General features: G+C 70.0%; 49 protein-coding genes and 4 pseudogenes (1 of these 53 only partly in view). 15 read left to right on the top strand and 38 right to left on the bottom strand.

The window, feature by feature from the left end; genetic code table 11:
• On the bottom strand, nt 1-10 hold the 5' portion of the coding sequence (locus AB0D14_RS34450; RefSeq protein ID WP_362786940.1) for a hypothetical protein. The gene continues 560 nt to the left of window position 1, outside the view; 10 of the gene's 570 nt are visible here — the first part of the coding sequence; its start codon is at nt 8-10; its stop codon lies off the left edge, out of view.
• Nucleotides 7-618: an RNA polymerase sigma factor gene (locus tag AB0D14_RS34445; protein WP_362786938.1), complete on the bottom strand. Its 612-nt coding sequence runs from the start codon at nt 616-618 to the stop codon at nt 7-9. Before AB0D14_RS34445 ends, AB0D14_RS34450 begins: the two co-directional genes overlap by 4 nt.
• A 242-nt stretch (nt 619-860) precedes the next feature.
• On the opposite strand from AB0D14_RS34445, the gene AB0D14_RS34440 reads away from it, so the two are divergent.
• A complete protein-coding gene (locus AB0D14_RS34440) occupies nt 861-1,358 on the top strand; it encodes a DUF3592 domain-containing protein (RefSeq protein WP_362786936.1) in 498 nt (165 codons plus the stop codon).
• 310 nt (nt 1,359-1,668) lie between these two features.
• Here AB0D14_RS34440 and AB0D14_RS34435 read toward each other — a convergent pair whose 3' ends face one another.
• The 5 genes and pseudogenes from AB0D14_RS34435 to AB0D14_RS34415 all read right to left on the bottom strand — a co-directional run bounded on the left by AB0D14_RS34435 (nt 1,669) and on the right by AB0D14_RS34415 (nt 4,324).
• Complete coding sequence (locus AB0D14_RS34435) at nt 1,669-2,052, bottom strand: hypothetical protein (protein ID WP_362786934.1); 384 nt, start codon at nt 2,050-2,052, stop codon at nt 1,669-1,671.
• A 306-nt stretch (nt 2,053-2,358) separates the two neighbouring features.
• A complete protein-coding gene (gene tgmC / locus AB0D14_RS34430; RefSeq protein ID WP_362786932.1) occupies nt 2,359-3,528 on the bottom strand; it encodes an ATP-grasp peptide maturase system methyltransferase in 1,170 nt (389 codons plus the stop codon).
• Nucleotides 3,525-3,732, bottom strand: a pseudogene (locus AB0D14_RS34425) (ATP-grasp ribosomal peptide maturase); the annotation flags it as partial. The gene tgmC and the pseudogene AB0D14_RS34425, both read right to left, overlap by 4 nt.
• Nucleotides 3,733-3,793: 61 nt before the next feature.
• Nucleotides 3,794-4,117: pseudogene (gene tgmA, locus AB0D14_RS34420) on the bottom strand (putative ATP-grasp-modified RiPP); the annotation flags it as partial.
• Between the two features lie 36 nt (nt 4,118-4,153).
• The gene (locus AB0D14_RS34415) at nt 4,154-4,324 is read right to left on the bottom strand and encodes a hypothetical protein (RefSeq protein WP_362786930.1); all 171 of its coding nucleotides are present in this window, start codon (nt 4,322-4,324) and stop codon (nt 4,154-4,156) included.
• Nucleotides 4,325-5,026: 702 nt separating this feature from the next.
• Here AB0D14_RS34415 and AB0D14_RS34410 point away from each other — a divergent pair.
• Nucleotides 5,027-5,623: an XRE family transcriptional regulator gene (locus AB0D14_RS34410; protein ID WP_362786928.1), complete on the top strand. Its 597-nt coding sequence runs from the start codon at nt 5,027-5,029 to the stop codon at nt 5,621-5,623.
• Between the two features lie 292 nt (nt 5,624-5,915).
• Here AB0D14_RS34410 and AB0D14_RS34405 read toward each other — a convergent pair whose 3' ends face one another.
• Both AB0D14_RS34405 and AB0D14_RS34400 read right to left on the bottom strand, forming a co-directional pair.
• Complete coding sequence (locus AB0D14_RS34405; protein WP_362786927.1) at nt 5,916-8,063, bottom strand: NACHT domain-containing protein; 2,148 nt, start codon at nt 8,061-8,063, stop codon at nt 5,916-5,918.
• Between the two features lie 299 nt (nt 8,064-8,362).
• Nucleotides 8,363-8,773, bottom strand: coding sequence for a hypothetical protein (locus AB0D14_RS34400; protein WP_362786925.1), 411 nt, complete (start codon nt 8,771-8,773; stop codon nt 8,363-8,365).
• A gap of 23 nt (nt 8,774-8,796) precedes the next feature.
• Between AB0D14_RS34400 and AB0D14_RS34395 the strand changes: the two are divergent.
• Nucleotides 8,797-9,536, top strand: a pseudogene (locus tag AB0D14_RS34395) (transposase family protein).
• A 43-nt stretch (nt 9,537-9,579) separates the two neighbouring features.
• Here AB0D14_RS34395 and AB0D14_RS34390 read toward each other — a convergent pair.
• The 3 genes from AB0D14_RS34390 to AB0D14_RS34380 form a co-directional block, all read right to left on the bottom strand.
• A complete protein-coding gene (locus AB0D14_RS34390) occupies nt 9,580-10,629 on the bottom strand; it encodes a Zn-dependent alcohol dehydrogenase (RefSeq protein WP_362786923.1) in 1,050 nt (349 codons plus the stop codon).
• Between the two features lie 4 nt (nt 10,630-10,633).
• The gene (locus AB0D14_RS34385) at nt 10,634-11,776 is read right to left on the bottom strand and encodes an acyl-CoA dehydrogenase family protein (RefSeq protein ID WP_362786922.1); all 1,143 of its coding nucleotides are present in this window, start codon (nt 11,774-11,776) and stop codon (nt 10,634-10,636) included.
• Between the two features lie 89 nt (nt 11,777-11,865).
• The gene (locus AB0D14_RS34380) at nt 11,866-12,783 is read right to left on the bottom strand and encodes an SDR family NAD(P)-dependent oxidoreductase (RefSeq protein ID WP_362786920.1); all 918 of its coding nucleotides are present in this window, start codon (nt 12,781-12,783) and stop codon (nt 11,866-11,868) included.
• Nucleotides 12,784-12,885: 102 nt separating this feature from the next.
• Between AB0D14_RS34380 and AB0D14_RS34375 the strand changes: the two genes are divergently transcribed.
• The gene (locus AB0D14_RS34375) at nt 12,886-13,812 is read left to right on the top strand and encodes a cyclase family protein (protein WP_362786918.1); all 927 of its coding nucleotides are present in this window, start codon (nt 12,886-12,888) and stop codon (nt 13,810-13,812) included.
• A gap of 511 nt (nt 13,813-14,323) precedes the next feature.
• On the opposite strand, the gene AB0D14_RS34370 is transcribed toward AB0D14_RS34375, so the two are convergent.
• The 4 genes from AB0D14_RS34370 to AB0D14_RS34355 form a co-directional block, all read right to left on the bottom strand.
• Nucleotides 14,324-14,818, bottom strand: coding sequence for an ATP-binding protein (locus AB0D14_RS34370; RefSeq protein WP_362786971.1), 495 nt, complete (start codon nt 14,816-14,818; stop codon nt 14,324-14,326).
• Nucleotides 14,819-15,349: 531 nt separating this feature from the next.
• Complete coding sequence (locus AB0D14_RS34365; protein WP_362786916.1) at nt 15,350-16,366, bottom strand: acyl-CoA dehydrogenase; 1,017 nt, start codon at nt 16,364-16,366, stop codon at nt 15,350-15,352.
• Nucleotides 16,367-16,370: 4 nt separating this feature from the next.
• Nucleotides 16,371-17,525, bottom strand: coding sequence for an acyl-CoA dehydrogenase (locus tag AB0D14_RS34360; RefSeq protein ID WP_362786912.1), 1,155 nt, complete (start codon nt 17,523-17,525; stop codon nt 16,371-16,373).
• On the bottom strand, nt 17,525-18,730 hold the full coding sequence (locus tag AB0D14_RS34355; protein WP_362786910.1) for an amidohydrolase family protein: 1,206 nt from the start codon (nt 18,728-18,730) through the stop codon (nt 17,525-17,527). Before AB0D14_RS34355 ends, AB0D14_RS34360 begins: the two co-directional genes overlap by 1 nt.
• Before the next feature lie 198 nt (nt 18,731-18,928).
• On the opposite strand from AB0D14_RS34355, the gene AB0D14_RS34350 reads away from it, so the two are divergent.
• Complete coding sequence (locus tag AB0D14_RS34350; RefSeq protein ID WP_362786908.1) at nt 18,929-20,452, top strand: AMP-binding protein; 1,524 nt, start codon at nt 18,929-18,931, stop codon at nt 20,450-20,452.
• Here AB0D14_RS34350 and AB0D14_RS34345 read toward each other — a convergent pair.
• Together AB0D14_RS34345 and AB0D14_RS34340 are read right to left on the bottom strand one after the other, a co-directional pair.
• Nucleotides 20,431-20,943 (bottom strand): EF-hand domain-containing protein, encoded by a 513-nt coding sequence (locus tag AB0D14_RS34345; protein ID WP_362786906.1) that lies wholly within the window; start codon nt 20,941-20,943, stop codon nt 20,431-20,433. The genes AB0D14_RS34350 and AB0D14_RS34345 overlap by 22 nt on opposite strands.
• 163 nt (nt 20,944-21,106) lie before the next feature.
• Nucleotides 21,107-21,481 carry an STAS domain-containing protein gene (locus AB0D14_RS34340; RefSeq protein WP_362786904.1) on the bottom strand — a complete coding sequence of 125 codons (375 nt, stop codon included), beginning with the start codon at nt 21,479-21,481 and terminating at the stop codon, nt 21,107-21,109.
• A gap of 488 nt (nt 21,482-21,969) precedes the next feature.
• On the opposite strand from AB0D14_RS34340, the gene AB0D14_RS34335 reads away from it, so the two are divergent.
• Both AB0D14_RS34335 and AB0D14_RS34330 read left to right on the top strand, forming a co-directional pair.
• Nucleotides 21,970-22,629 carry a sigma-70 family RNA polymerase sigma factor gene (locus tag AB0D14_RS34335; protein WP_362786903.1) on the top strand — a complete coding sequence of 220 codons (660 nt, stop codon included), beginning with the start codon at nt 21,970-21,972 and terminating at the stop codon, nt 22,627-22,629.
• A gap of 218 nt (nt 22,630-22,847) precedes the next feature.
• Nucleotides 22,848-24,086: a maleylpyruvate isomerase N-terminal domain-containing protein gene (locus AB0D14_RS34330; RefSeq protein ID WP_362786901.1), complete on the top strand. Its 1,239-nt coding sequence runs from the start codon at nt 22,848-22,850 to the stop codon at nt 24,084-24,086.
• A 142-nt stretch (nt 24,087-24,228) separates the two neighbouring features.
• Here the strand turns inward: AB0D14_RS34330 and purU are convergent, their stop codons facing one another.
• Nucleotides 24,229-25,113, bottom strand: a complete 885-nt coding sequence (purU, locus tag AB0D14_RS34325; protein WP_362786899.1) for a formyltetrahydrofolate deformylase — start codon at nt 25,111-25,113, stop codon at nt 24,229-24,231.
• Nucleotides 25,114-25,245: 132 nt separating this feature from the next.
• Entirely contained in the window at nt 25,246-25,746 is a 501-nt protein-coding gene (locus tag AB0D14_RS34320; RefSeq protein ID WP_362786897.1) for a hypothetical protein, read from the bottom strand.
• 117 nt (nt 25,747-25,863) lie between these two features.
• Here AB0D14_RS34320 and AB0D14_RS34315 point away from each other — a divergent pair, with 117 nt between their 5' ends.
• Nucleotides 25,864-27,195 (top strand): ABC transporter substrate-binding protein, encoded by a 1,332-nt coding sequence (locus AB0D14_RS34315; RefSeq protein ID WP_362786896.1) that lies wholly within the window; start codon nt 25,864-25,866, stop codon nt 27,193-27,195.
• Between the two features lie 104 nt (nt 27,196-27,299).
• On the opposite strand, the gene AB0D14_RS34310 is transcribed toward AB0D14_RS34315, so the two are convergent.
• Nucleotides 27,300-29,396, bottom strand: a complete 2,097-nt coding sequence (locus AB0D14_RS34310; RefSeq protein ID WP_362786894.1) for a hypothetical protein — start codon at nt 29,394-29,396, stop codon at nt 27,300-27,302.
• A gap of 278 nt (nt 29,397-29,674) precedes the next feature.
• On the bottom strand, nt 29,675-31,060 hold the full coding sequence (locus tag AB0D14_RS34305) for a transcriptional regulator (RefSeq protein WP_362786892.1): 1,386 nt from the start codon (nt 31,058-31,060) through the stop codon (nt 29,675-29,677).
• 328 nt (nt 31,061-31,388) lie between these two features.
• On the opposite strand from AB0D14_RS34305, the gene AB0D14_RS34300 reads away from it, so the two are divergent.
• The 3 genes from AB0D14_RS34300 to AB0D14_RS34290 all read left to right on the top strand — a co-directional run bounded on the left by AB0D14_RS34300 (nt 31,389) and on the right by AB0D14_RS34290 (nt 34,649).
• A complete protein-coding gene (locus tag AB0D14_RS34300; protein ID WP_362786890.1) occupies nt 31,389-32,048 on the top strand; it encodes a bifunctional DNA primase/polymerase in 660 nt (219 codons plus the stop codon).
• A 178-nt stretch (nt 32,049-32,226) separates the two neighbouring features.
• Nucleotides 32,227-32,997, top strand: coding sequence for an ABC transporter ATP-binding protein (locus tag AB0D14_RS34295; RefSeq protein WP_362786889.1), 771 nt, complete (start codon nt 32,227-32,229; stop codon nt 32,995-32,997).
• Nucleotides 32,994-34,649 carry a transporter gene (locus tag AB0D14_RS34290; RefSeq protein ID WP_362786888.1) on the top strand — a complete coding sequence of 552 codons (1,656 nt, stop codon included), beginning with the start codon at nt 32,994-32,996 and terminating at the stop codon, nt 34,647-34,649. The genes AB0D14_RS34295 and AB0D14_RS34290 overlap by 4 nt, the downstream gene beginning before the upstream one ends.
• Before the next feature lie 128 nt (nt 34,650-34,777).
• Here the strand turns inward: AB0D14_RS34290 and AB0D14_RS34285 are convergent, their stop codons facing one another.
• Both AB0D14_RS34285 and AB0D14_RS34280 read right to left on the bottom strand, forming a co-directional pair.
• Nucleotides 34,778-35,791: an alpha/beta hydrolase gene (locus AB0D14_RS34285; RefSeq protein WP_362786886.1), complete on the bottom strand. Its 1,014-nt coding sequence runs from the start codon at nt 35,789-35,791 to the stop codon at nt 34,778-34,780.
• Between the two features lie 786 nt (nt 35,792-36,577).
• On the bottom strand, nt 36,578-37,270 hold the full coding sequence (locus AB0D14_RS34280) for a metal-dependent transcriptional regulator (RefSeq protein WP_362786885.1): 693 nt from the start codon (nt 37,268-37,270) through the stop codon (nt 36,578-36,580).
• Between the two features lie 270 nt (nt 37,271-37,540).
• On the opposite strand from AB0D14_RS34280, the gene AB0D14_RS34275 reads away from it, so the two are divergent.
• Nucleotides 37,541-38,299, top strand: a complete 759-nt coding sequence (locus AB0D14_RS34275; protein WP_362786883.1) for an SIS domain-containing protein — start codon at nt 37,541-37,543, stop codon at nt 38,297-38,299.
• Between the two features lie 99 nt (nt 38,300-38,398).
• Here AB0D14_RS34275 and AB0D14_RS34270 read toward each other — a convergent pair whose 3' ends face one another.
• Nucleotides 38,399-39,784 carry a PAS domain-containing protein gene (locus AB0D14_RS34270; protein WP_362786882.1) on the bottom strand — a complete coding sequence of 462 codons (1,386 nt, stop codon included), beginning with the start codon at nt 39,782-39,784 and terminating at the stop codon, nt 38,399-38,401.
• Between the two features lie 547 nt (nt 39,785-40,331).
• Nucleotides 40,332-41,432, bottom strand: a complete 1,101-nt coding sequence (locus tag AB0D14_RS34265; RefSeq protein WP_362786880.1) for a citrate synthase 2 — start codon at nt 41,430-41,432, stop codon at nt 40,332-40,334.
• 313 nt (nt 41,433-41,745) lie between these two features.
• Between AB0D14_RS34265 and pdxH the strand changes: the two genes are divergently transcribed.
• The gene (gene pdxH, locus AB0D14_RS34260; RefSeq protein ID WP_362786879.1) at nt 41,746-42,411 is read left to right on the top strand and encodes a pyridoxamine 5'-phosphate oxidase; all 666 of its coding nucleotides are present in this window, start codon (nt 41,746-41,748) and stop codon (nt 42,409-42,411) included.
• A 49-nt stretch (nt 42,412-42,460) separates the two neighbouring features.
• Here the strand turns inward: pdxH and AB0D14_RS34255 are convergent, their stop codons facing one another.
• The 11 genes from AB0D14_RS34255 to AB0D14_RS34205 form a co-directional block, all read right to left on the bottom strand.
• Complete coding sequence (locus tag AB0D14_RS34255; protein ID WP_362786878.1) at nt 42,461-43,069, bottom strand: TetR/AcrR family transcriptional regulator; 609 nt, start codon at nt 43,067-43,069, stop codon at nt 42,461-42,463.
• 29 nt (nt 43,070-43,098) lie between these two features.
• Nucleotides 43,099-43,833: an enoyl-CoA hydratase family protein gene (locus tag AB0D14_RS34250; protein ID WP_362786876.1), complete on the bottom strand. Its 735-nt coding sequence runs from the start codon at nt 43,831-43,833 to the stop codon at nt 43,099-43,101.
• Complete coding sequence (locus tag AB0D14_RS34245; protein ID WP_362786969.1) at nt 43,830-45,413, bottom strand: 4-coumarate--CoA ligase family protein; 1,584 nt, start codon at nt 45,411-45,413, stop codon at nt 43,830-43,832. Before AB0D14_RS34245 ends, AB0D14_RS34250 begins: the two co-directional genes overlap by 4 nt.
• A 65-nt stretch (nt 45,414-45,478) precedes the next feature.
• The gene (locus AB0D14_RS34240; protein ID WP_362786875.1) at nt 45,479-46,741 is read right to left on the bottom strand and encodes an acyl-CoA dehydrogenase family protein; all 1,263 of its coding nucleotides are present in this window, start codon (nt 46,739-46,741) and stop codon (nt 45,479-45,481) included.
• 176 nt (nt 46,742-46,917) lie between these two features.
• Complete coding sequence (locus tag AB0D14_RS34235) at nt 46,918-48,780, bottom strand: biotin carboxylase N-terminal domain-containing protein (RefSeq protein ID WP_362786873.1); 1,863 nt, start codon at nt 48,778-48,780, stop codon at nt 46,918-46,920.
• 59 nt (nt 48,781-48,839) lie between these two features.
• Nucleotides 48,840-50,447: a carboxyl transferase domain-containing protein gene (locus AB0D14_RS34230; protein ID WP_362786871.1), complete on the bottom strand. Its 1,608-nt coding sequence runs from the start codon at nt 50,445-50,447 to the stop codon at nt 48,840-48,842.
• Nucleotides 50,444-52,207: an acyclic terpene utilization AtuA family protein gene (locus tag AB0D14_RS34225; RefSeq protein WP_362786869.1), complete on the bottom strand. Its 1,764-nt coding sequence runs from the start codon at nt 52,205-52,207 to the stop codon at nt 50,444-50,446. Before AB0D14_RS34225 ends, AB0D14_RS34230 begins: the two co-directional genes overlap by 4 nt.
• Before the next feature lie 107 nt (nt 52,208-52,314).
• A complete protein-coding gene (locus AB0D14_RS34220; RefSeq protein WP_362786867.1) occupies nt 52,315-53,109 on the bottom strand; it encodes a TIGR03084 family metal-binding protein in 795 nt (264 codons plus the stop codon).
• A gap of 399 nt (nt 53,110-53,508) precedes the next feature.
• Nucleotides 53,509-53,739 carry a hypothetical protein gene (locus AB0D14_RS34215; protein WP_362786865.1) on the bottom strand — a complete coding sequence of 77 codons (231 nt, stop codon included), beginning with the start codon at nt 53,737-53,739 and terminating at the stop codon, nt 53,509-53,511.
• Nucleotides 53,740-54,123: 384 nt separating this feature from the next.
• Nucleotides 54,124-54,354, bottom strand: a complete 231-nt coding sequence (locus AB0D14_RS34210) for a hypothetical protein (protein WP_362786863.1) — start codon at nt 54,352-54,354, stop codon at nt 54,124-54,126.
• The gene (locus AB0D14_RS34205) at nt 54,354-54,554 is read right to left on the bottom strand and encodes a hypothetical protein (protein WP_362786861.1); all 201 of its coding nucleotides are present in this window, start codon (nt 54,552-54,554) and stop codon (nt 54,354-54,356) included. Before AB0D14_RS34205 ends, AB0D14_RS34210 begins: the two co-directional genes overlap by 1 nt.
• 174 nt (nt 54,555-54,728) lie before the next feature.
• On the opposite strand from AB0D14_RS34205, the gene AB0D14_RS34200 reads away from it, so the two are divergent.
• Together AB0D14_RS34200 and AB0D14_RS34195 are read left to right on the top strand one after the other, a co-directional pair.
• Entirely contained in the window at nt 54,729-55,484 is a 756-nt protein-coding gene (locus AB0D14_RS34200) for a DUF6879 family protein (protein WP_362786859.1), read from the top strand.
• A gap of 15 nt (nt 55,485-55,499) precedes the next feature.
• The gene (locus AB0D14_RS34195) at nt 55,500-56,351 is read left to right on the top strand and encodes a Scr1 family TA system antitoxin-like transcriptional regulator (RefSeq protein ID WP_362786857.1); all 852 of its coding nucleotides are present in this window, start codon (nt 55,500-55,502) and stop codon (nt 56,349-56,351) included.
• A 584-nt stretch (nt 56,352-56,935) separates the two neighbouring features.
• Here AB0D14_RS34195 and AB0D14_RS34190 read toward each other — a convergent pair.
• Nucleotides 56,936-57,128, bottom strand: a pseudogene (locus AB0D14_RS34190) (hypothetical protein).
• Between the last annotated feature and the right edge of the window lie 235 nt (nt 57,129-57,363).

The following is a 57,363-nucleotide window of genomic DNA, read 5'->3' as shown; positions in this document are numbered from 1 at the left end:
GCGTGCTCATGAGACAACCTCCAAGATGGGTTCGATGTCTTCGGTGACGGACGGACGTTCGGCGCGCAGCGCGCGCCTCGCGCGGAGCAGGCGGCTGCGCACCGTCGCCCGGTTGAGGCCGAGGACCTGGGCGGCCTCACGCGGGGTGAGGCCGTCGACGGTCACGAGATCGAGGACTTCGCGCAGCGGCTCGCTCAGCGCGCTGTGCCGCTGGGCCAGCTCACGTGCGGCGCGTTGTGCGTCGATCCGCTCCTCCAGCGCGGCGATGTCCTCCTGATCCAGCAGTCGGCGCCCGTTCAGCTGGGCCACCGCCTGTTGCTCGCGGGCGCTGCCGCGGTAGTGGGAGGCCAGGACGTTGCGGGCGATTCCGTACAGCCAGGCGTAGGGCGCCCCGCGCTTCGGGTCGTACTGGCCGGCGGCCTCCAGCGCGGCGACGAAGACGTCGGCGGTGAGGTCGGCGGCCACCTGCGGGCAGCTCGTGCGCCGGGTCACGAAGCCGAGGACGGCGTCGAAGTTCTCCTCGTAGAACGCCGAGAATCCGGCGGCGTCCGGCCGCGGCGGCGCGGCCCGACGCGTGCGTCGTTCGGGCGCTGCGGCCCGTCCGGGTATTAAGGGCACCCGTTCCTCCAAGGTAGTTGGTAGACCCTTCACCCGTTACTTGGCCGGGCGGCGGCAAACCGTTGCATCGGCTGCCCCGCGGGTGTTCAGAGTCCCAGTGACAACCCCCGCCTCGTTTGACCAAGGACATACAGCCCTCCGGACATCACCGAGTACCGCTCGCGGTCCGACCCGAAGAAAAAAGGAGCCTGACGGCCGGTCATGCGCGAGCGCGACCCGCTCCTCCGCGTGGTGCACTCCTGATGGACCACAAGGAACCGCATCAACTCAGCGCATCGTCCAATCCTGCAAGGGAAGACGCATGTACAGCCCTGCAAATGCAGGCGGGAGGGGAGGCGACCGTGTGGTTTTTGTTCGTGCTGCTTCTACTGGCAGGCCCCGCCATCATCGGAGTCGGCATCCACGATGTCGTGCGCCGGCGCCGCCTCCGACGCGGAGGTATCAGTGTCGAGGGGCTGGTGGTCAGACACCACGCCAGCCGAAACCAGGGAGGATTCCACTACTTCGCGGTGATCAGCTTCGTTGATGCACAGGGCAGTCCGCACGAGTTCCAGGCCAATGGATCCGGAGTCAAGGGCCTGCCCGTGGGCGGTCGGGCCCCGGTGCGCTACCTCCCCGATGCCCCGAAGACCGCACGACTCGACACCGCTTGGCAACGGTTTCTGGGCATTGCGCTTCCTTTCGGGATCGGCATTGTGTTCACGGCCACCGGGATCTGGGGGATCTCCACCGGTCGTTGAGTTTGTTCCTTGAAGTTGTTGTCCTTCCGGACGTGCCATCAAGAGCAAGAGCGGGCACTCCCAAGGTCCTGGAGCCGTCAGAAACCTCGATCCACGGCGAACCACCTCAAAGTTGACGAGGAACACAGAGGCATCCCCGGCCGAAGGCTGAGGGAGGGTGATGCACCGCCTGTCCGAACAGCTGCACGCCGAGGCCGAGCAGGCGACGCCCACGAGCCCCGGCCCTCAGCGCTCCCGGCGCTGTCCCCGCGGGACCGGCACCCTCGTACGGAACCGCGAGGGAGCCCTGTCCCACGGGTCGAGCCGTACGTCACCCGGCGGGTTCGATACGGAGGACGGCGGCGGTGTCGAGGATCTCGACGACCTGCAGGCTCATGGCGTCGTTGATGGTCGCGGCGGGTCCCTGACCGCAGCTCAGCCCAACGCCGCCGCCACCCTCCGACGACACGCCGCCGCCACCGGCACAGCCCGAAACGCTGAAGCCCGACCCCGTCAGCGGCGCGACCATCTCGACCCGGTCCCCGGTGATCGCCTTCACCTCGATCGGCCCGAGGCCGTACTTTTCCGGCACCGTCACGACGTCGCCAGCCGTGACCTCGATCTCGCACGTCCCGTCAGCGCACGGCCCGGTCGGCGTGGGCGACGGCGTGGCCGTCTCCGTGCGGTCGAGCGCCGGTGACCGGGAGCCGGACACGCTGGGCCGACCCTCAGCGGGGGATCCGTCCGAAGAATCCGGGGAACACGACGTGAGAGCGGCGAACACGACAGCGACAATGAACGCGACGGCGGCGGCGGATGACGTTCTACGCATCATGGTCTCCATGAAACCCGACCCGACCGGGACCCCTCCCGCGCCTGCCCGGGCAGGCGCGCCGCCAAGACGCCCGGGGGATGCTCGCCACCGCCCTGCGACCAACGCCGGCTACCCACGGTGACCGGATCACTCCGTAACGGCGGTGCCCGCCGATACATAACACATAACGCATCGCGTCGCCCTCGCTCAGAGGAGGTGCTGCTGCCAACGCAACGCCGAGTGGCCTTCGACCCAGTAGGTGTGGCTCTCCTGAGTGACGCGCAGCCGCACGGCGGTGATGTCGGGGCTTGCGGCGTCCTGCCACGCGGTGAGGGCCTGTTCGATCGTGTCCCACAGCGGCAGCGGGCCGCCCTGGCGCACCGTCCATGTCGGTCCCTTCTCCATGAACGACGCGAACGACTCGCGGTCCGGATCGAAGAGGTACAGCAGCCGGTTCCCCTCCAGGGAGGTGGCGCGGGTGAAGCGCGCTCCGGGAGCGGAGAGATGGGCGAGGAAGGCCGGCATCCACTTCTCCAGCAGCAGCGGGGACACCTTGGTCTCCCGCTCGGTGTCGGCGTAGGCGGTGCGGGCGGACAGGTCGCCGGTGATCGGCATCTCCGCCTGGGAGCGGGCCTGCATGAACGAGGAGCGGCCGATGATCCTGCCCTCGGCGGTGCCGTCCTCGGCGACTGTGACCTTGGCGAGCCCTGTGCCGTAGTGCCAGGAGCCGCCGACCGTGGCGAGGACGATGCCGCCCGGCCTGGTCTGGCGGATCCAGGTGTAGGGGATGCGGCGCACCGCGCAGGTGGCGATGACGCGGTCGTACGGTGCGCGGTGGGGGTGGCCCAGGAGCCCGTCTCCGGTGACGGTCCAGGTCGAGTATCCGGCCGTCTCCAGCGCGGCATCCGCACGGGCCGCGACCGCGGGATCCACTTCGACCGTGGTCACGTTGTCCTCCCCGAGGCGTCGGCACATGAGGGCGGAGGAGTAGCCGGTGCCTGTGCCGATCTCCAGTACCTGATGCCCGTCTTCCACCTCCAGCTTCTCGATCATGTCCACGACGGTGACCGGAGTGGTGGACGAGGAGGTCGGCGAGCCCGTGACCGGGTCGCAGACCTGATCGGCGGTGAGGTGCCCGTCGAGCTGGGTGGTCAAGGAGTCGTCGCGGTAGGCGATCTGCGCCCACGCGTCCGGGTCGCATCCGAGGGCCGTGACCGGGCGCCACCGGCCGCCTTCGGCTGGCAGGAACACGCCCGGGTTCAGGAACAGCTCCCGGGGTACGGCCTCCACGGCTTCCCGCCACCGGGGGCTGACGAGGACGCCCGCCTCGGTCAGGCGTCCGGCGAGAGCCTGTCGCTGAGGTGCAGTGTCGGTCATGGAGCAGCTCCTTGCGTCAGCAGGTCAGCGAATGCGGCGGACATCGCAAGGCCGGTGGACTCCTCCAGCCACCCCCACTGTCCGTTCGGGTTCAGCTCCAGCCACCAGAGGCCGCCTCTTGTCCACGGCGAGATCGAAGCTCCCCGAGACCAGCCCGAAGTGGTCCAGGTAGGCGAGGAGCGCCTTCTCCGTAGGGTCGGGCAGGGTCCTGGTCGTGCCCCTCGTCGGGCGCGGAGTCGGAGTTGGTGATTGTCTTCGTCTCGGTGCCCTTGCTGGTGCCGTGTTTGCCCATGTCGATCGCCTGGCCGGTGTGGTCCGCGTAAACACCGAGCTGGGTGTCGGGGTCGAGTGTGACCGACGCGTGCGGACGGTAGGTGACAGTCGGGTACGGGGCGAGTCGATCGGCCCCCAAGGACGTGCGGGTGCGGCGGTCTTGACTGCGGAGCGGGTCACCTTGCCCCCTTGGGCGGTCGATTCCCTGTGCAGCGCGGACACGTGCACGGCGGGAAGCGGTGGGACAGTTCCGGCGTCTTTGCCGGACGGACAGTCCGCGTTCGCTGGACGCGTGTCCGGACCCCCGTTTCACCATCGATCCGGTATACGCCGATGGTCATGGCCACTGTGATCACGCCTCCTCTCCGGACGCCTCGCGCAGTGTCTTGACCAGGACTCCGCCCGTGATGCAGTAGGCGCCGTTCGTGCACAGAACACACTTCGTCGCGTGTCGTAGCAGGGCGTGAAACGCCGGATGCCGGGTGCCCACGGTGACGCTCTCGGACGCCCCTTGGCCATTCACCGCGCTACTCCCCACGGGTCTGCCGGTGTACCTGGGCGCAGGGTCCGCGTATCAACAAGGTTGGCGACGTACGGACGAACCATGGCGCCTGTGTCCCAGGAGCGCGGCGGGAACCACTGCGCACGATCCTCCGGCTTCTTCCGCCGCGCCTGGGGCATCGGCACCCGCCTCTCCCGACGCGGTACGCGAGCGCCCGCGATGTCCGGGCGCCACCCCTGAGGAGGCACGCCCTGGGCGGTGTGGGATGTGTCCTGGGCGATGTCGGCCGCCTGGGCGCGGCTGCACCTGCCCGGCGTACGGATCCCGACCAGGGCCGCTCTCACCCATTCGAGTAGTCGTGATAGGTAGTGCATTGGCTGCCTGCTCTCTCAGGTGGTCCACGCCCCGGGGCCGGTCGCACGGCCGCCGGGGTCTTTGCTGTCTGGCCATACTGAGGGCCCCTCAGGGACGTATTTCTCCAGGTCCAGGGACAGTTGGGACGCCTCGGCGGTAGCGTGCAAGAACGCCCAAACGTCCCCGGGGAGAACCTTGAATACGGCCCTACGATCAGCTATGGAGTCCGCAGGGATCTCGCCACGCCAGCTCGCGGTCAGAGTCGGCGTCTCCGGGAAGACCATTGAACGATGGGTCGCAAACGCCGAACTAATTCCACATGCCAGGAATCGGGAAGACGCCTGCTCGGCGTTGGGAGTTGACGAAGACATGCTGTGGCCGAAAGCAGTAAAGAACCGAATCAAGACCGGCGGCGACAGGGAGATCGTCCGCTCCTACCCTTACCGGTCATCCTGCCCGTCCACTGTTTGGGGTGAACTGGTCGCCAACACCACCAGGGATCTTTTCTTCGCGGGATACACGAACTACTTCCTATGGTTGGACCAACCCACATTCGTTGCCACGCTGCGACGGAAACTTGCCAGTGGATGCCGTGTGCGGTTTCTGCTGGGCGACCCCAACGGGGAAGTAACCCAGAGCAGGGAACAGATTGAGGACGTGGCGCTCACCGTGTCCACGCGCATTCGAATCACTCTTGAGCACCTCGAAAAGCTCGGATCGCATGAGGGGCTGGATACACGCTTCTCTGCACCCGACGATGCGGCAAACCATGTATCCCTGTCGGTCTTTCGCTTCGACGATGAAGCGCTCGTCACTCCCCACCTGGCGCGCATGGTCGGTCATGACTCACCACTCCTGCATCTGCGCAAGTACGGCGACGGCGGGATGTTCGAACGATTCGCCGAGCACGCCGAGGAACTGTGGTCAAGGGCTGCTCCGTCCGGACAAACGGCGGCCACACCATAGCGAGCCGACAACCGCCGTGAACGCACAAAAATCCCCTTCTGGCCCGCGTCATACGAAGATGAGAGGAGTATCTTGCGTTATCCTGGTCAGCTATCGTCGCCTACGAAATACTTGATGGCGCCCGGAAGGTAACCAGTCCAACCTGATGGCGACATCGTTGAGTTGGACTGCTGCACGACGAGGCAAAGCTCCTGGTAGACAGGTTCTCGACCAAGATCACCCGTATTCCGGGACCTCCGTCATGTTGAACAGCACCCCAACTCCACCGCAAGGGCCCCAGGTTGGAAAGATCTCATTGGGTGAGGTGGCGTTGCAGGTCGATATGCCGGAACTGGTACACCGTTCCGACCTGCCGCAACACGCCGCGGTGTTCGTGCGCGTCCTGCAGAAACGCGATGAGATCCCGCGGGACCTTGCGGCGCATCACCAGGTAGGCACGCGCCATGACGAAGTACCCCCAGACTGTCTGGACCAGCCCGCCCGTAAGAGCGACCGCAAGGCCACCCGCAATCCAGCCCAGAAGCACGATCACGATCCCGAACGAGGTCCAGCCCACGAGCAGGGGCAGGACCACGAACCCGAGACCGAGGCCGAACCCGAGACCGAACAAAGGCCCGACCGCCAGCCCCACCGTGAGCCCGACCATCAAGAACGTGCGGCGATCCAAGCCGAGCAGTGCGACGGGCCCCAAGACAGCAGTCAGGTCGGGAACATCGGCCTCAAACGCCCCGGCGAGCCCAACCACTAGGCTGACCAGGAGGCCAATGATGATCCCGACCGCCAACCCGGCCTCGGGGGCGGTCGTGAACCCAACGATGAGCCCCGCCACCGGGCCGACCGAGAGCCAGCTCATGAGCCTGGTCGGCGAGTAGCGAAGCCTAACGCCCGGCGGGACAGGGTCCGCGAGCCCGGCCGCAATGCCGGCCCCGCCGCCGGCTGCGACGCCGGTGACCAACCCGGCCATGAGTCCGTCTGCGGGCCCGGCCACGAGGCAGCCCGCGATGCCGACCGCCAGCCCACCCACAAGGCCGACCACAGACCCGAATGCCAGCCCGAACACGAGGCGACGGATGTGTAGCGGAATAGCTCGGGGCATCTCCCACCATTCAATGTCCGGTCTGCCTTCATGTTGGTTCTGCAGGAACTGCGCGAGGAACACAAAGGTGCGGTGAGCCTGTTCAGCAGTCCAGCGAGGCGGGTTGGGCTGGTAGGGCGCGTAAGCGGCCGGAATGAACGCTTGGAAAAGACGGGCGTTGATGGCGGCCGGGTCAGGGTAGGCGGCTGTGTCACACAACTCGTCCGGGTGCGGTGACGGCGGAGATCCGGAGGGTGTGCCAGGGCGCGGGTTGTAGATAGTGCGGGCAAGGAACAGGCCCAGCGGCGTGGCGAGAGCTTCGCCGACGGGATCAGCGGTGCCCAGACGAGTGATCACGCTGGTCCAGCGTCCAGCGGCCGGAGTATGGGAGCCCCCGGCATCACGGCGCAGGTAGTCGGCAGCCGCCTGGGCCGTGAGCGGCAGCAACTGGATAGCCGCGGCACCGTTGAGGCGCACGGCCGCACCCGGTCGACTCAGGGCAGCACGGTAGGGAGCGGTGCGACTCGCCAGGACCAGAGGCTGCCTGGCAGGCAACGTGCGGTTGATCATGTCCAGTGCGATGGCGTGCCGGGTGGATGGAAGCTCGTCGAAGCCGTCGAGCAGAGGCAGGATGCGGCCCGCGTTCAGCAGGTACAGGGCCAAATCGCTGGGCGTGGCGTTGACGCGGTCGGTGATGGTGACAGGCCAAGGAGCTACTGAGGCCAGACCGGGATGGGCACGGCGTAGCTGGTCGGCCATCCACGTCTTCAACGGCTGGTAGGGGTTCCAGGAAGCCAGAGAAAACAGCACCGGAACCGGGTCACCTTGGGAGCGACGCTCGATGAGATCCTGTAGCAGTCGGACTAGGAGCACGCTCTTGCCGGCGCCCGGTTCGCCCAGGATTACCAGGCGTCGGGTGGGCACCTGGCCGGAGAACACTGAGCCTATCTCCGCGTCCTCGCCCGCCAGCCCGACAGCATCCGTAGGCCATAGAGCGGGGTCACCTGGAGGACCTCCGGGCCACGCCCGGGCGAGGCCCTTCAGCAGTGGCCACCACTCAGCCAGGTCGTCTTCGACGCCTCGCCAGGCGACCGGCAACGGATAGGGGTCGTTGACCCGGCGTAACTCCGCCTCGCTGTCCCACTGGCTCTTGACCGCCACCGCCAATTGCTCCAAGACCTGCTCCGCATCCACAGAGTTGGCCTCGGAGCGATCGGCATGAAACGCCGCCCAGGCCAGGTACCCGGGCGCCAGAGTGGGAAGCACTGCCACAACAGTCTCGGACGTCCCCAGACCAAAGCGCCGAGCCAGATCGAGTGCCGCGAGCAGCGCGAGCACCGCCACCAGCAGATAAATCCCGCCCACATGCTGCGGCCCCCGACCACGTTCTCTGCGCCTCATAACAGGACATCATGGCCTAACTCCTGCCGAGTGAGGAGAGTTTGGCCAGGCGACCGGCTACCGCGCGTAAGACAGCGGCGTAGCACCCCCCTACCTCCCCGCAAACGCACCTTGAAGTACGGAAAGTAGGCTATCTGCGGTCTCTCATGACAATGGTTTCCACAGCGTCATCGAACGTGAGCTGTCTGGGCAGGGTGCAAGGCATCCGCTGGGGCGGGCGCCCTCAAGCACTCGCAGCCCGACGCCGCCTGGCGACCGATGATTCAAAACCCTCGGAACACGGCGTCGTCATCGACGGCGCCGACGAACTCCTCGAAGTCCATGTTCGCGCCGGAGAGGTTGTTCTCGATGCCCCACAACTCGGCTGTCACAACGCGGACACAACGCCCACACCCGCCCCGCCTGTCCATCACGAGGAGCGGCAGTTCAGCCGAGGCGACAGCTGCGGAGTCCGCCAGGACAAGAAGTGGATGCTGGTACTCTGCGGGGATCAGATCGAGAGCCTGGTCGGGCGTCAAACCCTCGTACTGCCGATCGTCGACAAGGGCGACGTTGGCCAAGAAGCCGTCCTTACTGGGCGAGAACAGCGCCGCCCGCAGAGCCTCCCAAGCACCGTCTGCCGAGAAGTCGGTGCGCACGACGAGGGCTTCCAAAGTGCAGGGAAACTGGCTCATGCCCGGACAGTACCCCCAACTCGGTGAACCTTCACGGTCACAGCACGAGCCACAGCTTGCGGCATCTGGCCGGACGGCTCCGGGCCCGGCATCGGCAGATCGGGATGCGGTGGCGGCGCTTGCCCGTCGGCCGTCAGGCCCTGCGCGCACTGGCTTACCTGAAGTGCGGCGACACGTCCGCGCAGTTCGCCGCCAGGTTCCGGATCGGTATCGTCATGGCGTACCGCTAGATACGCGAGGCGGTCGACGTCCTGGCCGTCTTCGCCCCGTCCCTGACCGAGGCGATGCGGTCGGCGCGGACGAAGGCGTTCATGATGTGGGACGGACGCTCCTGCCGATCGACCGGATCGCTGCACATACCCCGCACTACTAGAACATGCACAAACTGCACGGCATGAATGTCCAGGTCCTTACCGACCCGGTCGGCTGCTGTGGGCCTCACCGGCACTGCCTGGCGCCACCCACGATCTCGCTGTGGCCCGAAGGCACGGAATCATCGGCGCGCTCGCCGCCGTCGGGCGGAAGTGCTGAGCGGACAAGGCCTATCAAGAGGCCGGCCGCCACGTCCGCGTGCCATTCCGCGGCCGCAGGCTCAAGTGGTAAAAGCGCAGGCACAACAGCAGCCACCAAAATCCGCTGTCTCGGCGACCAGGCCATGTCCGTCCTGAAGGGCTGGCGTCTGCTGCGGAAGATCCGCTGCAGCACCAACCGGATCACCGACATCGTGAAGGCTGTCCTCATCCTTCAACTCGCCGCTACCTGAGGTTGGAAAGGCCTCACTGTCGGAAAGGGCGGCAAGGACAGCCTCAGAACGTCAGCACAGCCCGGGCGACCCGCCCGGCCCCCGTGTCGGCCACGGCCTTCTCGAAGTCCTCCACGGGATACGTGCCCGTCACCAACTCGTCCAGCAGTAGCCGCCCCTCCCGGTACAGGTCCGCGTACAGCGCGATGTCCCGCTGCGGCCGGGACGACCCGTACCGGCAGCCCAGGATCGACTTGTCCAGGAACATCGACGAGACGAGGAAGGACGCCTCGGCGTTCGCGGACGGTACACCCAGCAGCACGGCCTGGCCATGCCGGTCGAGGAGGTCGACGGCCTGCCGGACGAGTTCCACCCTTCCCACGCACTCGAAGACGTGGTCGGCACCCGTCGGCAGGATGTCCCTCACCCCCTCCGCGGAGGTGAGGAAGTGGCCGGCCCCGAACCGCCGCGCGACTTCCTCCTTCGCCGGGTTCGAATCCACCGCCACGACAGTGAGCGCACCGGCGATCCGCGCGCCCTGCAGCACGTTGAGTCCGATACCGCCCGTGCCGATGACGACGACGCTGTCCCCGCGGTCCACCCGTGCCCGGTTCAGCACGGCCCCGACCCCCGTCAGCACCCCGCACCCGATCAGGGCGGCCGAGGTCATCGGGATGTCCTTCGGGATCCGTACCGCCTGCACCGCCTTGACCAACGTGCGTTCTGCGAAGGCCGAGTTGGACGCGAACTGGTACAGCGGCTGCCCGGCCCGTACGAACGGCTGCTGCGGCATCCCGATCGCCTTGCGGCACATGGTGGGCCGGCCCCGGTCGCACTCCGCGCACGTACCGCAGCTGGCGAGTGTGGAGAGAGAGACGTGGTCTCCGGGCTGGACGTGGGTGACGCCCGGGCCCACCTCCGCCACGACGCCCGCGCCCTCGTGGCCGAGCACCACGGGTACGGGGAAGGGGATCGTCCCGTCCACCACGGAGAGGTCGCTGTGGCACAGCCCCGCCGCCGCGACCGCGACCAGCACCTCGCCCGGCCCGGGGTCCCGTATCTCCAGGTCGTCCACCACTTGGGTCTGCCTGCCGTCGAAGACCACACCCCGCATGACCTCAGCCCTTCGCTTCCCTGGGAAGGCCGAGCACGCGCTCGGCGATGATCGTGCGCTGGATCTCGTCCGAGCCGCCGTAGATGGTGTCGGCCCGGCTGAAGAGGAACAGGTGCTGGAGCGCGTCCAGTTCGTACGGCGCCTCGGCCGTCCAGTCCGCAGGGCCGACCGAAGCTGCCGCGCCCCGCACCCGCACCGCCAGTTCGCCGAGCCGCTGATGCCACCGGCCCCACAGCAGCTTGGCCACGCTGGGAGCGCCCCGGTCCGCCGAACTCCCCAGCGTCCGCAGGGCGTTCCACCGCATGGTGCGCAGCTCGGCCCACTGGCGTACGAGCAGGTCACGCACGACCGGGTCGTCGGCCGCTCCCGTGGCGACGGCCACCTCCACCACCTGCGCCAACTCCTGGGCGAAGCCGATCTGCTGAGCCAGCGTGGAGACTCCCCGCTCGAAGCCGAGCAGACTCATCGCGACCTGCCAGCCGTTGCCCTCGCCGCCGACGAGATGCTCCACGCGAGCGTGCGCCCCGTCGAAGAAGACCTCGTTGAACTCGCTGGTCCCGGTCAGCTGCCGGATCGGCCGGACGTCGATCCGCCCGGGCTGGTCCATGGGCACGAGCAGGAAACTCAGCCCTCGATGTCTGCGGGAGCCCGCCTCCGTACGCGCCAGCACGAAGCACCAGTCCGCCTCGTGCGCCAGCGAGGTCCAGATCTTCTGCCCGGTGATCCGGTACGTGTCGCCCTCCCGCACGGCCTCCGTGCGGATGCCCGCGAGGTCGGAGCCCGCCCCGGGCTCGCTGTAGCCCTGGCACCAGAGTTCGTCACCGGCGGCGACCGGGGGGAGAAAGCGGGCCTTCTGCTCCGCGCTGCCGTGCGCGATGAGAGTCGGGGCGAGGAGGTTCTCCCCGATGTGCCCGCTGCGGGTGGGCGCCCGCGACCGGGCGTACTCCTCGGCCCACACCACCTGCCGGCCGAGCCCGACCGTCCGGTTCCCGTACCCCTCTTCCCTCCACCCGAGCCCGATCCACCCGGCGGCACCGAGCGTCCGTTCCCAGCCCCGGCGATCCCCGGCCCACGGAACACGCCCGGCCAGCCACTCCCGCACCTCGTCCCGGAACGCCTCGTCCTCCAACGTGCACCCGAAATCCACCCTGTCCTCCCACCGCCTTAGGCTTTTAGGGGCGCGGGGAACTGCGCGACCAGCCACAGCCAACCCGCACCGACCCACGACCCCAACCCCTACGGCGCCCCCTCCGCGGCCCGCGCGGCCCGCGCCGCGCGGGCCATCTCCTCCACCTGCGCCAGCAACGGCATGGGATCCGTCCCCACGGTGCCCGGCAGGAAGTCCGCGATCCGCTCGGGCGTCCACCGCCCCTCCGCGTACCCGGAACGGAGTTCCCGCGGCTGTGCCCACACCGCGATCTTCGGTCCGGCGATCGTGTAGACCTGCCCGGTGATCCGCTCCTCCCGGGCCCGCTCGGACAGCAGGTAGACCACGAGCGCGGCCACGTCCTCGGGCTCGCCGATCTCCTTCAGTTCCATCGGCACGTTCGCCGACATCCGCGTACGGGCGACCGGCGCGACCGCGTTCGCCGTGACCCCGTACTTGTGGAGCCCGAGCGCGGCGCTGCGGACGAGCGAGATGATCCCGCCCTTCGCCGCGCTGTAGTTGGGCTGCGAGACGGATCCCTGGTGGTTGCCGCTGGTGAACCCGATCAGCGTGCCGGACCGCTGCCTCCGCATCACGGCCGAGGCGGCGCGGAAGACCGTGAACGTGCCCTTGAGGTGCGTGGCGATCACCGGATCCCACTCGTCCTCGGACATGTTGAAGAGCATGCGTTCGCGCAGGATCCCGGCCACGCAGACAACGCCGTCGAGCCTCCCGTACGCCTCCAGGGCCGTGTCGACGATCCGCTGTCCGCCCGCCATGGTGGAGATGTCGTCGGCCACCGCGACCGCGTCTCCGCCGGCCGCCTCGATCTCCTTGACCACGGCGTCGGCGACCGAACTCGTCGGCTGCGAGCCCTCGATCGACACTCCGTAGTCGTTGACGACGACCCGCGCGCCCTCGGCCGCGGCCGCCAGGGCCACCGCGCGTCCGATGCCCCGGCCCGCCCCGGTCACGGCGACGACCTTGCCTGCCAAGAAGTTCCCCACGTCCCGACCTCTTCCCGCAGTTTCTGACGGACCGTTAGATTTGGCTCAGGTTCAGATTCTACGACCCGTCAGATACCTGGAGACAAGCCCCGGGGAGTACTCATGTCACTGCCGGCCGAGTTCCACGAGATCGCCAAGCGCGTGAACAACTGGGGACGTTGGGGTGCCGCCGACGAGATCGGCACCCTGAACCTGATCACCGACGAGGTCGTACGCAAGGCCGCCGCGCAGGTCCGCACCGGTCACCGCGTGCCGCTCGCACTGCCCCTGCGGCAGGACGGCGTGCAGACGGGGATGATCCCGGGCCGGGTCAATCCGCTGCACGCGATGGTGCAGATCAACCAGGAGCTGTTCGGCCCCGGCACGGTCGCGTGCAGCGACGACGCCGTGACGATGGGCCTCCAGGCGGCCACGCACTGGGACGCGCTCAGTCACGTCTCACACTCGGGCACGCTCTACAACGGCCGGCCCGCCGGCACCATCACGGCCCACGGGGGCGCCGAGTTCGGCGGCATCGACAAGCCCCGGCACATCGTCTCGCGCGGCGTCCTGCTGGACGTGGCCCGCGCACTCGGCAAGGAACGGCTCGACGGCGGGCACGTGGTGACCCCGGAGGACCTCGAAGCGGCCGAGGAGATGAGCGGGACGAAGGTGGGTCCGGGTGACATCGTCCTCGTACGCACCGGTCAGATGCAGCTCTACCTCACGGGCGACAAGCAGGCGTACGCCTACCCCTCCCCCGGTCTGTCCGTGCGCACTCCGGAGTGGTTCCACGCCCGCGACGTCGCGGCGGTCGCGAACGACACCCTTACCTTTGAGATATTTCCTCCCGAAATAGAAGACTTGTGGCTGCCCGTCCATGCGCTCGATCTGGTCGAAATGGGCATGCTTCAGGGCCAGAACTGGAATCTCGAAAAGTTGTCCACAGCCTGTGGAGAAGTCGGCCGTTACGCCTTCCTGCTGTCGGCGACACCCGAACCGTTCACCGGCGGCACCGGAGCCCCCGTGGCACCGGTCGCGATCCTCTGATCCCGTGGGTCGGTCGGCGGCGCGCGTCTCCCCCACTGCCGCCCGCACCCGGGCGAGAGGAGCCCGACCTGGCTCCGCCTCATCCCGGGCGCGGCATCGCGCGCCGCCGTCCGGCTCTCCGGCGCACCCGCCCTGCCCCTGCCCCTGCCCCGCAGGAGCCGCCGCCGAATCGCGATCCACATGCGCCGAGGGCTTCCGTCACCGAAGTCCTCGCCGTCCCCTCACTGTGAATCGCTGAACACAAGCGTGATGAAACGGACACTCCGCGTCAACACCCAGCCGGGGATTCATGCCTTACGCACCCTTTTGCGACCCTCTTGGGAAGAAGCACGACCCGGCGCACTCGGCAATGGCGGACACCTGGGGCCTGGACTCCGTGCCACCTGTGCGCCAGCGGGCGCGTCGCTGCCCGAGCGCCCACTCCCGCGCGTTGGGCGGCCTCGTACGCGCGCATACGGCCTCGTCGCACGGCACGATCTCGCCTCGTACGCGCTACACAGCTTCGTACGCACTACACGGCTTCGTACGCCAGATCTCCGTACGCCGTGGGAACCGCTTCACAGGCGGCGGTGACCCTGGCCACCGCCGAACAGCGGTCCACCTCGCACCAGATGCGCTTGCCGGCGCCCTCGGTGTTCCAGCCCCACCGGTCGGCGAGGCCGTCGACGAGCGCGAGACCACGGCCGTTGGTGTCGTCGCCGTCCGAGCAGCGCAGGCGTGGTGCCCGGGTGCTGGCGTCGACCACTTCCAGGCGGACGGTCGCGACGACCGCACCGATGGCCCGCTCACCGGCCGTCGGCCCGCTCACCGCGTCCGGCACCGACAGGCGCAGGACGGCGGGACGGCCGGTGTGGACCACCGCATTGGTGACCAGCTCCGAGACGAGCAGGATCAGCGTCTCGGCCAGCGGCTCATCGGCCTCTATCCCGGACCCCGCGAGCCGCGAACGGGCCCACCTCCGAGCTCGCCCCACCTCCGCGGGGTCGGGCCGGATCTCCAGCTGCACTTGAAGCACCTGCACCGCTCACACCATCCGAACCGGCGGACACATCGCCTCGCGCCTCGCAAGGGCCACGATCGTGGTCAGAAGAGGGTTCACGGAACGTGATTCCCTCAGGAGACAGCATCGTTGACGTACAGTCACGCCAACAAGCGCTTCGGGCATATTCCAGCGCGAAGGAGTACGTGTGCGGGATACTGTGCGACGCTCACCGCGGGGAGTCGAACAGGCAGGAACGGTCCTGCTCCCTGCCTCGCAGGCCGCGCGCAACACCGGATGCGGGGCTGCCCCGGGGGCAACGCCGCGATGGCCCGGCCTCAGAACCACTCGCATCCCACACAAGGTACCGGAGCGAGGCGCCGACTCCAGGCCGTGACGAGTCACACATAGGACACAACCCGATATCAACGCTCAGTAATTCCGGTATGCCACATTCCGTGACTTCTGCCCCTTGGGCGTCTGGGGACCTCTTAGGACCTCTCGGGAGTCCTTCCGGATCTGCCACGATCGGCGGCAATCGGCGGCAATCAGCGGCGATCAGCGGCGGCCGGTGGCGATCGGCTCGGCGGGACCGGCCGCCAGCAGGTCCTGCGCGAGGGCTTCCTCGGCCTCGGCGGCGGTCGGGCCACGACGGGCCCGCGACCAGGCCCGTTTCAGGTGAAGGTGCACGTCGGACTCCCAGGTGAAACCCATGCCGCCGTGCACCTGGAGGCAGTCGCGGGCGCCGCGCTCGGCTGCCTCGTCCGCCAGCAGCCGGGCCGCCGCGATGTCGAGCGGATCACCCGTGACCGCTGCCGCGTACACCGCCGAACGCGCCACCTCCACGCGCACCAGCATCTCCGCGCAGAGGTGTTTCACTGCCTGGAAGGCCCCGATCGGCTGTCCGAACTGCTCACGGGTCCGGGCGTGTTGCACGGCCAGCGCGCAGGTGCGCGCGGCCGAACCCAGCTGCTCGGCGGCGGTCAGCAGTACGGCCACCGGGTCGCAGGGCGCGGCCCGGGGCACCCGGTGGAGCGGTGTCAGCGGATCGACCGAGCGCATGGCGACCGCGTCCGTCACGTCTCCGCGTACGACGTCCGCCTCGTCCAGCCACTCCACGAGGGTTCCGTCGACGGCCGCGACGACACACTCGCCGGTGGCCGCTCCGGGTACTTCGCCGGCCGCGAGGTGGGTGGCCACGAGCGGGCCGGGCAGCAGCGCCCGGCCGGCCTCCTCGAAGGCCAGCACCGCCTCGGGAAGACCCAGCCCGACCCCGCCGCGCGACTCGGGCAGCCGCAGCGCGAAGAAGCCCGCCTCACCCAACTCGCGCCACAGCGCACGGTCGAGGCCGCGGGAGACCGCCGGGCCCTCGCCGCCCCGGGGGCCCTCGCGTCCGTCGGGGTCCTCGCGTCCGTCAGGCCTTTTCCGTCCATCGGGGCCCTCGCGTCCGTCGGGCCCCTGGTGCCGGGGCGGATCCACGGCGGCCCGCAGCTGCTCCCGCCCGAACCGCCGTACCAGCAGCTCGCACACCCCGGCCCGCAGGGCACGTTGATCATCGGTGAGGTGGAAGTCCATCAGGTCACCGTCCCTTCGGGAGGCCCAGGATCCGCTCGGCCACGATGTTCCGCTGGATCTGCGAGGTGCCGGCCGCGATGGTGTACGAGAGCGACGACAGCCGGTCGACCGTCCACTCCCTGTCGAGGTCGAGCCCCTCGGGGCCCAGCACCTCCGCCGCCGCGTCGTACAGCTCCTGGCGTGCCTGCGAATACCTCAGCTTGAAGACCGAGCCGCCCACGCCCGGCACCCCGCCGGTCCGCTCGGATTCGCTCACGTTCCACTGCGTCAGCCGCCACAGGGCCCGGAACTCGGCGTTGAGCCTGCCGAGCCTGCGGCGCAGCGGCACGTCGTCCCAGCGGCCGTTCTTGTGCGCCTCGTGGGCCAGTTCGCCGAGGACGCGCCGGCAGGCGACCACCTCACCCACGAAGGCGGTGCCGCGCTCGAAGGACAGCGTCACCATGGTCACGCGCCAGCCGTCGTTCTCCTCGCCGACCCGGTGGGCGACGGGCACCCGCACCTCGTCGAGGAAGACCTCCGCGAACTCGGCCGAACCGGCGAGCGTACGCAGGGGACGTACCGTGATCCCCGGCGCGTTCATCGGCATCGCCAGCCAGGTGATCCCGCGATGCTTGGGCGCCTTCGGATCGGTGCGCACCAACAGTTCGCACCAGTCGGCGACTTCGGCGTGCGAGGTCCAGATCTTGGAGCCGCTCACCACGTAGTCGTCGCCGTCCCGGTGCGCGCGGGTGCGCAGTGCCGCGAGGTCGGAGCCGGCATCCGGCTCACTGAAGCCCTGGCACCACACCTCCTCGCCGCGCAGCACGGGCGGCAGCCAGCGCGCCCGCTGTGCGGCGCTCCCCTCGGCGGCGATCGTGGGACCGGCGTGCAGCAGCCCGACGAAGTTGGCCCCGACATAGGGGGCGCCCGCCTTCTCCGTCTCCTCCAGGAAGATCAGGTGCCGGGTCGGCGTGGCACCGCGGCCTCCCGCGTCCACGGGCCAGTGGAGCCCCGCGTACCCGGCGTCGTACAGCAGGCGCTGCCATCCGAGGTCGTACGCGCGCCGCCCGGGCCAGTCGTCGGGCGAGGGCTTCGCGGGCAGCCCGGGAAGCACCTCGGCGAGCCACTCCCGCAGCCGCGCCCGGAACTCCTCGTCCTCGGGCGAGTACGAGAGGTCCATTACTTGTCGCGGTCCCGGTCCAGATCCAGGTCCAGCATGCGGATGGCGTTGCCGCGCATCAGCTTGTAGACCGTTTCGTCGTCGAGGCCCTTCACATGGTCGAGGGCGACCTCCTTGGTGTGCGGGAAGGTCGAGTCGACGTGCGGATAGTCGGTCTCGAAGGTCGCGTTGTCCCGCCCCACCACGTCCAGCGAGGCGATCCCGTGCTTGTCGCGGAAGAAGCAGCAGAAGATCTGCCGGTAGTAGTACGTGGACGGCGGCTCGGGGATCAGGTCGCGCACCCCGCCCCAGGCCCGGTGTTCCTGCCACACGTCGTCGGCGCGCTCCAGGGCGTACGGGATCCAGCCCATCTGCCCTTCGGAGTACGCGAGTTTGAGGCGCGGGAACTTCACGAGCACACCGGAGAACAGGAAGTCCATCATCGACGCCATGGCGTTGTTGAAGCTCAGGGACGCCTGGACGGCGGGCGGGGCGTCCGGGGACGCGGCGGGCATCTGGCTGCTGCTGCCGATGTGCATGTTGACGACCGTGCCGGTCTCCTGGCAGACGGCGAAGAACGGATCCCAGTAGCCGGAGTGGATGGACGGCAGACCCAGATGGGTGGGGATCTCGGAGAAGGTCACGGCCTTCACACCGCGGGCCGCGTTGTGCCGGATCTCGGCGACCGCGAGGTCGATGTCCCAGAGCGGGATGATGCACAGCGGGATGAGCCGGCCGCCGCTGTCGCCGCACCACTCCTCGACCATGAAGTCGTTGTACGCGCGCACGCAGGCCAGCGCGACCTCCTTGTCGTGCGCCTCGGCGAAGGTCTGCCCGCAGAATCTCGGGAAGGTCGGGAAGCACAGGCTTCCCTCCACATGGTTGGCGTCCATGTCCTTGAGCCGCTCGGCCGGATCCCAGCACCCCGGCCGCATCTCCTCGCGGGTGATGCCCTCCAGGGTCATCTCGTCCCGGTCGAAGCCGACGGCGGCGATGTTGCGCTTGTACGGGAACTTCAGGTCCTCGTAGATCCACCAGTCGGTCGGCGGCCCGTCCGGGTCCATCGTGATCCGGTACTTGCCGGCCACATAGGCCAGCTCGCCGATACCGGCCGTCAGCGGCTGGGGGCCACGGTCCCGGTACTTCTTCGGCAGCCAGGTCTCGAAGAGGTGCGCGGGCTCGATCACATGGTCGTCGACGCTGATGATCCGAGGCAGTTCGGTCATGAGTCCAGCCCTCTCCGGCGGCAAATCTGATGACCCGTCAGAGGGCAGGCTAGCTCCGCACCCCTGGACCGACAAGGCGCCGAGGCCTACGCTCTGGCATCAATCTGACTACCCGTCAGTTCACAGCCGGCTGTGTTCACCCGTCAGCTGTACTCACCCGTCAGCCGTACTAACCCGTCAGCCGTGAGGAGTACGGGCATGCCCACCGACACAGGCACAGACACCGCACACGCGCTGGGCGCCTCCCGCACGTTCTGGGAACTCGTCGAACGCCGCGCCGCGCTCACCCCCGACCGCCCCGTCCTCCTCCAGGACGACCGTTCCCTCACCTTCGAGGAGCTGCGCTCCGGCGCCGAGCGGACCGCGGCGGGCCTGCACGCCATGGGCGTAGGACCCGGGACCGTGGTCGCCTGGCAGCTGCCCACGCGGATCGAGTCGGTGCTGCTCGCGATGGCCCTGGCCCGGCTCGGGGCCGTCCAGTCACCGGTGATCCCCTTCTACCGGGACCGCGAGGTCGCCTTCGCGCTGCGCGCGTCACAGGCCGCCTACTTCGCCGTGCCGGGCTCCTGGCGCGACTTCGACCACACCGCGATGGCGGAGCGCCTCGGGGCCCGGGGCGTCTTCGAGGCGTACGACTCGCTCCCCGCCGGAGACCCGTCGGTGCTCCCCGCCCCACCCACCGGCGGCACCGACGTGCGCTGGATCTACTGGACCTCCGGAACGACGTCCGACCCCAAGGGCGTGCTGCACACGGACCGTTCGCTGATCGCCGGCGGCTCCTGCCTCGCCCACGCGCTGCACCTGTCGGCCGCCGACATCGGCTCGATCGCGTTCCCCTTCGCGCACATAGGCGGCCCCGACTATCTGGTCATGCTGCTGCTGTACGGGTTCCCGGCGGTCCTCTTCGAGAAGTTCGCGCTGCCGGACGCCCTGGAGGGCTTTCGCAAGCACGGGGTGACGGTGGCGGGCGGTTCCACCGCGTTCTACTCGATGTTCCTGGCCGAGCAGCGCAAGCAGCCGGGCACCAGGCTCATCCCCTCACTGCGCCTCCTCGCGGGCGGCGGGGCCCCCAAGCCTCCCGAGGTCCATCACGCCGTCGTACGCGAGATGGGGGTCCGGCTGACCCACGGATACGGCATGACCGAGGTCCCGATGATCACCATGGGCTCACCGGACGACTCCGAGGAGAACCTCGCGACGACCGAGGGAAGGCCTCCCGAGGGCATGGAGATCCGGATCGTGGAGGGGGAGGTACGGCTGCGCGGGGAGGCGGTCTGCCGGGGCTATCTGGATCCGGCGCAGACCGCGGAGGCCTTCGACGACGACGGGTTCCTGATCACCGGGGATCTCGGACACCTCACCGGGAGCGGCCACCTCGTCCTGACGGGCCGCCTGAAGGACGTCATCATCCGCAAGGGCGAGAACATCTCCGCCAAGGAGATCGAGGACCTGCTGCACCGCCATCCCGCCGTCGGCGACGTCGCGGTGATCGGGCTGCCGGACACGGAGCGCGGCGAGCGGGTGTGCGCGGTGGTCGAACAGCCGGCCGGAGCCCCGCCGATCACCTTGGCGGGCCTGTCGTCCTATCTGCGCTCGGAAGGGCTGTCCGTGCACAAGCTGCCGGAGCAACTGGAGGTGGTGGACGCCCTTCCGCGCAACGAGACCCTGCGCAAGGTGCTCAAGTACCGGCTCAGGGAGCGCTACTCGGGCACCGTGAAGTAACGAGCGAAACCGCTCACGATCTCCGGCTCGGTGACAAGGCCGTCGGTGTCCGCGTCGAGCGCGCCGGCCGCGGTGGCGGCCGTCCCCTCGGACACGCCCAGGGCCTTGAGGATCCGCGCGGTCTCGTCGACGGTCACGGAGCCGTCCCCGTCTCCGTCCGCGATGGCGAGCGCCGCGTCCAGGAAGGGGCGGGCGATCTCGGCGAACCGGTCGGGGTTGTCGCGCAGCCGCTTCACGGCTCCGTTCACGAACTCCTCGCGGGTGATCCGCTGGTCACCGTCACGGTCCGCTATGCCGGCCATGCCCTGCCAGAAGGCTTCCGCGCCGATGTACAGGGCCTGGCCCTTGTCGCACCGGGCCGTCGTGCCGAACTCGGCGAGCAGCGCCTTGGTCGCCGCGTTGAAGTCCTCGCGGTCGATATAGCCGTTGCCGTCCTGGTCGAAGGTGGCGAACCGGGCGGCGATCTTCCGCTCGTACTCGGTACTGACCATGTCTTTCGAGCCGCCTTACATCACGTGGGTGCGTCTGGCAGCGAGCGTACGACTCCCGGGCCCCTCGGGGAGTGGGAAAACGACGCTTGTGCCAAGACCGGGGGAAATCCGCGACAGCGCCGTCACGGACGTACAGGATGATCTTCCCCCTACGTGGCAGAAATCACGCCGAGAGCGAGCTCGACTCGTCGGCGACGGCGGCATCGACATCGGGATACACGTCGAAGAGCCTGCGCACTCCGAGGGCGCCGAGAACCCGGTTGACGTGGGAACCGTCCACCGCTCCCTGCGCGGGGAGAATCAGGCGGAGGCGTCCCTGGCAGGAGCGGATCAGCCGTCGGCCGGCGATCAGGACACCGACGCCACTGGAGTCGCAGAACAGGACTTCCGACAGGTCCAGGACGACGTCCCGCCGCCCGTCGGCCACCGCGCTGTGCATCCGCTGCCGCAGCACCGGTGAGGTCACCAGATCCATCTCACCCGAAACCTGCACGACGGCCCAGCCGCGCTGCTCGCCTTCGGTCACCCTGAGCGTCACGCGTCTGTCCTTCGCTCGACGATGTCGGACCCCGGACGACCCGGAACGACCGGCCCGGCACAGCCGACCCGGAAACATCCGGACCGGAGCTGCCGGAACTGCCGGAACGGAACTGCCCGACCGGGAACGGAAGCGGAAGCCATTCCTTCGCTTCCCTGGTGCGTGGCTGCCCCGCCTCTCCCTCTATGAAACACGGAATATCGAATCGAAACGTTCCCCAGACAGGCTGTTCCGGTCATCAACGTTCCGGCCCGGTCGGGCCCGATCAGGACAAGTCGGGACACCTGTACGCACAACGTGAGTTCACATGCGCACAACGTGATCGGGGCCCTACCACCCGGACCCCCTCCAGGGGCGCGCATTGCCACAAAGGGGCGTGCGTCGTCACAGCTGCCGACTACATTCGGAAGGAAGCCGGAGAGCAGAATCCGGTGGACACAGTGGACACAGGGACAGGCGCACGGCACGAGCGGGGGCGAGGGGGCCGCATGACCAGGAGGGACACGCCACCCCGCTGGGACCGCAAGATGCAGCAGCGGCTCGCACGGGGCGAGGCTGCCGCGCTCGGCGAGCTCTATGACCGATTCGCTTCGCTCGTGCACGGTCTTGCCCATCGCGTGCTCGGCGATGAGCGGGCGGCCGACCGCATCACCCGCGAGGTCTTCTCCCACGTCTGGGAGAACCCCGAGTCGTACGACCCGAAACAGGGGCCCCTACGCTCCTGGGTCGCCACGCTTACCCACCGCCTCGCCGTGCAGCGCCTGCGCACCACGGAGACCGCGGCGCTCGCGCAGGACGGCATGGACGACACGACCGGCCTGACCTGCACGGACGGCACGACCTGCACGGACGGCACGGACGGCACGACTGCGACTGGCCTGACCGGCACGGAGGAGCTGGAGCGCAAGGTCCGCCGCGCCTCCGTGGCCGCCCGCGCCGACTACATCGTCACGTCCATGCCCACGCCGCTGCGGGCCGCCCTGGAACTCGCCTACTTCCAGCGCCGCGACTACCGCCAGACCGCCGCCGACCTGGGCGTCACCGAGGACGAGGCCCGCCGTCGCCTGCGCCTGGGCCTCCAACTCCTCTCCACGGCCCACGACTCCGGCCCCTCCGGGACGCCGCCCGAACACGGGAGTACCCGGTGAACAGCGCGAACCCCTTCGGGTCGTACGGCGAGGACGAGGACGAACCGGACCCGCGGAAGCGCGACGGTCGGCCGGACCCCCAGGACGGGGGTCCGTCGGGCCTCCCTGAGCGCGCCCCGAGAAGCCCGCAAGACCCAGGAGACCCGGGAGGCTCGGGAGGCTCGGGAGGCTCGGGAGGCCGAGGAAACCCGGGAGATCCGGGAGGCTCCAAGCCGCCGGTGGGCGGGGGCGGGCGCGGTTCCGATGAGTCTCGGTTCCCGCGCATACCCACGCCGCGCTCGTCCGTCGAGGACACGGGTCTGCCTCTGCCCGCCCCTGCTTCCGCGCCCTTCCCTCCCCCCACACCCCTCGTCCTCGAACACCGGGTCCTCAAGGCCCTGCTCGGCGCATGGGCGCTGGCGGCCTGCTCCCCTGAGGAGACCGCGGCCGTCGAGGACCACCTCGGCGACTGCGGCACCTGCGCGGACGAGGCCCTGCGCCTGCGCGAGGCGGTGGGCCTCCTGCACCCGCCGGAGAGCCTCGACCTGGACCCCTCCCTGCGCACCCGAGTCCTGGAGGCCTGCCTGGGCCGCCGCCCGCCCCGCATCCCGGTCCCCTCCTGGGCGACTCCGTACGACGCGGAGACGGCCCGCCTGGACCAGCTGCTCCAGGACATCGGCGACGCGGAGTGGCATGCCCCGGTGCGCCTGCGCTGGTTCAACGGCAGCGAACCGACGAGCCGGCGCACCACCGTCGCCGGAGTGATCGCCCACCTCCTGACCGTGGACGGCCTCGTCGCCCGCGCGCTCGGCCTGGACGACCCCCTGGAAGCCGCGCCGGACACCCCCACACCCGCGGGCCGCACCGAGGCCTTCTGGCGCGCCGCCCGCTTCCCGCCCACCCGTTCCGTACGCGGCCCGTGGCGCGAGCAGACCCACAACCTCGTCCGTACGGTGGCCTTCGCGGGCGGGGGCTCGGGCAGGCTGCCCGTACCGTACGGCGACTTCGAACTCCCGCTGCGGGACTCGATGCTCGACCGCGCCTTCGAGACCTGGGTCCACGCGGGAGACATCGCGGACGCCGTGGACTACCCCTACCAGCCGCCCTCGCCCCGCCATCTGCACGCGATGATCGACCTCGGTGCCCGGATGCTCCCCTCGGCCCTGGCCGCCCGCCGTCAAGCAGGCCTCTCGGCACCCGGCCGGACCCGCCACCTGAAAGCGGCCGACACCCCGGGCCGCAGCCTCCGCCTGGAGATCGAGGGCCTGGGCGGCGGAGAGTGGCTCATCCCGCTCGACTCGCCCGCCGCGCCGGCCTCCCCCGAGCACGAGGTGGCCCACGTGGCCCTGGACGGCGTGGAGTTCTGCCAGCTGGCAGCGGGCCACGTCTCCCCGGAGGAAGCGGCAGCGGGCCAGGTGGGAGACCGGGAGGCGATCAGCGACGTCCTCTTCGCGGCGGCGTCACTGAGCCGTATGTGACGTCAGCAACGGGGTCGGGTCAGGGCGACGCGACGTGCGTGACAGAGACGCGACGGTCCCCTACGCGGCTATGCGCCTACGCGCCCCGTAACCGTGCGCCCCCGTACTCGCGCACCCTCGCAACCCTTGCGCCGTCGCGCCCTCAGGCGAAGACGACGGTCCGCCGGCCGTTCAGCAGAATCCGCCGCTCGGCATGCCACTTCACGGCCCGGGCCAGCGCCTGGCACTCCACGTCACGCCCCACGGCGACAAGCTGCTCAGGGGTGACCTGGTGTCCCACCCGCTCGACCTCCTGCTCGATGATCGGCCCCTCGTCGAGGTCGGCCGTCACATAGTGCGCGGTCGCGCCGATCAGCTTCACCCCGCGCACGTGCGCCTGGTGGTACGGCTTCGCACCCTTGAAGCTCGGCAGGAAGGAGTGATGGATGTTGATGATCCGCCCGCTCAGCTGCTTGCAGAGGTCGTCGGAGAGCACCTGCATGTACCGCGCGAGCACCACCAGTTCGACGTCCTGCTCGCGCACCAGCTCCAGCACCTGCGCCTCGGCCTGCGACTTCGTGTCCTTGGTGACCGGAATATGACGGAACGGCACGCCGTACGAAGCTACGAGTTCGGCGAAATCCGTGTGATTGGACACCACCGCCGCGATCTCGACCGGCAGCGCCCCGGTCCGCGCCCGGAACAGCAGATCGTTCAGGCAGTGCCCGAACTTGCTGACCATCAGCACGACCCGCATCTTGTCCTCGGCCCGGTGGATCTGCCAGTCCATCCGGAAGGAGTCACCGATCGCCGCGAAGCTCGCCCGCAGCTTCTCCACCGTCACCGGCGGCTCCGCCGAGAAGTGGACCCGCATGAAGAACAGTCCCGTGTCGTGGTCACCGAACTGCTGACTGTCCTCGATGTTGCACCCGGTCATGAAGAGGTAACTCGACACGGCGTGCACGATGCCCTGCTTGTCGGGGCAGGAAAGCGTCAGGACGTACTGGTCGGGACGCGCGGGCTGCTCGGGCGCGGACTGCTCGTTCATGCACGCCAGGGTCCCACAAACCCGCCAGGCCCAGCCCACGCGTCCCGACTGCCGGACGCGGTCTCCAGGGGCACGCGGCTAAAACCTCAGAGCCTTGCGTCACGCCCCCGGCCGGAGACGTGACACGGGCTCTCAGGCAGACCGAGTCATGATCCGCAGCACGTCGAGCGTCTGCGGCGGAACGTCGGGTTCCTCCCCGTCGCTCGCCGCCATCCGTACATGGGCGTCCCGAGCGGCCCGCACAGCCTCCGGCCATCCCTCGTGGTCGAGATAGGCGGAGACGGGAGCATCAGGCCCGACCTGATGCATGATCCGCAGCACCCGCAGCACGGCGGAGTCGACGAGCGCCGCCTCCTGCGAGTCCCGGAAGATCGTCCCCACGTATTTCTCGGCGGACCAGTTGTCCAGCCAGGTGTCCTCGACAAGGCGGTAGACGGCGTCGGTCACATCCCCGTACCCGTCGACCCCCGCGAGCCATATCTCCCGCTGGAACTCGGTGTCGGAAAGCATGTGCAGCGCGGAGCGCACATTGCTGCGCCAGCGCCACCACGGCATATCGTTCAGTGGCATGCCGCCCATGGTGGATGAGCGACGCCCGCGACGGGAAGAGTTCTCCGAACCTTGCACGGTCACCGATCGTACGTTCCCGCCGGATCGGCCCGTCCCGCACCCCGTTGTTCACCTGGCCGTCACCGTGCGTTGACCGAGGGTCACACCGGCCGTAGCGGTGCAGGGGAATCGTGCGTGTCCATGACCGGTCGGCGACACACCCGTACCTTCCTTCCCGCCCTTCGCCTCCCCATCGCCAGGACCAGGACCAGGACCAGGACCAGGACCAAGGCCAGAGTGCTGTCCGCGGGCGCGCTGGCGGTGTGTGTGTCGACAGCGGCGGGGTGCGGTGTCGTCCCCGGTACCACGGGGGGTTCGGGGGGCGGCACCGTCACCGTCATGACGTGGGCGCCCGAGAAGACCGGGGCGACCAACAAGCCCGGCATGCCCGCCATGGCAAAGGCCTACGCGCGCTGGGTCAACAACCACGGCGGCGTCAACGGCCGCAAGCTCAAGGTCCTCACCTGCAACGACCACAACGACACAGTGGCCGCCGCGAACTGCGCCCGCCGCGCGGTCAAGGCGGACGTCGTCGCGGTCGTCGGTTCGTACAGCCAGCACGCCCGCTCCTTCTTCTCCCCGCTGGAGGCGGCCGGCATCCCGTATCTCGGCGGATACGGCGTCACCGACGACGAGTTCACCAGCCCGCTCTCCTACCCGGTCAACGGCGGCCAGCCCTCCCTGCTGGCCGGCCTCGGCCAGCAGCTCGCCAGGGCCTGCGGCCCGGTCACGCTCATCCGCCCCGACACGACCGCCGGCGACGAACTGCCCGTGCTGCTCGACGCCGGCCTGACCGCGGGAAGGCACTCGGCCTCCGTCGACCAGCGGGCCGCCGAGGACGCCACGGAGTACTCGGGGCACGCCCGGCGTGCGCTGCGGCGGGCCTCGACGGATCCGCAGAAGGAGGAGGGGTGCGTGATACCCGCGCTCGGCGACCGCACCGACACCTTCATGGACTCGTTCCGGCGGTCCCGCGAGAACTACCCGGCGGTGCACACGGCCTCCGTGCTGGGCAGCGTCGACCAGTCGATGATCGACGCGACGGGCAGTACGTACGAGGGCGCGTACGTCACCGGCTGGTATCCGGCATCGAGCGACAAGCGGTGGAAGCCGATGCGCGAGGTCATCCGCGAGGAGGCTTTCGGCGACAACCGGATCGACGTCGCCGACCCCGGCGTGCAGACGACCTGGGTCGCGTACACCGCCCTGACGAAGGCCATCGAGTCGCTGGGCGGAGACGAGGTGTCCGCGCGAACCCTGCGGCGCACGCTCGACGACGGGTTGAGGATCGACACGGGCGGGCTGACGCCGACCCTGAGCTGGAGCTTCCGGGACCTGATCACGGCGAGCGGCTTCCCGCGGCTGGTCAACGCGGACGTGACCTTCCAGGAGGTACGCGAAGGCAAGCTGGTCACGGAGCGCAGGGGTTTCGTGAACGTGTCGAAGGTGCTGGAGAACGCAGTGGCGTCCTGACCGCGGACGCCTCCGTGACGGTCACAGCCGGCCGGTGATCACACTCGCCGGCCGACCAGCGATCGGAGCCGGCCGACCTTTGACGGGAGCCGGTCCGCCGGGGATCAGAGCTGGCCCGGCTGGCGCTCCGTCAGCTTGTAGGTCTGCGCGATGGAGTTCCACAGCTTCGCGGCCTTGGCCTTCTGGATGGTCGCGGTGCCGCTCTGGCGGTTGCCCGCGACGGTCTGGCCCGTGGAGCGGGCCTGGCCCTTGCGGCAGCCCTTCTTGCCCGCGGCCTGATCGGCCCACGCCGCGTAGTGGGTGTCCGCCGCGGCGGAGGCCTTCCAGGCGTTGTTGAGCGCGGCGGTCAGCTGCGCGTGGTTTTCGAGCTTGTCGACGGAGAGGTCCGCAAGCCGCGTGACCAGGCCGTTGCGCTGCTTGGCGGCGTTGCGCAGGTCGGTGGCCGCCTGGCCGAGGTTGTCGCACTTGCGTACGTTGCCGACGGCCTTGACGACCGAGTCGCGGCTGTTGCCGCTGTCCGCCAGGAGCTTGTCCAGGGCGACGGCCTGCGCCTCCTCCGGTCCTGCCGACGCGGAGGCGGAGCCGTCGGTGGCGGGTGCGGTCGCCGCCACCGTCTTGTTCTCGTCGTTCTTGTCCTCGTCCCCGCCGCCACCGCTGAGCAGGGCGCCGGCGCCGATGCCGAGTACGGCGATGCCCACGCCGACGACGGCGATGACGGGAACGCGGGAACGGCGACGAGGGGGACGGCCACCGTGGCCACCCGGGCCCTCGGGGGACGTCGGTGCGCCGGGACCACCGGGGGCGCCGGGGGCGCCGGGGGCGGACGGTATACCGAATCCGGCGGGGGTGCCGAACGCGGGCGAAGCGCCCCCCGGTTGTCTCCCCTGCTGCCCCTGCTGTCCTTGTTGCCCCTGCTGCCGCGAGCGCGGCTGGTCGAACCGGGGCAGCTGCTGTGTGGAGCCCGCGGCGTCGGCCCCGCCACCCGCCCGGAAGAGGTTGTCGAACTCGGCGGGCGGCTGCTGCCGGTTCTCCGGCCCGCCCGCCTGTGCCCCGTACCCGGCCGCGCCGGGCTGTGCGGGCACCGGCGCCATGAACTGCGTGGGCTGGGCGTCGGGATCCACAGCCGGGGGCAGGGGGCCCGCGCCGCTTGTGCCGGACATCGGTCCGGGGCCGTCCTGCGGGACTCGGCCGAGGTACCGGGTGGACTCGGCGGACGTCGCCTCGGGTGCCGTACCGGCGGCGGGCATCTCGGGCGGCAGCGCACCCGGGCCGACCGGAGGGAGGAACTGCGTGGCGCCCTCGTCCATGGGCGCGGCCGCTGCGACGGGCGGCAGGAACTGGGTCGCACCCTCGTCCATGGGGGCGGCGGGCGGCAACGCACCCGGACCCGCCCCGGCGGAGGGGAGCGGCGCGGCCGGCCCGCCTCCGGAAGCGTTCGGGTAGCCGTATCCGCCCGGTCCCTGGCCGTGTCCCTGTACCGGCCCGTATCCCTGTACCGGCCCTTGTCCCTGTCCCTGTCCCGGCCCTTGTCCCTGCGGTCCGGCGGAGTTCTGCGCCTGTGGCGCGGCGGGGCCGGTGGGAGCCTGCGGGGCGCCGTATCCGTCGGTGGTCCGACTCCGGCCGTCCTGCGGCTGGGGTATCGCGCCGCCCGGTGTCTGCGGGGCGCCCCACTGACCGCCGGAGCCCTGTGTCCCGTACTGGGCCGAGGGATCGGTGTACTGCGAGACCTGCCCGCCGGGCACGCCCCAGCCCGAGGCCGGCCCACCGGGACCCGGACCCTGTCCGCCCTGGTTCTGCCCGCCCTGGCCCTGGCCCTGCGCGGAGCCGTCCCAGCCCGCCGGGGTCTGCGCTTCCTGGCCGCCGGTTCCCTGAGGCGAAGCACTCCAGCTCGAAATCTGCGGGGCCGGGCCCTGAGCCGCGCCCGGGCCCGCCTCGGGTGTGCCGTAGCCGTAGCCCGGTGTCCCCTGGCCCTGGTCCGCCCCATGCGATTCACCCGCGGGTGAGTAGTCCTGCCCGGGCTCCTGAGGGTCCTGCGGAGCCGGGCGCGGGCCCCACGGCTGGTCCCAGGCCTGACCGCCCGCCGGTATCGCGCGGTCGCCGGTCTGGCCCGGCAGGAGGGGCTCGCCGCCGTCGGACGGCAGCACGATACCTTCGCGCGCAGGTCGCGCCGAGGGCTCGTCGCCCTGTCCGTTGTGCGTCACCGGGACTCCTACGAATGGGGGACCTTCGGAACCGTCGGTTCACGCTACCGGGTCCCCGCGGGCCGGTGCCACGCAGCACAGGACGTGACTGCCGCCACCGGGGACAGCAAGTGACAAACCGCCCACCATAACGCTGTTCGAGCCCCTGTTTCACGCCTACTTTCACTACGCGTGCTTCGATTCCCGCCAGTTCAGGCCCTGGAGGCAGTCCCCAACCTCCAGGACCTCTATGACTTCCATGGCTTCCATGACTTCCGCGGACAGGTCCTGGGCCAGTCCTAGGCCGCCGCCTGAAGATCCATCCGCGCACCGAACTCCCGGACCACGGGCTCGTCCCGGTACGGCTCCAGTCGCTGCTGGAAGTCGTCCAGGTATTCCGCGCCCCGGTTCGACCGCAGTGTGCCCAGCAGCTCGACCGCGCGCAGACCCGTGTGGCATGCCTGCTCCACCTCGCGCTGCTGCACCTGAGCGGTGGCCAGCAGCACGTACCCGATCGCGCGTCGCCGGGCCCGTGACTCGGGGTGGCCGGCGAGGGACTCCTTCGCGCGCCGAGCGGCCGCCTCGGCCTGCCCCAGGTCCCGGTGGCAGTGCGCCAACTCGTCGGCGAGATAGGCCCCGTCGAAGTGTCCGATCCAGCGCGGGTCGTCCCCGGACTCCGGATCGGCCTGCTCCAGCGCCGACACGGCCCGGCCGGACGCCGCCTGCGTCTGGCGGGCGTCGCCCATCAGTGCGTGTCCCCGCGCCTCCGCGGCGTGGAACATCGACTCCGCGCGCGGTGTGACCCGCCCGCGCGTGCCCTCCTGCGCCGCCCGCGCCAACTGCGCGATCTCCCGCGGGTTGCCGAGCTGCGCGGCCAGGTGACTCATGGACGCGGCGAGCACGTACCCGCCGTACCCGCGGTCGCCCGCGGCCTGCGCGAGCCGCAGCGCCTGGATGTAGTACCGCTGCGCGAGCCCCGGCTGCCCGGTGTCGACCGCCATGTAGCCCGCCAGCTCCGTCAACCGCGCGACCGCCGCGAAGAGTTCACGCCCGACCGCTTCCCGGTACGAACCTGCCAGCAGCCCCGAGACGACACTGTTCAGGTAGTGCACGACGACCGGGCGCACATGCCCGCTGCCGTACTGGTGGTCGAGGTCGACGAGTGCCTGCGTCATCGCGGTCACCGCCGCCACGTCGGACTGTCCGACCCGCGGCCCTGCCGAACGCGAGACCTGCGCGTCCGGCGAGGAGATCAGCCAGTCCCGGCTCGGCTCGACGAGCGCGGAGGCCGCGACGGACGAGCCGGACAGGAAGTCCCGGCGCCCCACGTCGCTGCGCCACAGCTCGCAGACCTGCTCGATCGCGCCGAGGACCGTCGGCGAGAACTGCAGTCCCACGCCGGAGGCGAGGTTCTTGCCGTTCGCCATGCCGATCTCGTCGATCGTGACGGTCCGGCCCAGCTTGCGGCCCAGCGCCTCGGCGATGATCGCCGGTGCCCGGCCCCGCGGCTGCTGTCCGCGCAGCCAGCGTGCGACGGACGTCTTGTCGTAGCGCAGGTCGAGACCGTGCTCCGCGCCGCACATGTTGACCCGGCGGGCCAGACCGGCGTTGGAACAGCCCGCTTCCTGGATGAGCGCCTGCAGTCGTTCGTTCGGCTGCCGTGCGACGAGAGGCCTTGCGGCCATTGGCGTACCCCCTGTGGCTGCGGTGCCTGCCCACGCGCACCGAGTTGATGAGCCCTCAGTGACCGGGACCTCGCCGCCCCCCGTGAGAGGTGCGAAAAGATCCGGCCTCGAAGATCAATGCCCCGCGGACATACCGAAGATGCGAGACATACGAGGATTGCCGGGATAAAGGCTGTTGCCTGCCCCTCACAGAGCTACCCACCACCCGCTGCCGCCTCCCCTGCGCGCCCCCACAGATGCATCCATGCGCCCCACGCGTGGGTTCGGTGCTCCTCCCCCGCGCGCGTAAGGCCCGTAACCAGTGGTGGGTGCGGGAGTTGAGTTCAGCGTGGAAGAGACCATCGCAGGCACCGAGACCGCCCAGATCCCGAAGCAGCGTGGCGAGTCGCTGCAGGACACAGCCGTGCGCTATGCCGAGGAGCGCCATTGGGACGTGTTCCCCGGCACCTGGCTGGAGGCCGTCGACGGCGTGCAGTGCTGCTCGTGCCGTGAGCCCTCGTGCGCCATGCCCGGCGCACACCCGGCGCGCGAGGACTGGGCGACGGTGGCGACGGGCAGTGCGACCGTCGCCCGCCGGCTGTGGGCGAAGCAGCCTGTGGCGTCGATCCTGCTGCCGACGGGGCGGACGTTCGACGCGATCGACGTTCCCGAGACCGCGGGGTTCCTGGCGCTCGCGCGGATGAGGCGGATGGAGCTGACACTCGGGCCGGTCACCTGTACTCCGGACCGGCGGATGCAGTTCTTCGTCCTGCCGGGCGCCGCGGCGAAGCTGCCGGACCTCGTACGGAAGCTGGGGTGGCCGCTCGCCTCCCTCGATCTGAACGTGCTCGGGGAAGGTACGTATGTGGCTGCGCCGCCCACGCGGTTCGGGGCGCGGGGGGCCGTGCAGTGGGCCTGCCGGCCGACCCCCGCGAATCGGTGGCTGCCGGATGCGGAGGAGTTGATCTCGCCGTTGGCCTACGCGTGCGGGCGGGACGCTCGTCGGTAACGGTGGCCCTCCGGGCGGGTGCGGTCACATGTCGGCTGCGGGCCGGTGGGGGTGGGCCGCGCCGTTCCCCGCGCACCTGAAAAGCGGGGATGCGCCCCTTCTTCTGTGCTTTCAGGGGCGCGGGGAACTGCGCGATCGGCCACGACGAACCCGCGGAGCGCCCCGTATCGTGCCTCGCATGACGGTTGCGGTGCGGGTGCAAGGGCTCTGGAAGCGGTTCGGGGAGCAAGTGGCCGTCGCGGGGATCGATCTGGAGTTGCCCTCGGGGCAGTTCATCGGTCTGGTCGGGCCCAACGGGGCCGGGAAGACCACCACCCTGTCGATGGTGACCGGGCTGCTGCGGCCCGATCAGGGGACCGTGGAGGTCGTCGGGCACGACGTCTGGCGCGACCCCACCGAGGTCAAGGCCCGCATCGGAGTGCTCCCCGAGGGACTGCGGCTCTTCGAACGGCTCTCGGGGCGGGAACTGCTCGCGTACACGGGCCGTTTGCGCGGACTTCCCGGTGCGGAGGTCGACAAGCGGGCCACCCAACTGCTCGACGTGCTCGACCTCGCCGGGGCGCAGCACAAGCTGGTCGTCGACTACTCCACGGGTATGCGCAAGAAGATCGGCCTGGCCGCCGCGCTGCTCCACAACCCCGAAGTGCTGTTCCTCGACGAGCCGTTCGAGGGGGTCGACCCGATCTCCGCGCAGACGATCCGCGGCGTACTGGAGCGCTACACCGCCTCCGGAGCCACTGTCGTCTTCTCCTCCCACGTGATGGAACTCGTCGAGTCGCTCTGCGACTGGGTCGCCGTACTGGCCGCGGGCCGTATCCGCGCCCACGGCCCGCTCGCCGAGGTCCGCGGCGCCGCACCCTCCCTCCAGCACGCCTTCCTCGAACTCGTCGGCGCGAACGACCGCGACACCGGCTCCGACCTCGACTGGCTGGGCGGCGGAGCCCGATGAGCACCGGCGCCGCCTCCACAGCTCCTGTCCCCCCTGCCGGCCCCATCATTCCCGTCACGCCCGCCACGTCCGTCACCTCCGTCATCGTGCGACTGAAGCTGGCCCTGCTGCGCAACGGTCTGCGGCAGTCGGCCGGGCGGCGGGCCGCGTACGTGGCGTCGCTCGTCGCCGTACTGCTCTTCGCCGCTCTCCAGCTCATCGGTCTGATCGCACTGCGCGGCAACCCGCACGCGATGAACGTCACGGTGCTGCTCACGGCCGTGCTGGCACTCGGCTGGGCCGTGATGCCGCTCTTCTTCTCCAGCGGCGACGAGACCCTCGACCCCACCCGCCTGGTGATGCTGCCGCTGCGCCCGCACCCTCTCGTCCGCGCACTGCTGGCGGCGTCACTGGTCGGCGTAGGGCCGCTGTTCACGCTGCTCATGCTCATCGGTTCGGTCGTCGCGACGGCCCACGGCGCGGCGGCGTACGTCACCGGCGTCGTCGCGATCGTCCTCGCGCTCCTCGTCTGTGTGGCCCTGGCGCGGGCCGTCGCGACCGCCAACCTCCGCCTGCTGACCAGCCGCAAGGGCCGCGACCTGGCCGTGCTGAGCGGTCTGGTGATCGCCGTGGGCATCCAGGTCGTCAACTTCGGGGCACAGAAGCTCGGCACGTCGGGCCTGTCCTCACTGGACCCGGCGGCGGACGTACTGCGCTGGGTGCCGCCCGCGTCCGCGCTCGGCGCCGTGGACTCCGTCAGCGAGGGCTCGTACGCCGTCGGGGCCGCCCAGCTCGTGCTGACAGGCCTCGCGTTGGCGGCGCTGCTGAGCTACTGGCAGCGGAGCCTCACCCGGCTGATGACGTCGCCTGACGGTTCGACGCTGCAGGCCGCCGAGCCCGTACGGGACAGGGCGGGGCGCTCCTCCGGGCTCGGCCGGCTGCTGCCGGCCGGGCGCACGGGCACGGTCATGGAGCGCAGCCTGCGGTATGTGTGGCGGGACCCGAAGACGAAGGCCGCGTGGGTGACGTCGCTCGTGATCGGCCTGATCGTTCCGCTGTTCAACGCGTTGCAGGGGGCCGGCTCGATCTACTTCGCGTGCTTCGCCGCGGGGATGCTCGGCATCCAGATGTACAACCAGTTCGGGCAGGACACGTCCGCGTTCTGGACGGTCGCGATGACGATCTCCTCCACCCGGGACGCGTATGTCGAGCTACGGGGGCGGGCGTTGGCCCTTCTGCTGATCACACTTCCGTACGCCACCCTCGTCACCGTCCTGACGACGGCGCTGCTCGGCGACTGGCCTGCCCTGCCCGAGGTGCTCGGCCTCTCCTTCGCGCTGCTCGGCGCGATGCTGGCGACCGGCGCCTGGGCCTCCGCCCGCTTCCCGTACTCGATCCCGCAGGAGAGCTACAAGAACGTGGCTCCCGGGCAGGCGGGTCTGGCCTGGATCGCGATCTTCGGCGGCATGCTCTCGGCCGCGCTGCTGTGCGCCCCCGTCATCGCCCTCACCATCTGGCTGCACGTCTCGGCGGGCGGCGAGGACTGGACCTGGCTGCTGCTGCCCCTGGGCACCGCGTACGGCACCCTGCTCACCCTGGCGGGCCTGCGCCTGGCCGCCCCCCGAACGGCCCGCCGCCTACCGGAGATCCTGGCAGCGGTGAGCCGGGGCTGAGCGGACGCGGGCCTGCGCCCCGCGGGGGCGCGCTTCGACGGCGCCAGGTTTCCGGGCACCCCGGCGGAACCCGAATCCCAGGGCACTCCCAGGGCACCCCCGGGGCACCCCGAGGGCCTGTTCGGGCCCTAGGGAAGCCCTTTGGTGCTGAGCACCTCGTCCAGGAAGGGCTCAACCGCCGCGCGCCACGCGTCCGGCTGGTCGTAGTGGATGAGATGCCCCGCGTCGGCCACCTCCGCATACCGCCCGTCGGGCAGCACCCGGACCATCTCCTGGGACTCGGCCCGCCCCAACTCACCGTCGAGGCCACGAACGACCAGCGTGGGGCAGCGCACCTGCGCCAACTCCTCCCAGTGCGCGTCGAACACCCACGTCTCCCGCGACTTGAGCATCTGCTCGGGCTCGAAGACGGGCCGCCACCCGTCCTCGTACTCGGCCATGACCTCGGCGTAGAACTCCCCGCGCGACGGAGTCGGACGCTCCACCCAGGGATCGTCCTCGCCGAACCACTTCCGTACGTCCGCGAGCGTGGCGAACGGAACCGGCCAGGACTTGAACCAGTTCTCCCACTCGCGCTGCGAGGCGGCTCCGAGCGCGGAGGCCCGCATGTCGCAGATGACCAGCCCACGCACGAGGTCGGGGCGCCTGGCCGCGAGCTGCCAGGCCGTCAGGGCGCCCATGGCGTGGCCGACGAGGACGGCCGGGGCGAGGCCCAGCTCTTCGAGGGCGGCCTCCGCGTCCTCGACGTACGCCCCGCGGGTGTACTCCGTCTCCGGTGGCTTTTCGCTCTGTCCGTGACCCCGCTGGTCGAGGGCCACGGCCCGGTGCCGCTCGCCGAGCCAGCGGGTGGTGGACGCCCAGTGCGAGGCCCGGCCCATGAGTCCGTGCAGTAACAGCACGCCGGGGGTGTGTTCGAGCCCGCTCGTTCGCGTCCCGGCAGGATCGCTCCTGTCCGGACCGCTCCGGCCCGGATCGCTGCCGCTCTGATCCCTGCCGCTCTGATCGTTGTCGTGCCGATCGTTGTCGTGCCGATCGTTGTCGCCCTGACCGTTGTCGGGCGAATCGGCCTTGGGAGGGTCTGCGAACTCCCAGGCGGCGAGGCGCACCCCGCCCGCACCGGTCACGTCGATGCGCCGCACCATACGCTGGCACCCCCCATTGATCCGCTCGGTCGGTTCGTCCCGCACGAGCCGGCCGTTCTACTCGTACCGTTGGTCGTACCACTGCTCCTGCTGGTTGTTCCCGCTTAATCCGTAGTCGTTCCGTCACGCACAGGCTATCGAATACGTATTCGAAAATGGGATCCTTGGCAGCAACACCCCTCCTTCGAGTGACGTCCCTCAAGGATTGATCGCCGCCGCCCAGGGGAGATCTTCATCGGGAGGCGGGCCGCTCGGGGAAGACGGTCCGAAGGGGATGACCCTGGGAGCTCGGGGCTCCGGGTCAGCACAGGGGAGGACAGGCCCCGGCGCCTCAAAGCGCCGGGGCCCTCCTCACGTCCGCGGCACATCCTTACGCCCCCTCCCCGACCGCTCGTCGGCGCCGCTGCCGTCACGGTCAAGAGCCCTCAGGTCATATGCCTCTCGCGACAGCCTCGCACGCGAACGGCCCGTCCGCTGCAATTCCACACACTGAATCTCTGTTTCTACGGGAACGCCGAGGTCGGGCAACTGAGGGGCATGTGACGTGAGTTGACGGCGAGGTTCACAGCCGGACGAGGCGGCCCCGAAGGGCCCTGGTCAAGAACTCCGCCGGCGACGCGCCCCCGGGCACGCCGCCGCGCACGCCCGCGCACAATCAGGCGCGCGGTACCGCACAACCGGCCGGCGGAAGAGCTGGAAACCGTCCCCCGCGCCGGTACGAACCTGTGCGCACAGCGCACAGAGAGCACAGCGCAGAGAGCAGAGCGCACAGCGCAGCGCTCCGTCCTACCGCTTCGCCACGAACACGTGGGACGCCACGTCCGACTCCAGCTCAGCGGCTTCCCCGCCGCTGCCCACGAGCACCCCGCCCGCGGACTCCGTCACGCTCACGACCGAACCCGGCTGCACGCCCGCCCGCCGCAGCGTGTACATCAGCTGCGCGTCCGTCTGGATCGGCTCACCGATACGGCGGACGACGACCGTCTTGCCGTCAAGACCGGGATCGAGGTCGGCCAGCGACACCATGCCCGCGTCCAGGAAGGGGTCCGCCCCGTCCTTCTCACCCAGCTCCTCCAGGCCCGGGATCGGGTTCCCGTACGGCGACTCGGTCGGGTGGCGCAGCAGCTCCAGCACCCGCCGCTCGACCGCCTCGCTCATCACGTGTTCCCAGCGGCACGCCTCCGCGTGCACCTGCTCCCACTCCAGACCGATCACGTCGACGAGCAGACACTCGGCGAGGCGGTGCTTGCGCATCACGCGCGTGGCCAGCCGGCGGCCCTCCTCCGTGAACTCCAGGTGACGGTCGCTGGCCACGGCCACGAGGCCGTCGCGCTCCATGCGCGCCACGGTCTGGCTGACGGTCGGCCCGCTCTGGTCGAGCCGTTCGGCGATCCGGGCGCGCATGGGGACCACACCTTCCTCCTCCAGCTCGAGGATGGTGCGGAGATACATCTCCGTGGTGTCGATCAGTCCGGACATACGTGCCCCTCGATTAGCTCTGCCGGCGGCTGGGTGGCTCACCGGCCTGTGCGCTGGCCCTGGCAACAATTCTGACGCATCCCGCTGACAACCGTGCCGCGCCGTTTGGACCACGTGGTGACGAGTGCCTGCGGGATTCGGCCGGGCCCGGCACCCGGCCGGGTGGAAAGGGGCCCTCGCCCCCCAGTGTCGCCCCTTCGGAGCGTATTGACACAGCAGTGGTCCAGACCGCAACGTGATCCGCGACACCACAGCGGAAGGGCCTTCCCGATGAGCGACAGCAAGCTGGCCAGCCAGTTCTTCGACGCCGCGATCGGCTTGCTGCAGCGGGTGCGGGACGAGGAGGCCGAGGCGATCGAGGCCGCCGGGACGATGATCGCCGACACGGTCGCGGACGGCGGTCGGCTCTTCGCCTTCGGCGCCGGGCACTCGTCACTCGCCGCTCAGGACCTCGTCTACCGCGCGGGCAGCCTCGCCCTGGTGAACCTGCTCGCCGTGCCGGGCGCGGTCGGCGTCGACGTCATGCCCGCGACGCTGGGCTCCGCGCTGGAACGGGTCGACGGCCTCGCGAGCGCCGTCCTCAGTTCCAGCCCGGCCCGCTCCGGCGACCTCCTGGTGATCGTCTCCCTTTCGGGGCGCAACGCCCTCCCCGTCGAGATGGCCCTGAGCGCCCGCGCCCTCGGCCTCAAGGTCATCGGCGTCACGTCGGTGGCGTACGCCACGGAGACGAGGTCCCGGCACACCTCGGGGACGTACCTGAAGGACCACTGCGACGTCGTCCTCGACTCGAAGATCGCGATCGGCGACGCGGAGCTGACTCTCGACACCATTGCGGCGCCCTTCGCCTCCGCCTCCACGGTCGTCACGTCGGCCGTCCTCCAGTCGGTCATGGCCACGGCGGCGGGCACCCTCGCGGACCGCGGGATCGAGCCTCCGCTGCTGCGGTCGGGGAACGTGGACGGCGGCCTGGAGTGGAACGACCGCGTCTTCGAGGAATACGCGGACCGGATCTTCTACTGGCGACGCTGAGACCGCGGGACGACCGTGGCGGGGCGCACGGTTCCCCGCGCCCCTGAAGGACGGGCCCCCTCACCGCCAGCCCTCTCCGCCGTCAGCCCCGCCCCGCCATCAGCGCCGACGCTCCAGCACCGCCGCCAGATCCAGCGCCGCCGCGATCCGGACGGCGACATCCTCCGCGTACATCGCGTCGAACCTCTCGAACTGTGTACGACTGCCGCCGCGCAGGAACGTGACGACACCCAGAGTCCGGCCGCGGCTGCGCAGCACCACGCACAGAGCGTGCACCGAGTCCGCCGGCCACTGACGGGTGACAGCCCAGTCACGGGCACGCTCGGACTCGACCGCCCCCGCACTGGCCCGTACGGAACCGATCCGCTCGACGCACTGGAAGGCCGGATGCCCCTCGGCGTACCGGACGGGCAGCCCTGCACGGCCCGCGGGCAGGCTGGGCCCCGGCGCACCGGAGGGCGTGGCGGCGCCCCGTACGAACCGCACCGGCGCTTCCCCGTCCGGCACCGGTCCCCCGGACACCCGGTCGATCAGCGCATGGTCGGCGAACCCGGCCAACGCGAAGTCGAGGTGGACGGACGCCGCCTCCACGGGGTCCTCGCACTCGGCTGCCGCGCGCGCGGCCCGGTGCAACTGATTGGTCCTGAACCGCAGCAGCGCCGCTTCCTGCTCGGTCTGCTTGCTCTCGGTCACGTCCTGGAAGAGCCAGGCCACACCGAGCGGAACCGGCTCTTCCGCGAGCGGCGACGCGAGCCGCAGAAAGCCGCTGCGCCAGCAGCGGCGCTGCTCGCCCTCCGCGGTCCGCAGCGTCACCCACATCTCGGCGGGCGCGGGCGGCGCACCCTCCGACAGCACGTGCGTGAGCGCGCTCTCCAGTTCCTCCACCCCCTGCGCGAGCAACTCGCCCAGGGGGCGCCCCAGCAGGGTCGTGCGTCCCGTGCCGAGCGCCCGCGCCGCGTGCGCGTTGACCACGGCGGGCCGCAGGTCGGCGTCGACGAGCACGACACCCCAGGAGGCGTCGTCGAACAGCGCCTCGCTCAGGGCGATCGACCGCTCCAGGTCGATCTGCGCGTGCACCTCGCTGAAGGCGCAGTACACCCCGGCCGGCTTCCCGTCCGGACCCGGCACGGCGGCCGACTGGGTCCGTACGAGCACCCTGCCGCCCTCCTTGGTGAGCAGCGCGAACTCGTGGACCTGCCGCCCCGGAGCCTGCATCGCGGACAGCAGCCGCCCCTCGACCTCCTCGGCGTCCGCGGGCCGCACGGCCCAGCCGGCGAACCCGTGCCGCCCGACCGCCTCGGCCACGGTCCAGCCGAGAATCCGCTCCGCCTCCCGGTTCCAGTGCGTCACCACTCCGTCGGCGTCGAGCGCGCACAACGCGGCGTCCATCCCGTCGAGCAGAGCGGCGAGCAGATCGGCCCCGTCCCTCTCCGGCTCGTCCGGCCCGAGTTCGCCCGTGGTCCCACTACGCCGCGAAGCACTCACCTGGCACCCCCTGCAGGCCGTGTCGGCGTGTCCTGCGCGGTGTGCCCGCGCGTCTGTTCACTCACTGAGAACACTACGAATCACTCACTGGAAATCATTCAACTCGAACGTGACGCAGCCCACATCTGGTTCCCACAAGATTGAGGAAATCGTTGCGTGCGGAAACTTCGGCCCCGTGTCCCAAAAAATAACTTGAACGCCGCCGCGACGCTTCTTAGTGTGTGGCTACACACGAATGGAGGTGATCGGGTACATGTATGAAACCCGGACGCGTGAGGTGGCTGCGGGCTAGCGGCCCGTCACCACACACAGTGCGGTGCCGGACCAGCGCGTGAGACGAGCGTGCAGCCGGCCCAATCTCAAGCAGTCACCCGACCCGCGTGCTCGCCGGTAAGTCCGGCCGGCTCCCTCCTCGGAGGGGACCCGAGCGCGCGGGTCGCCTGCGTTCCCGGCCGGGCGGCTTTTTCCGGGGCGGTCCCCCGTACGTGACACACGTGTGGCGGCGCTCCATGGAACGCCGCCACACGTGCCGTACACACACACGATCTCAGCGGGCGATGTCCTCGTAGCCCTGGACCTCGCGCGGGTTGCGGGTGCCGGGGCCCGTGTAGCGCGCGGAGGGCCGCACGAGGCGTCCGGTGCGCTTCTGCTCCAGGATGTGCGCGGACCAGCCGGCGGTACGGGCGCAGGTGAACATCGAGGTGAACATGTGGGCCGGGACCTCGGCGAAGTCGAGGACGATGGCGGCCCAGAACTCCACGTTCGTCGCCAGGACACGGTCCGGGCGCCGGGCGTGCAGTTCGGCGAGGGCCGCCTTCTCCAGGGCCTCGGCGATCTCGAAGCGGGGGGCTCCGAGTTCTCGGGCGGTGCGGCGGAGCACTCGCGCGCGCGGGTCCTCGGCGCGGTACACCCGGTGGCCGAAGCCCATCAGCCGCTCGCCCTTGTCGAGGGCCTGCTTGACGAACGCCTCGGCGTCGCCCGTGCGTTCGATCTCCTCGATCATGCCGAGGACCCGCGAGGGGGCGCCGCCGTGCAGCGGACCGGACATGGCGCCGACGGCTCCGGAGAGGGCCGCCGACACGTCCGCGCCGGTGGACGCGATCACGCGGGCGGTGAACGTGGACGCGTTCATGCCGTGCTCGGCGGCGCTGGTCCAGTAGGCGTCGACCGCCGCCACGTGCTTCGGGTCCGGCTCGCCGCGCCAGCGGATCATGAAGCGTTCGACGACGGACTGCGCCTTGTCGATCTCCCGCTGCGGGACCATCGGCAGGCCCTGGCCGCGGGCGGACTGGGCGACGTACGAGAGGGCCATGACCGCGGCGCGGGCGAGGTCCGCGCGGGCCTGCGCCTCGTCGATGTCGAGGAGCGGTTTCAGGCCCCAGACGGGGGCGAGCATGGCGAGCGCGGACTGGACGTCCACGCGGATGTCACCGGAGTGGACGGGGATCGGGAACGGCTCCGCGTGCGGCAGGCCCGGGTTGAACGCTCCGTCGACGAGCAGCCCCCAGACGTTGCCGAAGGAGACGTGGCCGACCAGATCCTCGATGTCGACGCCCCGGTACCGCAGGGCGCCGCCCTCCTTGTCCGGTTCGGCGATCTCCGTCTCGAAAGCGACGACTCCTTCGAGTCCGGGTACGAAGTCGGACATCAGGCGGCTCCTCATGATGTGTGCGACGTGGGTGTGATCGTGCGGTTACGCGGTCGCCTCTGGGACTCGCGGTCCGTACGTCTCTCCGGTTCATGCCCCGAGCGGTCGGCGGTCACCCAACCTCTTGGCAGCAGGACGATATCCCTTGGTGCAACCTTTGGGGAGAGTACGCGGCACCGAGTGCCAGGCAGTGACGAAGACCACGCCCGCCGACTGCCTTCTGACGCCCCCTCACCTCTTCTCACGCCCTCTCACGCCCCTGCACGCCCTCGCACGCCCTCGCGCACCGTTCGGAGTACGGCAGGATGACCGGGTGACCGACAGTGAACCCCTCCCTGACCCCGCGTCGATGCGCGAGCAGTACCGGGCCGAGGGAATCGACGAGGCCGAACTGGCCGACCACCCCATGGAGCAGTTCGCGCGCTGGTTCGTCCAGGCCGCGGCGCGGGGCGCGGTGTACGAGCCGAACGCGATGGTCGTCTCCACGGCGGACGCCGAGGGGCGACCCAGTTCCCGCACAGTGCTGCTGAAGCAGTACGACGAACGGGGTTTCGTCTTCTTCACCAACTACGAGTCCCGCAAGGCGCGCGAGCTGGCCGAGAACCCGTATGTCTCGTTGCTCTTTCCGTGGCATCCGGTGGCGCGTCAGGTCGTCGTCACGGGGACCGCTCGGCGTACGGGGCGGGATGAGACGGCCGCCTATTTCCGTACGCGGCCGCACGGGTCGCAGCTCGGTGCGTGGGCCAGTGCCCAGTCCGCGGTGGTTTCCTCGCGGTCCGAGCTGGACGCGTCGTACGCCGAGCTGGTCGAGCGTTATCCCGAGGGTGAGCAGGTGCCTGTGCCGCCGCACTGGGGTGGGTTCCGGGTCGCGCCCCGGGCGGTCGAGTTCTGGCAGGGACGGGAGAACCGGCTGCACGACCGGTTGCGGTATGTGGCGCTGGAGGACGGGTCGTGGCAGGTGGAGAGGCTCAGCCCCTGAGGGGCTCGCACCGCCGACCCTGGGGGCCGCGCCCCTGAAGACGCTCGGCTCAGCCCAAGGCCTCCTCCAGGATCTCTGCCCACTGGGTGACCACCCGGTCTCGTCGGGCCGCGTCGTCCGTGAGGAGGTTGGCCAGGCCCAGGCCCCGGGACATGTCGAGGAAGCCCTGGACGGTTTCGCGTACGCCGGGGCGGGATTCGTCGGCGTTCAGCAGTTCCACGGCTATGCGGTGCGTCTCGCGGCCGACCCGGCCCTCCAGCTCGGTCACGCGGGAGCGCAGCTGGTCCTCGTTCGAGGCGGCGACCCAGAGGTGGAGGGCGGCGCGGAACAGGGGGCCCGTGTAGAGGTCGACCAGGGCGGCGACGACGGCTCGGCGGTCCGTGGCGCCCTCGGGGAAGAGGGCGCGCAGGGCCGTGGAGCGTTCCTCGGCGACGTATTCGACGGCCGCCGTGAAGAGGTCCTCGCGGGTCGGGAAGTGGTGCTGGGCCGCGCCCCGCGACACCCCGGCGTGTTCGGCGACGACGGAGACCGTGGAGCCCGCCCAGCCGCGTTCGGCGAGACAGGCGACGGCGGCTTCGAGGAGGCGTTGCCGGGTGGCGCGGCTGCGGTCCTGTTTGGGGACGCGCTCCACCAGCGGCGCGCCGTTCACCGCACCCATGTCACCACGCCCACGTCATCGCATCCATGTCATCGCACCCATGAGGGTTCCTGTCGTTCGAGGAAGGCCGTCATTCCCTCGCGGGCCTGCGCGGAGGAGAACAGCCGGGCCGAGAGCGCGGTCAGGTCGGCCGCGTCCCGGTCGAAGGTGTCCAGCACCCTAGCCGTGAGCAGCCGTTTCGTCTCGGCCAGCCCCTGCGGTGAGGATCGTCGCAGCCCGTCGAGCACCGGCGCGAGTACGTCGTCGGCGTCGTCGCCCGCCATCGTGACGAGCCCGATCCGGGCGGCCTCGGCCGCGTCGAACCTCTCCCCGGTGAGGTAGTAGCGGGCCACCGCGCGCGGGTCGAGGCGCGGCAGGAGAGGCAGCGAGATCACCGCGGGGGCGACCCCGATGCGTACCTCCGTGAAGGCGAACGTGGCTTCCCGGGAGGCCGCCGCGATGTCGCAGGCGCCGAGCAGTCCGAGGCCGCCCGCGCGCACATGGCCGGTGACGCGGGCGACAACCGGCTTGGGCAGTTCGACGATCTGGCGCAGCACGGCGACCAGGGCGTCCGGGTGCGGGGGCTCGCGCAGGTCCGCGCCCGCGCTGAAGGTGTTGCCGGTGTGCGTGAGGACGACGGCGCGTACGTCACCGTCCTTGCCGCACTCCGTGAGCGCGTCCGCCAGTTCGCCCACCAGGTGGGCGGAGAGGGCGTTGCGCCGCTCGGGCGCGTCGAGCGTGAGGGTGCCGATCCCGCGCTCGTACGACCGCCGCACCGTGGTCATGCGTGCTCCCCCGGTTTCCTCTGGTCCCTCAGTTCACGCCGCAGGATCTTTCCGGAGGCCGCCCTGGGCACCCCTTCGACGAATTCGACGTGCCGGACCTTCTTGTACGGGGCGACGCGCGCGGCGACGTACTCCATGACGTCGGCCCCGGTGAGGTCGGGCGCGGCCGGCTGGCGCACCACGTACGCGTGCGGCCTCTCGTTGTTGTCGGTGTCGTAGACCCCGATGACGGCGGCGTCGGCGATGCCTGGATGCGTCAGCAGGAGCGCTTCGAGTTCGGCGGGGGCCACCTGGAAGCCCTTGTACTTGATGAGTTCCTTGACCCGGTCCACGACGTACAGCCAGCCGTCCGCGTCGACGCGACCGACGTCGCCGGTGTACAGCCAGCCGTCCTCGTCGATCATCGCGGCGGTCTCGACGGGCCGTCCCAGGTAGCCCTTCATGACCTGTGGTCCGCGGATGACGATCTCGCCGCGCTCGCCGACGCCGACGTCCCTTTCGGAGTCGTCCAGGGAGACGATGCGCATCTCCGTACCCGCGATGAGTTTCCCGACGCTTCCCGGGGGCGGGTTCTCCTCGTCCAGGGGGACGACGTGCGTGCCGGGCGAGAGTTCCGTCATGCCGTACGCCTGGCCGACCGGCGGCAGTCCGAGCCGGTGCGAACAGGCTTTCGCCAGTTCGGCGTCCAGGGGTGCCGCCGAGCTGATGACGTACTTCAGGGACGACAGGTCGTAGCCGTCGACGGCCGGGTGCTTGGCGAGGGCGAGCACGATCGGCGGGGCCACGTACAGGCCGGTGATGCGGTGCTTCTCGATGGCCGCGAGGAACGTGTCGAGGTCGAAGCGCGGCAGCACGACCACGGTGGCGCCCTGCCTGAGCGGCGCGTTCATGAGGGCCGTCAGCCCGTAGATGTGGAAGAACGGCAGGACGGCGAGGATGCGGTCGCCTGGCCCCATCGGCATGGTGGGCGTCAGCTGCGCGAGGTTGGTGGCGATGTTGCGGTGGGTGAGCATCACGCCCTTGGGGACACCGGTCGTCCCGGAGGAGTACGGGAGGGCCGCCACATCCGTCACGGGGTCGAAGTCGATCCGCGGTTCGGGGGCGGTGGAACCCAGCATGTCGAGCAGCGAGCGGTGTCCGGGTGCCTGGTCGCAGACGAAGATCTCCCGTACGCCGCCCGCGATTTCGGCCGCCGCGCGGGCTGTGTCCAGAAGCGGCGAGACGGTGACGATCCACTGGGCCGCGCAGTCCCGCAGCTGTTTGGCGAACTCCTCGGGCGTGGCGAGGGGATGCACGGTGGTGACGGCGGCCCCCGCGCGCGTGGCGGCGTAGTACGCCGTGGGGAACGCGACGGTGTTGGGGCTGTGCAGCGCCAGCACGTCGCCCTTGCGGACGCCGAGTTCGGCGAGTTCGGCGGCGATGCGCCGGTGGAAGGTGTCGAGCTGGGCGTAGGTGAGGGTCATTCCGTTCACGCCGTCGATCAGCGCGGGGGCGTCGCCCCGGGAGGCGGCACGGCCCAGCACCGCATCATGGATGGGCTCTTCGACGGCGGGGACGTCTTCGTACTCGCTGCGGAACACCATGGCGGGCCCTTTCCAGGAGCCGGAAGTTGCACGGGAGCCGGAGGCTGCACTGAAGATGGTGCCTAGTAGGACTTGGGCAGGCCCAGGGTCTGGTGTGAGACATAGTTGAGGATCATTTCCCGGCTGACGGGGGCGATCCGGGCCACTCGGGACGCGGTGATGAGCGACGCGAGGCCGAACTCGCTGGTCAGGCCGTTGCCGCCGAGGGTGTGCACCGACTGGTCGACGGCCTTCACACAGGCTTCCGCCGCCGCGTACTTGGCCATGTTGGCGGCCTCTCCCGCGCCGGCGTCGTCCCCCGCGTCGTACAGGTGGGCCGCCTTCTGCATCATCAGGCGGGCGAGTTCGAGGTCGATGTGCGCCTGCGCCAGGGGGTGCGCGATGGCCTGGTGGGCGCCGATGGGCTCCCGCCAGACGGTGCGTTCGCGCGCGTAGGCGAGGGCTTTGGACAGCGCGTAGCGGCCCATGCCGATCGCGAAGGCGGCGGTCATGACGCGTTCGGGGTTGAGGCCGGCGAAGAGCTGGAGCAGGCCCGCGTCCTCGTCGCCGACGAGCGCGTCGGCGGGCAGCCGTACGTCGTCCAGGGTCAGCTCGAACTGCTTCTCCGCGCCGTGCAGTTCCATGTCGATCTGCCGTCGCTCGAACCCTGGCGTGTCGCGCGGGACGATGAACAGGCAGGGCTTGAGCTTGCCCGTACGGGCGTCGGCCGTGCGGCCCACGATGAGCGTGGCGTCGGCGATGTCCACGCCCGAGATGAACACCTTGCGGCCCGTGAGGATCCAGTCGGCGCCGTTGTTCGCGCCGTCGTCGGCGCCACCGTCCGCGTTGTCGTTCGCGTTGTCGTTCGCGTTGTCGTTCGCGTTGTCGTTCGCGTTGTCGTTCGCGTTGTCGTTCGCGCGGCGTGCGGTGGTGGTGATGCGGTGGCTGTTCGAACCGGCGTCGGGTTCGGTGATGCCGAAGGCCATGGTGCGGGTGCCGTCGGCGAGGGCCGGGAGCCACTCCTGTTTCTGCTCTTCTGTACCGAAGCGGGCGATCACCGTGCCGCAGATGGCGGGTGACACGACCATCATGAGGAGCGGGCAGCCCGCGGCTCCCAGCTCCTCCAGGACTATGGAGAGTTCGGCTATGCCGCCGCCTCCACCGCCGTATGCCTCCGGCAGGTTGACGCCGAGGTAGCCGAGCTTGGCGGCTTCCGCCCAGAGCTCGGTGGGGTGGGCTTTCTCTGCGACGACCTTGGCCAGGTAGGCGTGGCCGTAGCGCTGGCCGAGGGCGGCTACTGCTGCGCGGAGGGCCTTGTGCTCTTCTGTTTCGAGGATGGGTGCCATGGGGCTCCTCAGGGGAAGGGTGTTGGTTCCGGATGGAGGGTGCCGGATGGAGGGTGCCGGTCCGTCGTGGCTGGTCGCGCAGTTCTCCGCGCCCCTGAAAGACTGCGCCGTTCCCCGCGCCCCCAAAAAGAGACTGCGGCGTTGCCCGTGCCCCTGGAAGGCACGGGCCGCGCGCCCTAGGAGGGGTCGACCACCGCCAACAGCGTGTCTACCTCCACCTGTTGGCCGGGGGTTGCGTGGAGGGCCGTCAGGGTGCCGTCCGCCGGGGCTGTGATCTTGTGTTCCATCTTCATGGCCTCCAGCCAGATCAGTGGTTGTCCGGTCTGGACGGTGGCTCCCGTTGCCAGCCCTTCCGCTATGCGGACGACCGTCCCGGGCATGGGGGCCAGGAGTGAGCCGGGGGCGTGGTCGGGCCCGGGGGCGGGGGAGCGGGGCAGCGCCGTGAGCGTGGTGCCGTTCACGTGGACGCGGTCGCCGTGCCGGGCCACCTCGTACTTGCGCCGTACGCCGCCGGTTTCGAGTACGACGAGGCCTGGGCCCACGTGCACCACGTGCACCCCATCGGCGGCCGGGCCCTGCCGGGTGTGCCGGTAGTGGACCTCGTGCTCCTCGCCCGCCACGAGGTAGCGCCTGCTCTGCGGCTGTGAGGGCAGGTTGCGCCAGCCGCCGAAGCGGGAGCGGCCGTGGGTGTCGGCGAGCGCGGCGGCCAGCGGGGCGTACGGGTCCGGGGCCGGCGCGGTGAGTTCGGTCAGGTGGCGTTCGTAGAAGGCGGTGTCCATGCGGGCCGAGCCGAACTCCTCGTGGCGCAGGGAGCGTACGAGGAGGTCCCGGTTGGTGACCGGGCCGTGGACCGTCGCTCTCTCCAGGGCGCCGGCGAGTTTGCGGACCGCCTCCGCGCGGGTGGGCGCGTGGGCGACGGCCTTGGCGAGCATGGCGTCGTAGTGGACGCCGATCGTGTCGCCGTCCCCGTAGCCCGTGTCCAGGCGGACTCCGGGTACGGACAGGCGGTGCAGGGTGCCGGTCTGCGGGGCCCAGTCCTGGGACGGGTCCTCGGCGTAGAGGCGGGCCTCGACCGCATGGCCGGACGGCGAGGGCGGGTCGCCTTCCAGCGTGCCGCCCTCGGCGACGCGCAGTTGCAGGGCGACCAGGTCGATCCCGAACACCGCCTCGGTCACGGGGTGTTCGACCTGGAGGCGGGTGTTCATCTCCAGGAAGTGCACGCGGTCTGCGGAGACCAGGAACTCGACGGTTCCCGCGCCCGTGTAGGCGATCGTCCGGGCGGCGGCGACCGCCGCGGAGTGCAGTCGCCGCTCCACGTCGGGGCCGAGGCCCGGTGCGGGGGCCTCCTCGATCACCTTCTGGTGGCGGCGCTGGAGGGAGCAGTCGCGGGTACCGAGGGACCAGACGGCGCCGTGGCCGTCGGCGACGATCTGCACCTCGACGTGCCGCGCATGCTCGACGTAGGGCTCGACGAAGACCGAGCCGTCCCCGAAGGCGCTCTCGGCCTCGACCGACGCGGCCTCCAACGCGCCCTTGAGATCGTCGAGTTCGCGGACGACGCGCATTCCACGGCCACCGCCGCCCGCCGCCGCCTTCACCAGGACCGGCAGGTCCGCCCCTGTCACCACGTCCGGGTCCAGGGGCGCGAGCAACGGCACCCCGGCGGCCGCCATCAGTTCCTTGGCGCGGGTCTTGGAGGCCATCGCCTCGATCGCCTCGGGGGACGGGCCGATCCAGACGAGGCCCGCGTCGAGGACGGCCCGCGCGAAGTCGGCGTTCTCGGAGAGGAAGCCGTATCCGGGGTGGACGGCGTCGGCGCCCGCGGCGACGGCGGCCTTCACGATCAGCTCGCCGCGCAGGTACGTCTCGGCGGGCGACGCGCCCGGGAGGCGTACGGCGGTGTCGGCCACGCGCGTGTGGAGGGCGTTCTCGTCGGCGTCCGAGTACACGGCGACGGTACGGATGCCCAGCTCGTGGCAGGTGCGGAAGACACGGCAGGCGATCTCGCCGCGGTTGGCGACCAGCAGAGTCGAAATCATGGAACTCCTCACAGACCTCTCATGTCCGCTCATATCAGATCGCATCCGCTCACATCTGCTCACATCCGGAAGACGCCGAAGCCGCCGCGCGCGCCCTCGTAGGGTGCCGTGTGGATCGCGGACAGGCACAGGCCGAGGACGGTTCGGGTGTCGCGCGGGTCGATGACGCCGTCGTCGTAGAGCCGCCCGGACAGGAACATCGGCAGGGACTCGGACTCGATCTGCTGCTCCACCATGGCGCGCAGGGCCGCGTCGGCGTCCTCGTCGTAAGGCAGCCCCTTCGCGGCGGCGGACTGCCGGGCGACGATCGACAGGACCCCGGCGAGCTGCTGCGGCCCCATGACGGCGGACTTGGCGCTGGGCCAGGCGAACAGGAAGCGCGGGTCGTACGCGCGTCCGCACATCCCGTAGTGGCCGGCTCCGTACGAGGCACCCATGAGTACCGAGAGGTGCGGGACACGGCTGTTGCTCACCGCGTTGATCATCATCGCTCCGTGCTTGATGATGCCGCCCTGCTCGTACTCCTTGCCGACCATGTATCCGGTGGTGTTGTGCAGGAAGAGCAGCGGGATGTCGCGCTGGTTGGCGAGCTGGATGAACTGGGCGGCCTTCTGGGACTCCTCGCTGAAGAGCACGCCGCGAGCGTTGGCGAGGATGCCGACCGGATAGCCGTGGAGGGTCGCCCAGCCGGTGGTGAGGCTCGTCCCGTAGAGGGGCTTGAACTCGTCGAAGTCGGACGCGTCGACGATCCGCGCGACGACCTCGCGGGGGTCGAAGGGGGTGCGCAGGTCCCCGGGGACGATGCCGAGGAGTTCGTCCTCGGCGTACTTGGGCGGCTCGGCCGGGGCGGGATCCCCGTACGCCTTGCGGTGGTTGAGGCGGGCGACCACGCGCCGCGCCTGCCTGAGGGCGTCCCGCTCGTCGACGGCGAAGTAGTCCGCGAGACCCGACACACGCGCGTGCATCTCGGCGCCGCCCAGGGACTCGTCGTCGCTCTCCTCACCGGTGGCCATCTTCACCAGCGGCGGACCGCCGAGGAAGACCTTCGCGCGCTCCTTGACCATGATGACGTGGTCGGACATGCCGGGGATGTACGCGCCTCCGGCGGTGGAGTTCCCGAAGACGACGGCGACGGTCGGGATGCCGGCCGCCGAGAGCCGGGTGATGTCACGGAAGATGGCGCCCCCGGGAATGAAGATCTCTTTCTGCGAGGGCAGATCGGCGCCGCCCGACTCGACGAGGCTGATGCTCGGCAGACGGTTGGCGTACGCGATGTCGTTCGCCCTCAGGGCCTTCTTCAGGCTCCAGGGGTTGCTGGCGCCGCCGCGTACGGTCGGGTCGTTCGCCGTGATCAGGCACTCGACGCCCTCGACGACGCCGATGCCCGTGACGAGCGAGGCGCCGACCGTGTACTCGGGGGAGGCGCTTCCCCAGGCGGCGAGCGGCGACAGTTCGAGGAACGGCGTGTCGGGGTCCAGCAGCAGTTCGATGCGCTCGCGGGCGAGCAGTTTGCCGCGTTCGCGGTGCCGGGCCACGTACTTCTCGCCGCCGCCCGCGAGGGCCTTCGCGTGCTCGGTGTCGAGGTCGGCGAGCTTTCCGAGCATCGCCTCGCGGTGGGCCGCGTAGTCCGCGGAGGAGGTGTCCAGCGCGGACGCCAGGACGGTCACAGGAGTACCTCCGGTATGTCGAGGTGCCGGGCGCGCAGCCATTCGCCGAGGGCCTTGGCCTGCGGGTCGAAGCGGTGCTGCGCGGCGACGCCCTCGCCGAGGATCCCCTTGACGACGAAGTTCAGGGCGCGCAGGTTCGGCAGGACGTGGCGTACGACGGTCAGGTCGGCGCACTCCGGGAGGAGTTCGCGGAACCGGCCGACCGTGAGGGTGTGGGCGAGCCAGCGCCAGGCGTCGTCCGTGCGCGCCCAGACGCCGACGTTGGCGTTCCCGCCCTTGTCGCCGCTGCGGGCTCCGGCGACGAGGCCGAGGGGCGCGCGGCGAACGGCGGAACCGGTCGAAAGGGGAGCCGGAAGGGGCTCGGGTAGCGGCGGTTGCTGAGAGGGCTCGACGGGCCGCAGTACGAGGGTGTCGTGGGCCGGCATCACAGGGATCCGGCGTCCGTCGTGAAGGACCGCCACATGGTCCACGTCCACATGGGGGACGTACACATCCTCGAAGACCCCATAAGGGGCGCCCTTTCCCGGTGGTGCCAGTACATGGAATCCGGGGTAGCTGCCGAGGGCCAGTTCGATGGCGGCTCCGCTGAGGGTGCGGCCCACGGCATCCTGGTCGAGGTCGCGCACGACGAGCCGGAGCAGGGCGCTGGCGGTTTCCTCGGTCGGCGCGTCGGGGCGGTCGGTGCGGGAGAGTTCCCAACGCACCTCAGCGGGCCGGGACTTGGCCGACGCGAGCGCGGCCTCCATCTGGACCCGCACGAACGCGGCCTTCGCCTCGATGTCGAGCCCGGTCAGCACGAAGACGACCTCGTTACGGAAACCGCCGAGCCGGTTGAGCCCGACCTTGAGGGTGGGCGGCGGCGCCTCGCCCCGCACGCCGTCGCCCCGCACGCCGTCGATCCGTACCCGGTCTGGGCCCTCCTGGGTGAGGCGGACCGAGTCGAGGCGGGCGGTGACGTCGGGCCCCGCGTACCGGGCGCCGGACGTCTCGTACAGGAGCTGGGCGGTGACCGTGCCGACGTCCACGACGCCACCGGTGCCGTCGTGCTTGGTGATGACGCTCGTGCCGTCCTCGTGGATCTCGGCGACCGGGAAGCCCGGGTGGTGCAGGCGGGCCGGGTCGTGCTCGGTGAAGAAGGAGTAGTTGCCGCCGGTGGCCTGGGTGCCGCATTCCAGGACGTGCCCGGCGACGACGGCGCCCGCGAGCCGGTCGCGGGCGTCCGCGGCCCACCCGAAGTGGGCGGCGGCGGGTCCGGTGACCAGCGCCGCGTCGGTGACCCGGCCGGTGACGACGACGTCCGCGCCCTCGCGCAGACAGGCGGCGATGCCTCCGCCGCCCAGGTAGGCGTGCGCGGCGAGGTTTTCGGGGCCGGGGTACCGGGCGGTCAGGTCGTCCCCCTCGACGTGGGCGACCCGCGTCGGTATGCCGAGCCGCTTCGCCAGCTCCCGTACGGCGTCGGCGAGTCCGGCCGGGTTGAGCCCGCCCGCGTTGGCCACGATCCGCACGCCCCGCTCGTGTGCGAGACCGAGGCACTCCTCCAACTGCCGCAGGAAGGTACGCGCGTAGCCGCCCGCCGGGTTCTTGAGGCGGTCGCGGCCGAGGATGAGCATGGTCAGTTCGGCGAGGTAGTCACCGGTCAGGACGTCCAGGGGGCCGCCGGTGAGCATCTCGCGCATCGCGTCGAAGCGGTCGCCGTAGAAGCCGGAGGCGTTGCCGATACGGAGGGCCCGGGCGCCGGGGCCTGGCGTCGAGCCGGTCACGCCCGGGGTTGTGCCCGGGGTCTCGCCCGGGGTTGTTCCCAGCGTCGCGCCCGGCGTTGTTCCCGGCTTCGCACCAGCGGGGGCCGTGCCCGAGGTCGAACCGCCGGTCATCCCGCGGCCCCCTCCGGTGCGCGGCCTGCGCCGGGTGGGCCCGCGAAGGCCTGCGCGATGTCCAGCCAGCGATCGGCGTCGGGGCCTTCCGCGTGCACCGCGAGGTCGGTGCGGTGGGCGCGCTGGGTGACGAGGAGGCAGAAGTCGAGGGCGGGGCCGGTGACGCGCTGGGCCGCGTCCTCGGGGCCGTACGCCCACATCCCGCCGGAGGGTGCGGTGAGTTCGACGCGGAACTCCTCCTCGGGCGGGGTGAGCCCCCGTAGCCCGAAGGCGAAGTTCCGGGCCCGCACACCGATGCGCACCACATGCCGGAGGCGATCCGTGGGTGGCCTCGTCACATGCAATGTGTCGGCGATGTCCTGGCCGTGGGCCCAGGTCTCCATGAGCCGGCCCGTCGCCATGGAGGCGACCGACATGGGCGGCCCGTACCAGGGGAAGCGCGCCCCGGCGGGTGCCGCGCGCAGCGCCTCCTCCAGCGCCTCCCGCCCGGCGCGCCACTCGGCGAGCAAACGCTCGGGCGACAGGCCTGCTCCTGCCTCCGCTCCCTCGTCGACAAACCGGTCAGGTGCCGCGAGCGCCTTCTCCACGTCCCTCGCGAATGCGTCCGCGTCGGTCACCGCGAGCAGCGCGGCCCGGTCGGTCCAGGCAAGATGAGCGACCTGGTGCGCGATGGTCCAACCCTTGGCCGGGGTGGCGAGTGTCCAACGGGACTCTTCCAACTCCCCTACCAGCAGGTCGAGTTCCTTGCTCTCGTTGCGTAGATCATCGAGCACGGGCGTCGGATCGGACACGTGGCGCTCCCCTCGGGGCACGGCGGTGTGACCCGGAGCATGGCAGCGCGGCAAGAAACAAGCAAGCATGCTTGGAAAAGCAACGCGCGTTGCCTGCAACACGGCACTCGGGCAACTCGCAACTGCGAGAACTACGAAGACGCAGTCCCTCAGCATTCCGCCGGAGCCCTTCACCGCGTTCACGGAGACCTCCACCATCAGTGGCCTACCCGAGAGAGCTGGTCACTGGCCGGCCCACACCTCTTTCCGGGCGCACCGCTCTGGCTCCGATCCGGTTCCGGGTGGCCATTGCCGCCCGAGCCCGCGGACGGCCCTCCGGCCGCACAGAGGACCGCCCTGGGCTCGGCGCCCGGGGCAGTCTTCTGTGTCCAGGGAGAACGACGGAGACCCCACGACGGCCTATGCCGCCATGGGCGGCTCCTCGTCGTCCACCGGAGCTGCCTGCTCCTCGGATTCCTCGGACTTGGCAGCCTCGTCCTGCTGCTCCTTGAGACGCTTCCACGCGTCGCGCGCACGGCGGAACGAGTCGAAGACGTCGGGGAGCTGATCAAGAATGCCCTTGATCGCGAAGAGCAGCACAGAGGCCACGCCAGCGATGGCGAGAATGATGATGATGGCGGTGCCGTCCACCGATCCTTACCTTCCCTGTCATGGGTCGGATCGGGGGCGTAGGTAGCCTCGATCCAAACCCTTTCGGTTTGGTTCGAGACACCTGCGCTGACGCTGCACGCAAAATGTTCTCGTTGTGGACTGCTGTTCTCAGCCCGGGGTACTGCTGCATTGAGTCATTGAGGCGTTGTTGGGTTGCCCACCCTCGTCGCGCGCTTGCGTCGGGGCACCATGGCAGGTGCGTCCCAGCTTGCGTTGCGAGTGGGTCCTGAACTCCTCGACCCTTCGAGGGCGTGCAGGTACGCGGAGCAACCAATTAGCTCACTACTGCCGATAATACCGCATGACATACAACAGCGCCCCGCCATCGCGGAGTTCACGGCGGAGCGCTGGTGATTGACCTGGTTACTCGACGGGCTTGACGCGGTCGAGCGGCACGTCCCACTCAAGGCCGCCACCCTTCGGCCGCACGTAGGCGGTTCGGCTGAGGATCTTGCGGGAGTCCTTCAGGCGTTCCTCGATCACGCCGACGAGTTCGCCGGTCCGGTCGTGCTGCGTGTCTTCAACGAGCGTCCCCGCCGGGTAAGGCAGTTCACCGTGGCTGAGCATCGTTGGCGGCTTCTCGGGTTGGGACATCACTCGCGGCCTCCTCGCCGGATTGCTTCGGCCAGGCGAGCGGCCGCATCGGAGCGCACCCGCCCCAGATCAATGAGCCGCAGCTGTGGGGATGCAGGGTCGACCCTCAGGGAGGGCAGGACGATCCCGGCATCGGTCAGCGCCGCTCGCAAGGTCTCCACCGCTGCGTGCGGGTCGACGTCCGGTTTCTTCGTAGTCATGAACGTGACGCTAGGGACGCTCAGTTGGGGCGCACTACGGTGTTTTCTCGATTTTTCTCGCGCGCTTTCTTGCTTGGCTCGGTTTTCCTCACGAAGGTGGTGGAACCCCGTAGCCCGAGACGTGCAGCCTGGTGATGCTGGGGTGATCAGCCTCCGGCGAAAGGACCTCTGATCATGGCCCGACGACTGCGCTTCAACGGCACAGGCAGCGGCGAGGGAAGCTGTCCCGCGATCCACGAGGACCTGGACACCGGCGAGGTCATCGTGCACGGGCCGCGTCTCACCGACCCGGAAGCCCTCGCCCAGCTTCAGCACATCGACGAGGACGAGATCCCGATCGTCATGCCTCGCAACACGCTGATCGACTTCGGCCCGAGGGACCGCGACACCGAACCGCGCATCTTCAACCCGGAGCAGTTCGCCCGGCTCTTCGAGAACTTCCAGCACAGCGCATGGCACCTGGAGATGCGCCGGCGCTACGCGGTCGACGAGGCCACCCCCACCTACTCCCAGTTCGTACGGGGCGAGGCACCGACCTGGGATCTCGACACGCCATGGAGTCAGGGCATCCGCGCGAAGACCGAGGACGGTGTCAGCGTCGGTCGCGTCCGGATCGTCGACGACCCGCCGACCGCGGGTCAGCTGTACTTGCTGGCTCACGCCGAGAAGAACGCGGCCCTGGGCGAGGACGTTCGGAACATGTGGCGCGAGGACGCCAAGCGCGTCAACCTGCCCGACGAAGATTTCTGGATCTTCGACTCACACATCGTCGCCGTGTGCATCTTCGATGATGATGACAGCCTCACGGGTGCCGAGCTGATCACGGAACCGGCAGCCGTCAACCAGTACAACCGACTGCGGGACGTCGCGCAGCACTACGGCGTTCCGTTCAAGCAGTTCGCGGCGAGCATGCCCGCGAAGGAGGCGTAAAGCAGGTGTGTGCCGGTGAGCACGGACTATCAGCAGGCCCGCGAAGCACTCGGGGTGCGGCTTCGGGAACTTCGGCTATCCGCCCCTGACGGTCGGCTCACCGGTACTGCCCTGGCGCGCAAACTCGGCTGGCCCAACTCGAAGGTCTCGAAGCTGGAGCTGGGCAAGCAGACGGCCACCCCCGAGGACCTCCAGCAGTGGGCCACCGCGTGTGGACAGCCCGCGTTGTACGACGAACTGCGGGCCAGGCTGGCGGGGTTCGAGTCACGCATCCGCTCGTGGCGTCGGCAACTGGTCGGCGGACACAAGCCCGTCCAGGACGCCCACAACGAGGCACAGGCCAAGTCGAAAGTGCTGCGGGCTTGGGAGTCGTCGTGGGTCGTGGGTGTGCTCCAGACCCCCGACTACGCACGCGCCGTACTCACCCACTCCGTCGAACTGCACAGGTCGCCCCAGCACGTTGAGGCCGCTGTGCGCGCCCGCATGAAGCGTCAAGAGCTTCTGTACAGCGGTGGCAGGCGGTACCACGTCATCTTGTGGGAGCCCGTGTTGCGTTCGCTGGTCTGCTCGCCCTCGGTGCTGGCCACCCAACTCGACCGCCTCACGGGCGTAATCGGCATGGACACCGTGGAACTCGGCATCGTGCCGCTCACCGCGTCCCTGAAGGTCCCGCCCGGTCTGGGCTTCTGGATCTACGACGACACCCAGGTCGTCACCGAGGCATGGCACGCGGAAATGTGGTTGGACGACGCCGACAGCGTCGCCCTGTACCTGCGGACCTGGAAGACCCTCCGCGAGTCGGCCGTGTACGGAGCCGACGCCCACAACGTCATCAACGCGGCCCGACGCGCCCTGAACCCGCGCTGACGCCCGTTACGGCAGTTCCTGCGCTTGCTGCGTCTCGGGGCGAGCCCGCTCAAGCCTGACTTTCGCACGCTGGTAAAGCCTCTACGAGAGGCCGCCGGAGACCCCACGGGAGGCCGCCGCTGGATATGCCCGCAACCGCAGGCCGGAGGCCCGGACGTCGGCGTCATATTGAGACCCCCGGGTGCTCGCCGGCCTTACCTCTCGTGACTGATCTCAATACTTCTCGTGATCGGCGCTGAGGGGGTCGGCGACCCTCCGCCTACTTGCTCCACACGCAAATTGCAGGGGCGTAAATCCCGTGCTCCACTGGGTGCAGCCGGGCGGCACAGCCCCCGGTCAGGGCCTCACCTGACGGCATCGGTGACGCGACCCGAGGATCCCGCCGTGTTCGGCAACCCCAGTCCACATCTCCGCATGGCCGCAGCCAGCGTAAGTCTCGCCACGCCCCTCGTGGACGGCGAGAACTACACGTCCACGCTCACCCCGCCGCCCGGCCACGGCCCGCGTCACTCCGCCGAGCCCGAGGCTGCCTGAGCGCACGGTTCGGGCTGGCGGGCCCCACCGCTGCCCGCCGGTCCGGACTCCTACAGCAGTTGATCGGCCTTGCCGGCCTTGATGTCCCGGATGAGGGTACGCAGGGCCTCGTGGGTGTCCGTGAGGTACGCCTCCTCCTGCCCTGCCACCGCGATGTACGCGTTGCCGTCGGCGTCAGTGCCGACGCGGAAGCAGTTGGAACTCTCCGCACAGAAGGGGGGCTTCCCACATGATGTCGGGCACGGCGTTTTCTCCTGTCAGGCTTTGGCGAGGCCGAGTATGAAGTCCCGGGACGTGTTGGGACTGAAGGACCCTGCTTCCAACTAGTAGCGTGTCGCTGCTTAGTTCCGGCGTGTCGGGTTGGGAGGTTGGTGTCTGGCAGATTTCCTTTCCCTCTGCCTGATAGGACGGCGCTCATGCCTTCGCAGAAGAAGCGTCCGGTCACGTTGACCGCGGCAGATCGTGATGAGTTGGTTCG

The organism is Streptomyces sp. NPDC048484, from assembly GCF_040651415.1.
Lineage (GTDB): Bacteria > Actinomycetota > Actinomycetes > Streptomycetales > Streptomycetaceae > Streptomyces.
This window is presented reverse-complemented; position numbering and strand designations above follow the sequence as displayed.

Bases quoted from the DNA above. Each gene is read 5' to 3' on its own strand.
- AB0D14_RS34235 (WP_362786873.1), bottom strand. From the start codon at position 48,780: ATGATTTCGACTCTGCTGGTCGCCAACCGCGGCGAGATCGCCTGCCGT.
- AB0D14_RS34305 (WP_362786892.1), bottom strand. From the start codon at position 31,060: ATGGCCGCAAGGCCTCTCGTCGCACGGCAGCCGAACGAACGACTGCAG.
- AB0D14_RS34250 (WP_362786876.1), bottom strand. From the start codon at position 43,833: ATGACCACGGTGCGGCGGTCGTACGAGCGCGGGATCGGCACCCTCACG.
- AB0D14_RS34255 (WP_362786878.1), bottom strand. From the start codon at position 43,069: ATGGGTGCGGTGAACGGCGCGCCGCTGGTGGAGCGCGTCCCCAAACAG.
- AB0D14_RS34375 (WP_362786918.1), top strand. From the start codon at position 12,886: ATGTCACTGCCGGCCGAGTTCCACGAGATCGCCAAGCGCGTGAACAAC.
- tgmC (WP_362786932.1), bottom strand. From the start codon at position 3,528: ATGACCGACACTGCACCTCAGCGACAGGCTCTCGCCGGACGCCTGACC.
- AB0D14_RS34265 (WP_362786880.1), bottom strand. From the start codon at position 41,432: ATGTCCGACTTCGTACCCGGACTCGAAGGAGTCGTCGCTTTCGAGACG.
- AB0D14_RS34275 (WP_362786883.1), top strand. From the start codon at position 37,541: ATGAGCGACAGCAAGCTGGCCAGCCAGTTCTTCGACGCCGCGATCGGC.
- AB0D14_RS34315 (WP_362786896.1), top strand. From the start codon at position 25,864: ATGACCGGTCGGCGACACACCCGTACCTTCCTTCCCGCCCTTCGCCTC.
- AB0D14_RS34285 (WP_362786886.1), bottom strand. From the start codon at position 35,791: ATGGTGCGGCGCATCGACGTGACCGGTGCGGGCGGGGTGCGCCTCGCC.
- AB0D14_RS34240 (WP_362786875.1), bottom strand. From the start codon at position 46,741: ATGGCACCCATCCTCGAAACAGAAGAGCACAAGGCCCTCCGCGCAGCA.
- AB0D14_RS34440 (WP_362786936.1), top strand. From the start codon at position 861: ATGGACCACAAGGAACCGCATCAACTCAGCGCATCGTCCAATCCTGCA.
- AB0D14_RS34355 (WP_362786910.1), bottom strand. From the start codon at position 18,730: ATGACCGAACTGCCTCGGATCATCAGCGTCGACGACCATGTGATCGAG.
- AB0D14_RS34280 (WP_362786885.1), bottom strand. From the start codon at position 37,270: ATGTCCGGACTGATCGACACCACGGAGATGTATCTCCGCACCATCCTC.
- AB0D14_RS34360 (WP_362786912.1), bottom strand. From the start codon at position 17,525: ATGGACCTCTCGTACTCGCCCGAGGACGAGGAGTTCCGGGCGCGGCTG.
- AB0D14_RS34390 (WP_362786923.1), bottom strand. From the start codon at position 10,629: ATGCGGGGTGTGGTCTTCGACGGCAGGCAGACCCAAGTGGTGGACGAC.
- AB0D14_RS34350 (WP_362786908.1), top strand. From the start codon at position 18,929: ATGCCCACCGACACAGGCACAGACACCGCACACGCGCTGGGCGCCTCC.
- AB0D14_RS34400 (WP_362786925.1), bottom strand. From the start codon at position 8,773: ATGAGCCAGTTTCCCTGCACTTTGGAAGCCCTCGTCGTGCGCACCGAC.
- AB0D14_RS34295 (WP_362786889.1), top strand. From the start codon at position 32,227: ATGACGGTTGCGGTGCGGGTGCAAGGGCTCTGGAAGCGGTTCGGGGAG.
- AB0D14_RS34205 (WP_362786861.1), bottom strand. From the start codon at position 54,554: ATGACTACGAAGAAACCGGACGTCGACCCGCACGCAGCGGTGGAGACC.
- AB0D14_RS34335 (WP_362786903.1), top strand. From the start codon at position 21,970: ATGACCAGGAGGGACACGCCACCCCGCTGGGACCGCAAGATGCAGCAG.
- AB0D14_RS34210 (WP_362786863.1), bottom strand. From the start codon at position 54,354: ATGTCCCAACCCGAGAAGCCGCCAACGATGCTCAGCCACGGTGAACTG.
- AB0D14_RS34345 (WP_362786906.1), bottom strand. From the start codon at position 20,943: ATGGTCAGTACCGAGTACGAGCGGAAGATCGCCGCCCGGTTCGCCACC.
- AB0D14_RS34200 (WP_362786859.1), top strand. From the start codon at position 54,729: ATGGCCCGACGACTGCGCTTCAACGGCACAGGCAGCGGCGAGGGAAGC.
- AB0D14_RS34290 (WP_362786888.1), top strand. From the start codon at position 32,994: ATGAGCACCGGCGCCGCCTCCACAGCTCCTGTCCCCCCTGCCGGCCCC.
- purU (WP_362786899.1), bottom strand. From the start codon at position 25,113: ATGAACGAGCAGTCCGCGCCCGAGCAGCCCGCGCGTCCCGACCAGTAC.
- AB0D14_RS34365 (WP_362786916.1), bottom strand. From the start codon at position 16,366: ATGGACTTCCACCTCACCGATGATCAACGTGCCCTGCGGGCCGGGGTG.
- AB0D14_RS34410 (WP_362786928.1), top strand. From the start codon at position 5,027: ATGCTGTGGCCGAAAGCAGTAAAGAACCGAATCAAGACCGGCGGCGAC.